42 protein-coding genes and 1 pseudogene (2 of these 43 running past the window's edge) are annotated in these 57,671 nt (G+C 45.6%); 26 read left to right on the forward strand and 17 right to left on the reverse strand.

Annotated features, from left to right (window positions below):
* Positions 1-1,833 carry the 5' portion of a signal peptide peptidase SppA gene (gene sppA, locus Q4Q50_RS11010; protein ID WP_311899303.1) on the reverse strand. The gene continues 15 nt to the left of window position 1, outside the view, so only the first 1,833 of its 1,848 coding nucleotides appear in the window; it begins with the start codon at positions 1,831-1,833; its stop codon lies beyond the left edge, outside the window.
* A 165-nt stretch (positions 1,834-1,998) separates the two neighbouring features.
* Between sppA and Q4Q50_RS11015 the strand changes: the two genes are divergently transcribed.
* Complete coding sequence (locus tag Q4Q50_RS11015) at positions 1,999-4,017, forward strand: NADPH-dependent 2,4-dienoyl-CoA reductase (protein ID WP_106650585.1); 2,019 nt, start codon at positions 1,999-2,001, stop codon at positions 4,015-4,017.
* Between the two features lie 307 nt (positions 4,018-4,324).
* Here Q4Q50_RS11015 and yfaE read toward each other — a convergent pair whose 3' ends face one another.
* The 5 genes from yfaE to ubiG all read right to left on the reverse strand — a co-directional run bounded on the left by yfaE (position 4,325) and on the right by ubiG (position 10,197).
* A complete protein-coding gene (gene yfaE, locus Q4Q50_RS11020; RefSeq protein ID WP_311899306.1) occupies positions 4,325-4,747 on the reverse strand; it encodes a class I ribonucleotide reductase maintenance protein YfaE in 423 nt (140 codons plus the stop codon).
* A gap of 37 nt (positions 4,748-4,784) precedes the next feature.
* Complete coding sequence (gene nrdB, locus Q4Q50_RS11025; RefSeq protein WP_006081731.1) at positions 4,785-5,915, reverse strand: class Ia ribonucleoside-diphosphate reductase subunit beta; 1,131 nt, start codon at positions 5,913-5,915, stop codon at positions 4,785-4,787.
* Between the two features lie 83 nt (positions 5,916-5,998).
* Complete coding sequence (nrdA, locus tag Q4Q50_RS11030) at positions 5,999-8,287, reverse strand: class 1a ribonucleoside-diphosphate reductase subunit alpha (RefSeq protein ID WP_107947649.1); 2,289 nt, start codon at positions 8,285-8,287, stop codon at positions 5,999-6,001.
* Between the two features lie 526 nt (positions 8,288-8,813).
* On the reverse strand, positions 8,814-9,485 hold the full coding sequence (locus Q4Q50_RS11035) for an HAD family hydrolase (RefSeq protein WP_311899308.1): 672 nt from the start codon (positions 9,483-9,485) through the stop codon (positions 8,814-8,816).
* 1 nt (position 9,486) lies between these two features.
* A complete protein-coding gene (gene ubiG / locus Q4Q50_RS11040; RefSeq protein ID WP_006086768.1) occupies positions 9,487-10,197 on the reverse strand; it encodes a bifunctional 2-polyprenyl-6-hydroxyphenol methylase/3-demethylubiquinol 3-O-methyltransferase UbiG in 711 nt (236 codons plus the stop codon).
* A gap of 385 nt (positions 10,198-10,582) precedes the next feature.
* On the opposite strand from ubiG, the gene gyrA reads away from it, so the two are divergent.
* The 3 genes from gyrA to Q4Q50_RS11055 all read left to right on the forward strand — a co-directional run bounded on the left by gyrA (position 10,583) and on the right by Q4Q50_RS11055 (position 15,923).
* Positions 10,583-13,333 carry a DNA gyrase subunit A gene (gene gyrA, locus Q4Q50_RS11045; protein WP_012197215.1) on the forward strand — a complete coding sequence of 917 codons (2,751 nt, stop codon included), beginning with the start codon at positions 10,583-10,585 and terminating at the stop codon, positions 13,331-13,333.
* 135 nt (positions 13,334-13,468) lie between these two features.
* The gene (gene serC / locus Q4Q50_RS11050; protein WP_006086766.1) at positions 13,469-14,560 is read left to right on the forward strand and encodes a 3-phosphoserine/phosphohydroxythreonine transaminase; all 1,092 of its coding nucleotides are present in this window, start codon (positions 13,469-13,471) and stop codon (positions 14,558-14,560) included.
* Positions 14,561-15,002: 442 nt separating this feature from the next.
* Complete coding sequence (locus Q4Q50_RS11055; protein ID WP_259482388.1) at positions 15,003-15,923, forward strand: LysR family transcriptional regulator; 921 nt, start codon at positions 15,003-15,005, stop codon at positions 15,921-15,923.
* On the opposite strand, the gene Q4Q50_RS11060 is transcribed toward Q4Q50_RS11055, so the two are convergent.
* The 3 genes from Q4Q50_RS11060 to Q4Q50_RS11070 form a co-directional block, all read right to left on the reverse strand.
* Positions 15,920-16,816, reverse strand: coding sequence for a YjjW family glycine radical enzyme activase (locus Q4Q50_RS11060; RefSeq protein ID WP_311899311.1), 897 nt, complete (start codon positions 16,814-16,816; stop codon positions 15,920-15,922). The two genes, Q4Q50_RS11055 and Q4Q50_RS11060, sit on opposite strands and share 4 nt — an antisense overlap.
* On the reverse strand, positions 16,788-18,338 hold the full coding sequence (locus Q4Q50_RS11065) for a YjjI family glycine radical enzyme (RefSeq protein WP_311899313.1): 1,551 nt from the start codon (positions 18,336-18,338) through the stop codon (positions 16,788-16,790). Before Q4Q50_RS11065 ends, Q4Q50_RS11060 begins: the two co-directional genes overlap by 29 nt.
* Before the next feature lie 375 nt (positions 18,339-18,713).
* Positions 18,714-19,904: an amino acid aminotransferase gene (locus Q4Q50_RS11070; protein WP_311899315.1), complete on the reverse strand. Its 1,191-nt coding sequence runs from the start codon at positions 19,902-19,904 to the stop codon at positions 18,714-18,716.
* A gap of 435 nt (positions 19,905-20,339) precedes the next feature.
* Between Q4Q50_RS11070 and aroA the strand changes: the two genes are divergently transcribed.
* The 10 genes and pseudogenes from aroA to Q4Q50_RS11120 all read left to right on the forward strand — a co-directional run bounded on the left by aroA (position 20,340) and on the right by Q4Q50_RS11120 (position 30,516).
* Complete coding sequence (gene aroA / locus Q4Q50_RS11075) at positions 20,340-21,620, forward strand: 3-phosphoshikimate 1-carboxyvinyltransferase (RefSeq protein ID WP_311899316.1); 1,281 nt, start codon at positions 20,340-20,342, stop codon at positions 21,618-21,620.
* 186 nt (positions 21,621-21,806) lie between these two features.
* Positions 21,807-22,499 carry a (d)CMP kinase gene (gene cmk, locus Q4Q50_RS11080; RefSeq protein WP_300478174.1) on the forward strand — a complete coding sequence of 231 codons (693 nt, stop codon included), beginning with the start codon at positions 21,807-21,809 and terminating at the stop codon, positions 22,497-22,499.
* 99 nt (positions 22,500-22,598) lie between these two features.
* A pseudogene (gene rpsA / locus Q4Q50_RS11085) lies at positions 22,599-24,269 on the forward strand (30S ribosomal protein S1); the annotation flags it as partial.
* Between the two features lie 73 nt (positions 24,270-24,342).
* Entirely contained in the window at positions 24,343-24,630 is a 288-nt protein-coding gene (gene ihfB / locus Q4Q50_RS11090; RefSeq protein WP_006081718.1) for an integration host factor subunit beta, read from the forward strand.
* Positions 24,631-24,752: 122 nt separating this feature from the next.
* Positions 24,753-25,028 (forward strand): LapA family protein, encoded by a 276-nt coding sequence (locus Q4Q50_RS11095; protein ID WP_006081717.1) that lies wholly within the window; start codon positions 24,753-24,755, stop codon positions 25,026-25,028.
* 1 nt (position 25,029) lies between these two features.
* Complete coding sequence (lapB, locus tag Q4Q50_RS11100; protein ID WP_311899318.1) at positions 25,030-26,190, forward strand: lipopolysaccharide assembly protein LapB; 1,161 nt, start codon at positions 25,030-25,032, stop codon at positions 26,188-26,190.
* A 43-nt stretch (positions 26,191-26,233) separates the two neighbouring features.
* Entirely contained in the window at positions 26,234-26,929 is a 696-nt protein-coding gene (pyrF, locus tag Q4Q50_RS11105) for an orotidine-5'-phosphate decarboxylase (protein ID WP_311899320.1), read from the forward strand.
* Positions 26,930-27,103: 174 nt separating this feature from the next.
* Positions 27,104-27,925: an SDR family oxidoreductase gene (locus tag Q4Q50_RS11110; RefSeq protein WP_311899322.1), complete on the forward strand. Its 822-nt coding sequence runs from the start codon at positions 27,104-27,106 to the stop codon at positions 27,923-27,925.
* A gap of 70 nt (positions 27,926-27,995) precedes the next feature.
* Positions 27,996-28,538, forward strand: coding sequence for a DUF2058 domain-containing protein (locus tag Q4Q50_RS11115; RefSeq protein ID WP_311899324.1), 543 nt, complete (start codon positions 27,996-27,998; stop codon positions 28,536-28,538).
* Positions 28,539-28,758: 220 nt separating this feature from the next.
* Positions 28,759-30,516: an acyl-CoA dehydrogenase family protein gene (locus Q4Q50_RS11120; protein ID WP_311899325.1), complete on the forward strand. Its 1,758-nt coding sequence runs from the start codon at positions 28,759-28,761 to the stop codon at positions 30,514-30,516.
* A gap of 107 nt (positions 30,517-30,623) precedes the next feature.
* On the opposite strand, the gene dacB is transcribed toward Q4Q50_RS11120, so the two are convergent.
* The gene (gene dacB, locus Q4Q50_RS11125) at positions 30,624-32,132 is read right to left on the reverse strand and encodes a D-alanyl-D-alanine carboxypeptidase/D-alanyl-D-alanine endopeptidase (protein WP_311891699.1); all 1,509 of its coding nucleotides are present in this window, start codon (positions 32,130-32,132) and stop codon (positions 30,624-30,626) included.
* A 67-nt stretch (positions 32,133-32,199) separates the two neighbouring features.
* Entirely contained in the window at positions 32,200-32,376 is a 177-nt protein-coding gene (locus Q4Q50_RS11130; protein WP_006086754.1) for a hypothetical protein, read from the reverse strand.
* Between the two features lie 475 nt (positions 32,377-32,851).
* Between Q4Q50_RS11130 and Q4Q50_RS11135 the strand changes: the two genes are divergently transcribed.
* Both Q4Q50_RS11135 and pssA read left to right on the forward strand, forming a co-directional pair.
* On the forward strand, positions 32,852-33,184 hold the full coding sequence (locus Q4Q50_RS11135; RefSeq protein WP_006081709.1) for a DUF1904 domain-containing protein: 333 nt from the start codon (positions 32,852-32,854) through the stop codon (positions 33,182-33,184).
* 11 nt (positions 33,185-33,195) lie between these two features.
* Complete coding sequence (gene pssA / locus Q4Q50_RS11140) at positions 33,196-34,509, forward strand: CDP-diacylglycerol--serine O-phosphatidyltransferase (RefSeq protein WP_011846782.1); 1,314 nt, start codon at positions 33,196-33,198, stop codon at positions 34,507-34,509.
* A 197-nt stretch (positions 34,510-34,706) separates the two neighbouring features.
* On the opposite strand, the gene emrD is transcribed toward pssA, so the two are convergent.
* Together emrD and ampC are read right to left on the reverse strand one after the other, a co-directional pair.
* Entirely contained in the window at positions 34,707-35,939 is a 1,233-nt protein-coding gene (gene emrD, locus Q4Q50_RS11145; protein ID WP_311899328.1) for a multidrug efflux MFS transporter EmrD, read from the reverse strand.
* Between the two features lie 409 nt (positions 35,940-36,348).
* Positions 36,349-37,533: a class C beta-lactamase gene (ampC, locus tag Q4Q50_RS11150; RefSeq protein WP_311899329.1), complete on the reverse strand. Its 1,185-nt coding sequence runs from the start codon at positions 37,531-37,533 to the stop codon at positions 36,349-36,351.
* A 396-nt stretch (positions 37,534-37,929) separates the two neighbouring features.
* Here ampC and Q4Q50_RS11155 point away from each other — a divergent pair, with 396 nt between their 5' ends.
* On the forward strand, positions 37,930-38,694 hold the full coding sequence (locus Q4Q50_RS11155) for a tRNA-uridine aminocarboxypropyltransferase (RefSeq protein ID WP_259541126.1): 765 nt from the start codon (positions 37,930-37,932) through the stop codon (positions 38,692-38,694).
* A gap of 163 nt (positions 38,695-38,857) precedes the next feature.
* Here Q4Q50_RS11155 and Q4Q50_RS11160 read toward each other — a convergent pair whose 3' ends face one another.
* Positions 38,858-40,915 carry a PhoX family protein gene (locus tag Q4Q50_RS11160; RefSeq protein ID WP_311899332.1) on the reverse strand — a complete coding sequence of 686 codons (2,058 nt, stop codon included), beginning with the start codon at positions 40,913-40,915 and terminating at the stop codon, positions 38,858-38,860.
* Positions 40,916-41,321: 406 nt separating this feature from the next.
* A complete protein-coding gene (locus Q4Q50_RS11165) occupies positions 41,322-42,437 on the reverse strand; it encodes a tyrosine-type recombinase/integrase (RefSeq protein ID WP_311899333.1) in 1,116 nt (371 codons plus the stop codon).
* A gap of 591 nt (positions 42,438-43,028) precedes the next feature.
* Between Q4Q50_RS11165 and Q4Q50_RS11170 the strand changes: the two genes are divergently transcribed.
* The 4 genes from Q4Q50_RS11170 (at position 43,029) to Q4Q50_RS11185 (ending at position 46,709) form a co-directional block, all read left to right on the forward strand.
* The gene (locus tag Q4Q50_RS11170) at positions 43,029-43,568 is read left to right on the forward strand and encodes a hypothetical protein (protein WP_311899335.1); all 540 of its coding nucleotides are present in this window, start codon (positions 43,029-43,031) and stop codon (positions 43,566-43,568) included.
* Between the two features lie 209 nt (positions 43,569-43,777).
* Positions 43,778-44,116, forward strand: a complete 339-nt coding sequence (locus Q4Q50_RS11175) for a hypothetical protein (RefSeq protein ID WP_006081701.1) — start codon at positions 43,778-43,780, stop codon at positions 44,114-44,116.
* A gap of 336 nt (positions 44,117-44,452) precedes the next feature.
* On the forward strand, positions 44,453-46,441 hold the full coding sequence (locus tag Q4Q50_RS11180; RefSeq protein ID WP_311899337.1) for a RecQ family ATP-dependent DNA helicase: 1,989 nt from the start codon (positions 44,453-44,455) through the stop codon (positions 46,439-46,441).
* The gene (locus tag Q4Q50_RS11185; RefSeq protein WP_006081699.1) at positions 46,434-46,709 is read left to right on the forward strand and encodes a hypothetical protein; all 276 of its coding nucleotides are present in this window, start codon (positions 46,434-46,436) and stop codon (positions 46,707-46,709) included. Before Q4Q50_RS11180 ends, Q4Q50_RS11185 begins: the two co-directional genes overlap by 8 nt.
* Positions 46,710-46,796: 87 nt before the next feature.
* On the opposite strand, the gene eco is transcribed toward Q4Q50_RS11185, so the two are convergent.
* Positions 46,797-47,348, reverse strand: a complete 552-nt coding sequence (gene eco, locus Q4Q50_RS11190; protein WP_311899338.1) for a serine protease inhibitor ecotin — start codon at positions 47,346-47,348, stop codon at positions 46,797-46,799.
* Positions 47,349-47,989: 641 nt separating this feature from the next.
* Between eco and Q4Q50_RS11195 the strand changes: the two genes are divergently transcribed.
* The 5 genes from Q4Q50_RS11195 (at position 47,990) to Q4Q50_RS11215 (ending at position 55,174) form a co-directional block, all read left to right on the forward strand.
* A complete protein-coding gene (locus Q4Q50_RS11195) occupies positions 47,990-49,162 on the forward strand; it encodes a cation diffusion facilitator family transporter (protein ID WP_311899340.1) in 1,173 nt (390 codons plus the stop codon).
* Complete coding sequence (locus Q4Q50_RS11200) at positions 49,162-49,656, forward strand: MarR family winged helix-turn-helix transcriptional regulator (RefSeq protein ID WP_311899341.1); 495 nt, start codon at positions 49,162-49,164, stop codon at positions 49,654-49,656. The genes Q4Q50_RS11195 and Q4Q50_RS11200 overlap by 1 nt, the downstream gene beginning before the upstream one ends.
* Positions 49,657-49,867: 211 nt before the next feature.
* Positions 49,868-51,961, forward strand: coding sequence for a prolyl oligopeptidase family serine peptidase (locus Q4Q50_RS11205; RefSeq protein ID WP_226058644.1), 2,094 nt, complete (start codon positions 49,868-49,870; stop codon positions 51,959-51,961).
* Between the two features lie 269 nt (positions 51,962-52,230).
* A complete protein-coding gene (locus Q4Q50_RS11210) occupies positions 52,231-53,856 on the forward strand; it encodes a phosphoethanolamine transferase (RefSeq protein WP_311899342.1) in 1,626 nt (541 codons plus the stop codon).
* A 289-nt stretch (positions 53,857-54,145) separates the two neighbouring features.
* Entirely contained in the window at positions 54,146-55,174 is a 1,029-nt protein-coding gene (locus Q4Q50_RS11215) for a GGDEF domain-containing protein (protein ID WP_063882908.1), read from the forward strand.
* A gap of 287 nt (positions 55,175-55,461) precedes the next feature.
* Here Q4Q50_RS11215 and Q4Q50_RS11220 read toward each other — a convergent pair whose 3' ends face one another.
* Positions 55,462-57,671 carry the 3' portion of a GNAT family N-acetyltransferase gene (locus Q4Q50_RS11220; RefSeq protein WP_311899345.1) on the reverse strand. It continues 496 nt past the right edge of the window, so only the last 2,210 of its 2,706 coding nucleotides appear in the window; the start codon falls outside the window, past its right edge; the stop codon is at positions 55,462-55,464.

The following is a 57,671-nucleotide window of genomic DNA, read 5'->3' on the forward strand; positions in this document are numbered from 1 at the left end:
GCAAGTATCGCAGTAGATGTAGACGTTATTTGGATCATCAAAAGAGGTTAACGTTTTCAAGCTGCTGGTCAATTGCGCTAGCATTTGCTCTAACATTGATGACTGGCTCAGTGAGGCGGGCAGGTAGCTCGATACTGAGGCAAACATCTGTTGCATAAAGCGTTGCTCGGGTGTCAGTTCTTGTTCGATAACGCGGGTATCAAATAGCGTCATATCCGCGAGTTTAGCGGCTTTAGCTATCGCCTCATCTAAATCACCCAGTTCATCGACTAAGCCAAGCTCAAGGGCTTTTTTACCACTCCAAACACGGCCTTGGGCAATCTTATCGACTTGTTCAATGGTCATTTTACGTTCTTTAGCGACCAGCGAGATAAAGTCTAAATAGCCACGTTCAATATGACGTTGGATAATCGCTTCAACTTGCGGTGACAGCGTGCGCGTCACAGACAATCCCGCCCATTCCGATGTTGATACGCCATCGGTATGCACGCCTATACTGGCCAGAGAATCTTCGAAGGTGGTGATCATGCCGAAGATCCCAATTGAGCCCGTGAGCGTGGTTGGCGTTGCGAAGATATAGTCGGCACTGGCTGAAATCCAATAACCACCCGATGCGGCTAAACTGCCCATACTGACGACAACAGGTTTGCCAGCCGCTTTAAGTGCCAGCAATTCTTGACGAATTTGCTCCGAGGCAAAGGCACTACCGCCAGGGCTATCGACGCGCAGCACTAAGGCTTTAACGTGTTTATCGAAACGTGCCTTACGTAGCAGCTCGGCAGTGCTTTCGCCGCCAATTTGGCCCGCAGGTTGAGTGCCGTTCAGAATCGTACCGCTTGCGACAATAATGCCGACACTGTCTTGCTCAACAAAGCTTGGCAATGGCGACACTAAGGTTAAATAATCATAAAAACTCACTTGCTTGAAACTGTCACCGCTGCTGGCCTTGCCCACGGTTTCTAGCATGGTTTGACGAAAATCTTCCGTGGTCGCTAAGCTATCAACCCATTTCATGTTGATGGCCATTGCCGCAGAGTCCCCATTGGCTTTATCGAGCTCGGCCAAATAAGTGGTTGCATCGGGCACTAGCGAGTTAGGCTCAATATTGCGATTGCCTGCGACAGTCTGGGTGTAGCTTTGCCATACATCGGCTAAAAGCGCGCTGCTGGCTTCGCGAGCGGCATCGGACATATTGTCACGCATGTAGGGTTCAACCGCAGATTTAAAAGTCCCTACGCGGAAAATATGCGCTTTAACTTTGAGTTTATCTAAGGCTGATTTGAAGTACTGGTTGTACATACTCAGGCCATCAAGCGACACGCCGCCTTGGGGATTGAGGTAAATGGTGTCGGCAAAACTGGCGAGGAAATATTGATTTTGTTCGTAGTAATTGCCGATGGCGACCACTTTTTTACCGCTTTCTTTAAAGCGGTTAAGTGCATCACCAATAGATTGCAGCTTGCTGATCCCGGCACGTTTCAAATCGGCTAGATCAAGTACTAGGGTACTAATCCTTTGATCTTGCGCGGCATTGTCAATCACATACAGCACATCGGCGAGCAGAATTTCCCCATCGGCGTTGGCATTTTGGCCTTGCTTGAATGCGGCTTCTAAGGGATCAACCTGTTGTTTCTGATCGACAATCGAGCCGGCCAGATTAAGCACCAGCGCCGAGTTGTCTTCTACTTGGATATCTTCGCTGCTGCCAATAGAAATAATGATGGTGGCTAAGATGCCAAAAAAGATCAGATTGAGGATCAGTTTACGCGTCCCGTTGAGGGTGTGCCAAATAAACAAACATATTCTCTTGAAAAACGATGGGTTAGCGGACATCTGCCACTCCTTTATAAGTCCAATCTGCCAATGCTAACTGAAAATGGCGCTACAGGCTAAACACAATTGTAAAGGATTTTGACTGATGGCCTCGATCCAACGGTTGAGCTTAGATTTGACTCAAGGTATGCTGATTTAAATCACTTGTTTTAAAAGGATGTTTGAATGTCGTTTCCCCATTTATTAGAACCCTTAGATCTGGGATTTACCCAGCTCAAAAACCGCGTGCTTATGGGCTCAATGCACACAGGTTTGGAAGAAGAAAAGGGCGGATTTGAGAAACTGGCAGCGTTCTACAAAGAGCGCGCTCTGGGCGGTGTGGGTTTGATTGTGACGGGCGGTATTTCCCCTAATCTTCGTGGCCGCCTTACGCCCCATGCCTGTCAGCTGAGTTTTCCTTGGCAAGTCGGTAAGCATCGCGTGGTCACGCAGGCTGTGCATGAGGCGGGCGGTAAGATCTGTATGCAAATTTTGCATGCGGGCCGCTACGGTTATCATCCTTTTTCCCAAGCACCGAGCAAAATTAAATCACCGATTACACCTTTTACGCCGTCTGCCATGTCCAGCCGTCAAGTGCGCTCGACCATTAAGGATTACGCCAGCTCAGCCGCTCTTGCCAAGAAAGCCGGTTACGATGGCGTTGAGGTGATGGGATCTGAAGGCTATTTGATCAATCAGTTTGTCAGTGCGCGCACCAACACCCGCACCGATGAATGGGGCGGTGCGTTTGAAAAGCGGGCGCAATTCCCGATTGAGATTGTTAACGCGATACGGGCAAAAGTCGGTAAAGACTTCATCATTATCTTCCGTTTATCTATGCTCGATCTGGTGGATAACGGCTCAACTTGGGATGAAGTGGTGCAGCTCGCCCAGTGGTTAGAGCAAGCTGGCGTGTCCATTTTGAATACCGGTATTGGCTGGCATGAAGCGCGCGTACCGACCATTGCGACGAGTGTGCCCCGCGGTGCCTTTGCGTGGGTAACTGAAAAGCTCAAACAATCTGTCTCTGTGCCCTTAATTGCGACGAACCGCATTAACACCCCTGAAATCGGCGAGCAGATTATTGCTTCTGGTCAAGCTGACATGGTGTCGATGGCAAGGCCTTTTCTCGCCGATCCTGAGTTTGTCAATAAAGCCGCGGCGAACACACCAGAGCTGATTAACACTTGTATTGGCTGTAACCAAGCATGTCTTGACCATACCTTTTCCCTCAAGCGCGCAACCTGTTTAGTGAATCCTCGCGCCTGTTATGAGACTGAAATCAACTTCTTACCCACAGCAAATAAAAAACGTATCGCTGTGATGGGCGCAGGTCCTGCGGGCATGGCATTTTCTGTTTATGCCGCCATGCGTGGCCATGATGTTGTCTTGTTTGAAGCGAAATCCGAGGTGGGTGGACAGTTTAATCTCGCCCGTAAAATCCCAGGAAAGGAAGAGTTTAACGAGACTATCCGTTACTTCATCAATCAAATTAAGCTGCATAAGGTGGAGCTGAGATTAAACACTCGCCTCGATGCCAGCGTATTGGCGACCGAAAAATTTGATGAAGTAGTGATAGCGTCAGGTGTTGTGCCGCGTGATTTAGTCTTACCCGGCTTTGATGACCCACGGGTGGTCGATTATCAAAAAGTGCTCTCGGGTGAAGTGACTGTCGGTAATACAGTAGCCTTGATTGGTGCTGGCGGTATCGGATTTGATATGGCGCATTACTTATGTGAGCGCCAATCTAGCACCTTGGACCCAGATAAATGGCTGCAACAGTGGGGCATAGATAAAACTTACCAGCATGCGGGCGGCCTAACAGAACCTCAATCCGACAATACCGATCATCGTAAGGTCTATTTACTGCAACGTAAAACGTCGAAGATGGGCAAGGGCTTAGGTAAAACCACCGGCTGGATCCACCGTCTTGTGCTTAAGCAACATGATGTGAAGATGAAAACAGGCGTGAGTTACGACAAGTTTGATGATGCGGGTTTACATATTCGCGTTGGCGAGCAAGCAGAAGTATTGCCAGTGGATAATGTTATCCTCTGCGCTGGCCAAGAATCGAATCGCACCTTAGTGGATGAGATGAAAGCGACAGGCATGCCAGTGCATTTAATTGGCGGTGTCGATGTCGCGGCAGAGCTTGATGCTAAGCGTGCAATCCGCCAAGGCGCTGAGCTGGCTATGCGCTTATAGAAACTCGATAAGTCTTCTGCAATAAGCTTTAGGCGTTATGCGTTAAGTTTTAGATCCTGAAAGCCTGAACCTGAGTTCAGGCTTTTTGGTTTTCCGCGGGAATGCATTGAAAATAGAGAGAAGGAAGAAGAGTGGGGTTTAATGCGTTTGGTCGCTAATTGGCGCGGATTAATTAAGGCAGTATTGAAAGGGACTTTGTGTTTAACAGCTAATGCTTGTTTTAACGCCGCTTACTGAAAAAGTGAAAGTTGCTTATTCAGAGTGGATCATTTAAAGCAGCTTATAGAGAAGTCTAATCTTGGCGCTGTTAGTCTTCAAACACTTCTTGTTTTAACGTGCGCGTGTTGCTTGCTTCATGCTGTGTTTGCTTTGTCTTAGCCAAACTGGGTTTGCTCTGACGAGGTTGACACGCATAGGTGACGACAGTTGCCCCTTCAGGTGATAGATCCAGCTCTAAATCTTCGATTGGTACACTGCAGCAGGGCAAACATTCATCATGTTTGAGTTCGGCTAAGGGTTCGTTTAAGTAGCTGACTTTTCCGCTGATGACCCGTGTTTTGCAGGCACCGCAGAAACCGTTGCGGCATTCTGAGAAGATTTTGACGTTTTTTGCCTCGAGCGCTTGCAACAAGGTGCCTTGTTGCTCGGTAAAGAGCAACACAGGTTGACCTTGAAGGCGCACGATTGGCGCCTTCGCAAACAGGTTTTGTGGCCGTTTTTTCGATGTCACTGTTGTAATGCCATTTTTAACGTCACTTGTGAGCGTCTTAGAGATCGAAGTCGAGGAATTCATCGCCATCAACCGCTGAGTCGATTTGACCGACAAGGTATGAAGACACTTCCACTTCCTGAGGCGCGACTTGCACTGCATCGCTTTCTAACCAGTTTTTCATCCAAGGTAATGGATTGGTTATTTCAGGATAAGGTTGCGGCAGGTTCACCGACTTCATCCGTTGGTTCGTAATAAACTCAACGTATTGGCAGAGGATCTGTTCATTCAAACCTATCATAGAGCCGTCTTTGAACAGGTATTTTGCCCATTCTTTCTCTTGCTCTGCGGCCTTGAAGAATAAATCGAAGGCTTCCTGTTGGCATTCTGCAGCAATTTCACCCATTTCTGGATCGTCTTTACCGCCTTGCATGATGCTTAAAATATGCTGAGTGCTGTTTAAGTGCAGTGCTTCATCACGGGCAATCAGGCGAATGATTTTCGCGTTACCTTCCATTAGCTTACGTTCAGCAAAGGCAAATGAGCAGGCAAAGCTAACATAGAAACGAATCGCTTCTAGGGCGTTGACTGACATCATGCACAGGTACAAGGCTTTTTTCAGGGTACGAGTGTTGACTATGACTTCTTTGCCATCGATAACATGGGTACCCGCGCCGAGTAAATGGAACACTTGAGTCAGTTGGATCAAGTGATCGTAGTAAGCGGCGATATCGGTCGCACGGCTTAATATTTCTTTGTTCACGACGATATCGTCGAAGATCACTGAAGGATCGTTAACGATATTGCGAATAATATGGGTGTATGAGCGCGAGTGAATCGTCTCAGAGAAAGACCAAGTCTCAATCCAAGTCTCTAGTTCAGGCAGCGACACCAGTGGTAAAAAGGCCACATTGGGTGAGCGACCTTGAATCGAGTCGAGTAAGGTTTGGTATTTCAGGTTAGAAATAAAGATGTGTTTTTCATGATCGGGCAATGCACCGTAGTCAATTTTATCGCGACTGACGTCTACTTCTTCCGGGCGCCAAAAGAAAGATAACTGCTTTTCTATCAGTTTTTCGAACACTTCATATTTTTGTTGATCGTAACGAGCCACGTTGACCGATTGACCTAAAAACATAGGTTCACGGGTGGCATCGTTGGGTGTTTGACAGAAGGTAGAGTAGGCCATGGTGCTATTTTCCAATGGATAGGGATCCACTCAATCGGGATCCCTATACTTTTTATTTGTAAGAGCCGCGTTAACGTTAAAGACTAGATTTTACACGCGCCGCCGGCGCAACCGTCATCTTCTTTCTCTAAATTGGTGATGTCATCGTGTGAATCCGATGCACCATCGCGAGTGTTATGGTAGTAAAGCGTTTTCACACCTAACTTGTAAGCATTGAGCAAATCTTTCAGCAGGGTTTGCATCGGTACTTTACGGCCTTCAAAACGTGAAGGATCGTAGTTAGTGTTGGCTGAAATCGCTTGGTCAACGAACTTCTGCATGATGCCCACTAGCTGTAAGTAACCATCATTACTTGGCATTTTCCATAGTAATTCATAGCTATCTTTCAGCGTATCGAAATCAGGTACCACTTGTTTTAGCTGACCGTCTTTGCTCGATTTCACGCTGATAAGGCCACGCGGTGGTTCGATACCATTGGTCGCATTGGAGATTTGCGACGAGGTTTCTGATGGCATTAATGCCGACAGCGTCGAGTTACGCAGGCCATATTGCTTGATATCGCTACGCAGTGATTCCCAGTCTAAGTGCAATGGTTCGGCACAAATTTTATCTAGGTCACGTTTATAAGTATCGATTGGCAAAATACCTTGAGCGTACGTGGTCTCGTGGAATAACGGACACGCACCTTGCTCTTTGGCTAAGTTCATCGAGGCTTTCAGTAAATAAAACTGAATGGCTTCAAAGGTTCTGTGGGTCAGATCGTTCGCGCTGCCATCGGAATACTTCATGCCATTTTTCGCTAAGTAGTTAGCGAAGTTAATTACGCCTATACCTAAGGTACGGCGATTCATCGAGGCAAGTTGTGCTGCCTTGATAGGATAATCTTGATAATCCAGCAGATTATCCAGTGCGCGTACCGCGAGGTCGGCTAATGGCTCAATATCAGATAATTCTTTGATTGAACCTAAGTTGAGTGCTGACAGCGTACAAAGCGCGATTTCACCATTAGGATCATCGATGTTGTTCAATGGTTTTGTCGGCAGGGCGATTTCAAGACACAGGTTAGATTGTCTGATCGGCGCGACTTTAGAATCGAACGGGCTATGGGTGTTGCAGTGATCCACGTTCTGAATGTAGATACGGCCGGTTGAAGCGCGTTCTTGCATCATCAGTGAAAACAGCTCAACTGCCTTTATGGTTTTCTTACGAATGCTGCTGTCTTGCTCATATTGCACATATAAACGTTCGAATTCGTTTTGATCTTCAAAGAAAGCATCATATAAGCCAGGTACGTCAGATGGGCTAAACAGGCTGATGTTTTCGCCTTTGATCAGACGTTGATACATGACTTTGTTCAGCTGCACACCGTAGTCTAAATGACGGATACGGTTGTCTTCGACGCCGCGGTTATTTTTCAATACCAGCAGAGATTCGACTTCTAAGTGCCAAATAGGGTAGAACAGGGTCGCAGCACCGCCACGCACGCCGCCTTGAGAACACGACTTCACTGCGGTTTGGAAATACTTATAGAAAGGTAAACAACCTGTGTGGAAGGCTTCACCACCACGGATTGGGCTACCTAAGGCGCGAATACGACCGGCGTTAATACCGATACCCGCACGTTGGCTGACGTATTTCACGATAGACGAAGCGGTCGCGTTGATGGAATCTAAGCTGTCACCACATTCGATCAGTACGCAAGAGCTAAACTGACGCGTTGGGGTGCGCACACCGGCCATAATTGGCGTTGGCAGCGACAGTTTAAAAGTTGATACCGCGTCATAGAAATCTTTAACGTATTTCAGGCGCGTCTCTTTTGGATAACGGGCAAACAAACATGCCGCGACCAAAATGTAGAGGAACTGCGCGCTCTCGTAGATTTCGTGTGTCACACGGTTTTGAACTAAATATTTGCCTTCAAGCTGCTTTACCGCTGCGTAAGAGAAGTCCATATCGCGCCAATGGTCGATATAGGTATCCATCACGTCGAGTTCTTCGCGGCTGTAATCCTGCAGAATGTGCATGTCATACTTGCCAAGCTCAACTAACTTAGTCACGTGAGTATACAGTGCTGGCGGCTCGAATTGACCGAAGGCCTTCTTACGCAAATGAAACACCGCTAAACGGGCGGCGAGGAACTGATAGTCCGGTGATTCTGGAGAAATTAAATCCGCAGCCGCTTTGATAATGGTTTCATGGATAGCTTCGGTTGGGATGCCATCGAAAAACTGTAGGTGCGAGCGCAGTTCAACTTCAGAAACAGAAACGTTTTTTAATCCCTTGGCTGCCCAAGTAATTACGCGGTGTATTTTTTCGAGATCGATATTTTCACGATCGCCACAGCGTTTTGTGACTGTCATAGTGCTATTCATTTGGAGATAGGCCTTGGTTCTTATATCTATTTAGGTGAGCAAGTTCACCGTACGTATCCTTGTAAAACAATCAATAACCGTCCCTTAAATACTGCTGACTGGTTGAAAACGAGTCAATTAAGCGGCGAGCTTTTAGTGTGTCTGATTGCTACCTATACACAAGATATGGTGTTTTAAATTATCTGGGATACAAGATAGTGAGGTTTGCCCCTATTTGCAAGTCTGAATTCAGGGGACATCTTGTGGATAAGTTGAGGATAAGCTTTCGCGTTAGTAACGACTAACCTTGAAGCTCAATTTCAGGTTAGTGTGTCGCACTCATGGGGGATTTTTAGGCGATCTTTTCTTTAGATCGCGATCGCGCACAAGTGCCGATCTTTTATCCGCCGACCTTTCACTGCCTGATTTTATTCTCAGGTAAAAATCAGGCAAACACACTTATGTGTGTCTGCAGATTGGCTTTAGCAAAAGGTTTATCTTTGAGTGTCATGGTGACGTCTGTTCGCCGTTTTATTAGCGAGTTTTTCTAGGCCAATGCTTCGATTAATGCCTGATGTAACTCAGTTGGGCTGGCAAAGTGCGCGTGGGCAGGCCACTGCGATGGCTTGTCGTTGACACCCAGATAACCCCATAGGGCAACGCCGCCTAACATGCCCGCCGCCTTCGCGGCTAACAAATCCCGCTCAGCATCCCCAAGATACAAAATGTGCTCTGGAGCGCAGCTCAGTTGCTGTGCGCCTAACAGCATAGGTGCTGTGTGGGGTTTTGGGTGTTTGGTCGAATCGCCACTAATGATAACGGGCATACGTAAGTGTAAATTCAGTTTTCGCAATAAGGGACGGGTAAAGCGCGCTGGCTTGTTAGTGATCACCCCAAACGGCAGCTGAGCTAATTCAAGCCAATCGAGTAATGCTGCAATGCCGGTGAATAGCGCACAGTGATCGCCATTAATGCGCTGATAGTGGGCGAGCAAACCTTGCTGAACTTGAGTGCGAAGATCATCCGCCGCATTGGGTATCGCCGCATCAACTAAGGCAAAACTGCCGTGGGATGCGGCGTAGCGCATGGCTGCTAACGGCTGCGCGGCGATGCCGACGTCTTGAAGACTTAAATTAAGGGCTTGCACCAGATCCGGCGCGGTATCGGCTAAAGTGCCGTCGAGATCGAACAGTACGCCTTGGATCTGTGTCAGACTCATATCAATCAACCTTACGCGTCGCTATCATGTAATTTACATCAACCTTAGGCGTGTATTTGAAAATGCCCGTCAACGGGTTGTAGCTGATGCCTAATGCATCGGTACAGATAAGATCGGTATTGTCCACAAGCTCAATCAATTCCGAAGGCTTAATGAATTTTTTATGCTCATGGGTACCAACTGGCAGCATCTTCAGTAAATATTCTGCGCCCAGAATCGTGTGCACATAGGATTTAATGTTGCGGTTGATGGTGGAGAAAAACACAAAGCCACCGGGTTTAACCATGTCGCAGCAAGCCTTGATCACAGATTGTGGATCGGGCACATGCTCCAGCATTTCCATACAGGTCACCACATCGTAATAGGCTTGATGATCTTGGCTGTGGGTCTCGGCGGTATTTTTTACATAATTAATGCTTACGCCCGTTTCGAGGGCATGCAGGCGCGCGACTTCTAAGGGCTCATCACCCATGTCGAGACCATCAACCTCGGCGCCGATGCGGGCCATGCTCTCAGATAAAATCCCGCCGCCGCAACCAACGTCGAGCACTTTCTTACCGAAAATGCCGCCAGCAGTTTGATCGATATAATTTAAGCGCAGCGGGTTTAATAGATGCAGCGGCTTAAATTCACCGTTGAGATCCCACCACGTTTCGGCCATACGTTCAAACTTTGCGATTTCCTGTGGGTCCACATTGGTATTCTGATGCATGCTATTACCTGAAGTAGCTGTATTGTGCGGCTATTATAACGACTATGTTTGATAAACAAAGTGTTCGACTGAGCTAAGCCCTTGTGGTTGAGTGAATTTTCAGCAGTTTTCTGGTTTTATGTTAATTGTTGTGCTCCGTATCGACCTTTTACTTCATCCCTTTGACGATTTTTTCTCATCCTAAGCCGCGAATTTCAACGCTGGTTTATCGCTCAAACGACCAAATTGACAGTGTTTTCATCTATTAAGCCACCAGACTCTCAATTCGATAAGGATAGGTCTGGCGACATTAAATAACTGTGTTAGAATGCCAAATCACGTTTTTGGGCTAGGCAATGATACGGATTATACGTTGTCGGCTATTTTTCAGGGGAACGAGCAGTTTATGACTGATCTGGCATCATCTATTTCGCCAATTAATATCGAAGACGAACTAAAGAATTCGTACCTTGATTACGCCATGAGCGTTATCGTGGGACGTGCATTACCAGACGTGCGCGACGGCTTAAAGCCAGTTCATCGCCGCGTTCTGTTTGCCATGAGTGAATTGAAGAACGATTGGAACAAGCCTTACAAAAAATCTGCCCGTGTGGTCGGTGACGTCATCGGTAAATATCACCCTCATGGTGACTCTGCTGTTTATGACACTATCGTCCGTATGGCCCAGCCATTCTCACTGCGTTACACCTTAGTAGATGGCCAAGGTAACTTCGGTTCGGTCGACGGTGACTCAGCGGCGGCAATGCGTTATACCGAAATCCGTATGGATAAGTTAGCGCATCAATTACTGGCCGATCTTGAAAAAGAGACAGTAGATTTCGTCCCTAACTACGACGGCACAGAACTCATTCCAGCTGTATTACCTACACGCGTACCTAACCTGTTAATTAACGGCTCATCGGGTATTGCGGTAGGTATGGCGACCAACATCCCACCACACAACCTAACGGAAGTCGTGAAAGGCTGTTTGGCACTGATTGAAGAACCTTCACTGTCTATTGAACAGCTGATGGAATACATTCCAGGTCCGGATTTCCCAACTGCGGCAATTATCAATGGCCGTAAAGGCATTATTGATGCCTATAAAACTGGCCGTGGCCGCGCGATCATGCGTGCACTGGCGGATGTGGAAACCGAAGATAATGGCCGTGAACGCATTATCGTGACTGAAATCCCTTATCAAGTGAACAAAGCCCGTTTAATCGAGAAGATTGCCGAGCTGGTTAAAGATAAAAAACTTGAAGGGATCAGCGGTCTACGCGACGAGTCTGATAAAGACGGTATGCGTATCGTTATCGAAATTAAGCGCGGTGAAGTGGGCGAGGTGGTCTTAAACAACCTGTATGCTCAAACGCAAATGCAGTGTTCTTTCGGGATTAATATGGTGGCCCTGACCAATGGTCAGCCTAAACTGTTTAATCTTAAAGAAATGCTCGAATGCTTTATTTTGCATCGCCGTGAAGTCGTGACGCGCCGCACTGTATTCGAACTGCGTAAAGCCCGTGAGCGCGCCCATATTTTGGAAGCCCTCGCGGTTGCTCTGGCTAACATCGACCCAATTATTGCGCTGATCAAAGCTTCACCAACACCTGCGGATGCCAAAGTTAAATTGGTTGAGCAAGGTTGGGAATTAGGCCACGTTCAAGGCATGCTGGAAAAAGCAGGGGACGACGCCGCGCGTCCTGAGTGGTTAGAGCCACAATACGGTATCCGTGACGGTCAATATTTCCTGACTGAGCAACAAGCTCAGGCGATTCTGGAACTGCGTTTACACCGTTTGACCGGTCTTGAACACGATAAGATCATCGCCGAATACGAAGAGCTGCTCGAATTTATCGCGGGTCTGCTGTTTATTCTGCGCAGTCCTGAGCGTTTGATGGAAGTCATCAAGGAAGAGTTAGTTCAAATCCTTGAAGAATACGGTGATGCTCGCCGTACAGTCATCAATGCTAACGAAGTCGATATGAGTCTTGAAGACTTGATCAACGAAGAAGACGTTGTGGTGACACTGTCGCATTTAGGTTATGCCAAATATCAACCCTTGACCGATTACCAAGCCCAGCGCCGTGGTGGTAAAGGTAAAGCGGCAACTAAAGTGAAAGACGAAGATTTCGTTGAAAAACTGTTAGTTGCCAATACCCATGACACTATTTTGTGCTTCTCTGACTTTGGTAAGATGTACTGGCTCAAAGTGTATCAATTGCCATTAGCGAGCCGTACGGCACGCGGTCGTCCAATTGTTAACTTGCTGCCGTTATCCGATGGCGAGCGCATTACTGCGATTCTACCAGTACGTGAATACGCGGCTGACAAGTACATCATCATGGCGACCTCACACGGTACTGTGAAGAAAACCGCACTAACAGCTTATAGCAACCCACGTGCAAACGGCATTATCGCCGTTAACCTCAAAGACGGTGACCAACTGATCGGTGTCGATATCACTAACGGTGATGACGAAATCATGTTGTTCTCGAACGAAGGTAAAGTGGTTCGCTTTGGTGAGAAAGTCCGTGATTCTGAAACCGGCGAAGTAAAAACCGATCCTGAAACCGGCGAAGAAGTCTTGTCCTTACGTCCTATGGGCCGTACTGCAACGGGCGTTCGTGGTATCCGTTTAGAAGAAGGTCAAAAAGTCGTGTCGCTTATCGTACCCAAAGGCGATGGCGCGATTCTGACTGTAACTGAAAACGGTTACGGTAAACGGACGCAATTGTCTGAATACCCAGCGAAGAGCCGTGCGACTAAAGGTGTGGTTTCTATCAAGGTGAGTGAGCGTAACGGCGCAGTTGTTGGCGCAGTGCAAGTGGGTCTTAACGACGAACTGATGCTCATCAGTGATAAAGGCACATTAGTGCGTACACCAGCGGGCGGCGTGTCTATCATTGGCCGTAACACCCAAGGTGTGACGATTATCCGCACCGCGGGCGACGAGAAAGTGGTTGGCCTGCAACGTATCGACGAAATCCAAAGTGATGAAGATGAAGTCGAGCTGGATGAAAACGGTTTACCGATTGTTCCTGTCATTATCGAAGGCGAATTAGCCGACGAGGCTCTTGATGAAGAGCTGGATGACGAAGAAGAGTTGGACGAAGATGAAGACGAGCTTGCTGATGATGAGCAAGACGAAGAGTAATTAAGTGTCATATTAACGAGCGTCCAATTGGACGCTCGTTTTTTTAATGGCATTGCTTGTTGGTAGCATTGTTCGTTTTAGAATGGTTTCGTTTTATCAATACATACATCATGGTTGGGATTAAGGAGAGTGTCAGTGAGCGCGATTTATAATTTCTGTGCTGGACCTGCAATGTTACCCGCAGCGGTAATGAAAAAAGCACAACAGGAATTACTTGATTGGAATGGCCAAGGCGTTTCCGTGATGGAAATCAGCCACCGAAGTAAAGAGTTCATCGCGCTGACCGAGCAAGCCGAGTCCGATTTACGTGAACTGATGCAGATCCCTGCAAATTACCATGTGCTATTTATGCACGGCGGTGGTCGCGGACAGTTCTCTGCTGTCGTGAATAATTTTCTCGGCGAGCAGGGTAAAGCCCTGTATTTAGTCAGTGGTCAATGGTCATCAGCCGCGTTAGCAGAAGCGCAGAAACTTGCGGGTGAAGCACAAATTGATAGTCTGAATATTGTTGAAAAACACAATGGACTCAATGCCGTTGTCTTACCTGACTTACATAAAATTGATGCCGATTATCGCTATGTTCACTACTGTCCAAATGAGACAGTAGATGGTATCGAAATTTTTGACGAATTAGACTCACCTTGGCCAATTGTTGCCGATTTATCATCAACAATCATGTCCCGTGAAATCGACGTCAGCCGCTACGGCTTGATTTACGCCGGTGCGCAAAAGAACATAGGTCCATCGGGTCTGTCGATAGTGATAGTACGCGATGACATGTTAAAACTGCCGAGTTTACCGCAGTCGTCCATCATGGACTATCGTCTAGCCGTCGAGCATGATTCTATGTTCAACACGCCACCAACCTTTGCTTGGTACCTTGCCGCTGAAGTCTTTGCTTGGCTTAAATCGACTGGCGGTATTTCGAGTATTGCGAAAATTAATCAACAAAAAGCGCAGATGTTGTATCAATGCATTGATGGTAATGCTTTTTACCGTAATGGTGTTGTTGCAGCGAATCGCTCACAAATGAATGTGACCTTCCAGTTAGTCAACGAAGCGCTCGATGGTGAGTTCTTAAAGCAAGCGCAAATTGCCGGACTCGTGGCCCTCAAAGGTCATCGCATTGTCGGCGGCATGCGTGCTAGCCTTTACAATGCGATGCCGCTCGATGGCATAGTTGCCTTGGTCAAGTTTATGAACGAGTTTGCGGCGAAACATAGCTAGGCTTAGCTATATAGTCACTCACTAGCTTGCGGCGCTTAGCGCCTAGGTTTTGCTGCCTGCACATAAACGTTATGCTTATTGAATGTTTATCATCAGCTAGCCATTCCAAGTTAGCTATCCAAAGTTAGATATCCCAAAAGCGAATGCTCAAATGCATTCGCTTTTTTGTTGGCTGTAATTTATCGATTATTGGCGTTAAGCAAGATGACCTTGGGAAGAACCTTATATTAAAGATAACTTGGATTAAAAACGGTTTGGATTAAAGTTAACTTGGATTAGAGATGGCTGGGATTAGAGAGGGCGGTGTGCAAGCCTGTGAGCTGACGCGCATTACTGGGGAATATTCTCAGCAATGTGTTGGGTTGGTTGCATGCTATTGTTTATCATGCTTAAAAGTACGCGTTTGAGTGTGCATAGAAGATAAATCAATAGGATGTCACAGATGGATTTGGCCAAGCTTTCGCGCATTAGTATGAAGCACTTGATCACTTTGCATGTGATGCTCGATACTCTGAGCGTAACCGCCAGCGCCGAACGATTATGTCTTAGCCCCTCATCCGTCAGTAAAACCTTAAGCCAGCTCAGGGACAGTTTGAACGATGAACTGTTCTACCGTAACGGCAACTCACTGGTTGCCACACCTTTGGCAAGACGATTGGGCCCAAGCGTGCAGCAAATGATCAATGATATGAATCAGATCATGAGTCAAGATGCGTTTAATCCAGCACATTTTGAGGGGCGTTTTTCGCTTGCGATGCGCGAAAGCACGTTCGAACTGCTGGCCGCCAAATTAAGTGCCCATATTCTGAGCTTGGCTCCTAATATCCATCTCGATATTTATAGCAAAGACAATATCGGTTTCGATGGTCTTATTAAAGGCTCGTTAGATTTTGTGCTGTTACCCCATGATCTGAGTCAACCTAATCCTCTTCAAGACGATCTGGTGTGGGAAACCTTGTTCAGCGATGAAATGGTCTGCCTGATGAATTCATCCCATCCCTTGGCTAAACAGTCGCAGATCAGCTTCGATGATTACCTAAGTTACCGCCATATTGGCATTACCGATACGGATCTGAGTACGCCATTTTTTGATATTTTGCTCGCCCAGCAATCTAAAAAACGTGCTGTACCCATTTCAGTCCCTGACTTTGGCAGCGCAGCGTTAATGTGTCACCACAGTGAACTGCTTTTCACCTGCTCGCGCCGCTGGGCATCTATTGCCAGCCAAGCTAAAGGCTTAACCGTTAAATCCTTACCCATAGAATATGGCAAAGTGGCTTACAGTCTCGTTTGGCATAGACAAAGTATGAAAGATCCCGCGCTACGCTGGCTGTACGAGCAAATTTTGCTTTGCAGTCGCTAAATATAGCAAGAGGGTAAGATAAGATTGGTGACGCCTCGCTTTGCAAGCTTTGCGGCTAAGCGTTCAATATCGGCTTGTGTGCAGCTTGGCCACGTTAACGCGTCGTCGACAACGCCATGGTGGTGAAAGGCATTTAACTTGACCCGTGTATCCGCACCTAGCTGAAGCAAATAGGTCGCCAGCGCTTCTATCTCCTGTTCATAATCCGTGATGCTCGGAATGTGCAGCAATCTCACTTCATACAGTTTTTGCTGCTGCGCCAATAGCTGAATGGATGTGAACACGGCATGGTTGTCCCGACCAGTAATGTATCTATGGGTATCTTGCTGCCACGCTTTGAGATCCACCATGGCGCCATCCAAAAAGGGCAGCAGTTTATGCCAACCAGTTAGACTCAAACTGCCATTGGTATCGAGCATACAACTCAAGTGTGATAACGATTCAGAGGCCTTAATCCCTTGAAACAACGCAATAATAAACGGTAGTTGCAGGCTCGCTTCGCCGCCGCTCACGGTAATACCATTAATAAAGTGACGCTGACTGTGCAGAATCCCTAGTATTTCTTCAACTGTGTAATGCGTGACCTTAGGGCTCGCTTGTTTCGGGCATACGGCAAGACAGGTATCGCATTGGCTACAACGCTCACTATCCCAGCGAATACGAGGCTTGTTATTGAGGTTTATCAATGTCAGCGCATTGTCAGGGCAGGTGGCGACACAATCGCCACAGGCATCGCACAATCCTATGGTATGTGGGTTATGGCAGTTTTTGCATTGATAGTTGCAGCCCTGCAGGAATAACACGAGCCTGCTGCCAGGCCCGTCAACGCAGGAAAAGGGCAATAGCTGACTGACCATTACTTGCCTATTCAAAGACACAAGGGGAGTGCTCATGGGCTATGACTCGTGCTTGGCGCTGCAATATTCCCGTATTAACCGCCGCTTCCGCGGCTAAGCCTGTGGTATTGAGGCGTGAGCCACATTGCTTAAATGCTTCAATGTCCGAGCGTTTTACCATATAGCCAGTCACGCGCATTAAATCGTTAGAGGCGACATTGGCGGTAAATTCCCTAAAACCTAACTCAAGCGCGGCTTTACACAGCTGGAACATGGCTTGTGGATTGGATTTTACAGTTTCATCGATAGTCAAAATATCGCTAATCCCCGCCGTATAATACTGATGATGTTGCGCTAAAGCTTGAATGTGAGCGATGGGATTGGGCTCAGTGCCATAGGGAATGCGAACGCCTGGGGTCACGTCTTTGTCGATACTGATGCCGCCCTGTGAATGCAGCAGTGCTCGCCCATGGTAACCATGCGCGACGGGTGTGGATTTCACTATGGCATCGAGCGTGGCAGAAATACGATAGCCCAGCTGATTTGCATCCGTATCATGGCCATAGCTAGCGTGTTTTGCTGGCATCACTTCTCCACTGGCTGTTAATGATTGCAGAATATTCACCGCTTCCGCCATGCCATAAATGCCAAACATTGGCGCAAAACGCGACTCATCAATCAATTGTTCTTTAACTAAAAAGCTGTCAAAGAAGTGTGATTCTTGATGCAAAAATGCCGAGCGCGCTTCAATGAGCTCAAAGGTGAGTGAGCAGTAATTTGGCAATACAGTATCAAAAAAATCGTTTATAGAATTGGCCTTTAACGCAACTTCTTTAAGATTAAGTCGAACTAAGGTATTGGCGCCGCCCGCTAACGGCAAGGCATTGTAGCAACTGACAATACCAAAACCGCGCTCATCAAACGCACTGGCATGCAGTGGGTAATTCGCGATATGCGGCTTACTGCACTGACAAATATTGGTGGTCGCAAGCAACAACAATTCATCCGGTGTGACGGCGGGGTCGTACATAAAAGTCAAATTGGGTGCAACTTGTTTTAACTCGGCATCAATGCGCAGTAGGGTGCGGCAAATGATGTTATCTGTAGGGCCAATATTCACATGCATAAAGGCATCGGGCAGGGTTCTATCGAGCATGATCCAGAACAGTTTTAATTTACGATAAAGGACTTCCGCATCCATTCCTTCAACGAAAGGCATCAAAATGTCATCCAGCTGACCTAAATACACGGGGATATTGGTCACCGATGGCACGTGATGATACAGAATCGTTAAGGCATTGATGGCTTCGTCCAAGTTTTTTGCCGCAGATAACTCTAAGTATTCAGAGCCTTGTTGAAGGTAGCGGGCATAATCTGGCAACACATAGCGTGGTTTAAACGGCGCATGGCCTTCAAACATGTCGCAAATAATACCGTCATTCATCGCGGCTTTTACCTCAGTCGATATCGGCATGTAGGGCAAACTCGCCTCTGCCTCTAACGCTAAATAGTTGGATTTTTGCTTGGGTGAAAGCTGCGGGTTGGTGACGATTTGCACTAATTTATCTTGTAATAACATGGCTGAACATCCACAAGTTCTATGATGACCACTAATCTACTCAGTGGCGTTGGCTTTAAAAAGTGAAAATAGCCGCAGTCCTGATTAATGAAATGGAAATCCGCCGACTGAGGTCACAATTTGTGGCTTATTGCGATAAAGCCGCGATGTCAAAATCGCTAGAATGTGGTTTTACGATTAAAAATAAATGCTTGAACAGTGAGACGTGGCCTTGCTTGTCATATTGGGGATATGAAATAGAGGATAATAAACTGCCAAAACTTATCGGGTGGGATGATTAAAAAATTTAACACTTGAGGCGGTAAGTGAACTCTGCTGTATTCCTTTATTGAGTGAATACAACAGAGTGAGCTGTGCAGATAAACTCAGCTGTGCTTAGAGCACTTTAGCGATCGATTGGGCTAAGTAATCGACGTTATCTTCACTGATCCCAGCAATACTGATGCGGCTTGAACCCACCATATAAATGCTGAATTCTTTTTGCAGGCGCGCCACTTGCTCTGGATTCACCCCGAGGAAGGAGAACATGCCTTTTTGGCGGGCGATAAAGCTAAAGTCACGGTCTACGCCATTGGCTTTAAGTTTATCCACTAAAATGGCGCGGTTGCCGTTAATGCGATCGCGCATTACTTTCAGCTCATCTAGCCATTCTTGGGTCAATTCTGCCGATCCCAAAATCGTCTCAACAATCGCGGCACCGTGGGCAGGTGGCATAGAGTAGAGGCAGCGAACCACATAAAGCAGCACAGATTGCGCGACATTGGCGGTATTGGCATCTTTGGCAATCACAGAACACGAACCGATACGCTCACGGTATAAACCGAAGTTTTTCGAGCATGAGCTGCAAAGGATCATATTATCGACCGCTGCCGCCATTTGACGCACGCCGTAGGCATCAATATCAACACCATCACCAAAGCCTTGGTATGCCATGTCAATCAGTGGGGTAAAGCCTTGCTCTTTTGTCAGGGCAACCACTTTATCCCATTGTTCTGTAGTTAAATCCATTCCGCTCGGGTTATGGCAACAGGCGTGGAATAACACCACATCATCTGGGCTGACTTGCGATAGTGCAGCAAGCATCTCATCAAATTTCAATGATTTGCTATCGTAGTCATAATACGGATAGGTTTTAACGGTAATGCCAGCCGCTTCGAATAAACCGATATGGTTTGCCCAAGTTGGGTCGCTTACCCATAACACCGCATTCGGGTTGCAGCGTTTGATAAAATCTCCTGCCACGCGCAGTGCACCAGTACCACCGGGTGTAGAAACGGTACGGATACGATTGGCGAGAATAGCACTGTGATTTGCACCAAAGGCTAATTCTGTCATTAAGGTGTTGAATTGTGGCGAGCCGGTTGGACCGATATACACTTTGGTGGTTTCGGTATCGAGACGGAATTTCTCGGCTTTTTTCACGCAGCTAAGGATTGGGGTCACGCCGGTAGGATCTTTATAAACGCCCACACCTAAATCCACTTTTTGTGGGTGAGTGTCTTCGCGGTACTGAGTCAACAAGCCAAGGATGGGATCCGCAGGCATTGCGATAAGTGAGTTAAACATAGCTCCATCTACCTTTCTGGTTATAGTGCAAACGTGATTGTTTGTATCAGATATGCGTTATTTATCGTTTGGAGCTTAGAATAGCGCGCAAAGGTAAAGTATTTAAAGTGAAAACTGTGATTACACGCCAGTTATCTTGGCAAAAAAGCCTGCCAAAAATACGGTTAAATCCTAAATTAACCGCATAAATTTTGCGTTTTTGTTATTTTTACACTGAACTCAGTAAATAATCTGACCAAAATGCCATTTTTCTCGAAAAAACGGTTGAATCCTTAGCGACAATCGGTAATTTTATAACGACGAAGCACCAACAAGGCCCCAATCTCCTTTTATTTGTAATCTTAACTTGACGCTGTGTAGCGTGAAGTTGCCATTTTGCGTATTCAGTCCGCGTGATCGTGATGATGACGCCCTATAGAGAAAGAAGATTTATTCATGAAGCAATTACGTCTTGAACCTGTTGTGCAAGTCCGCGGTGAGATCAATATTCCGGGCTCAAAAAGTATTTCAAATCGTGCCTTACTATTGGCCACCTTAGCCCAAGGCACGACCACGCTCACCAATCTGCTCGACTCAGATGATATTCGCCACATGCTGGCCTCCCTCAAGCAGTTAGGGGTGAACTACCGTTTATCGCAAAACAATACTGTGTGTGAACTCGATGGCTTAGGCGGTGTGATTTCCTCAGAATCTGCGCAGGAATTATTTTTAGGTAATGCAGGCACGGCAATGCGCCCCTTGTGCGCCGCCTTAACTCTTGGCCAAGGCGAATTTACCCTCACGGGCGAACCGCGTATGGAAGAGCGCCCGATTGGCGACTTAGTCGATGCCTTAAGGCAACTCGGTGCTAATGTCGTTTATCTTAAAAATGACGGTTTCCCCCCGCTGACGATTAATGCAACGGGTCTTAATGGCGGTGATGTTGAGATTGCGGGTGATTTATCGAGCCAATTTTTAACCGCCCTATTGATGGTGGCGCCGCTTGCAAAGGGCTGCGTGAATATCCATGTCAAAGGCGAGTTAGTTTCTAAGCCGTATATTGATATTACACTGGCCCTGATGGCGCAATTTGGCGTAACTGTCATCAACCATGACTATGCCCGATTTGAGATTGTTGCAGGCCAGCGTTATGTATCACCGGGTAAAGTGCTGGTCGAAGGTGATGCGTCATCGGCATCGTATTTCCTCGCCGCAGGGGCGATTAAGGGCGGTGAAGTCAAAGTCACCGGTGTGGGCCGTTTAAGTATTCAAGGCGATGTGAAATTTGCCGATGTGCTTGAAAAAATGGGCGCAGATATCGAGTGGGGTGATGACTATATTATTGCCCGTGGCTCTCAATTAACGGCCGTTGATTTAGACATGAACCACATTCCCGATGCGGCCATGACCATTGCAACGGCCGCGTTATTTGCTAAAGGCACGACGGTTATTCGCAATATCTATAACTGGCGTATTAAAGAAACCGACCGTTTAGCGGCTATGGCGACGGAATTACGTAAAGTAGGCGCCGAGGTGGAAGAGGGGAACGATTACATTAAAATCACCCCACCTGCCGTGATTAACACCGCCGAAATTGATACCTACAATGATCACCGCATGGCTATGTGCTTTTCGATGCTGGCCTTTGCAGATTGCGGTATTACCATTAATGACCCTGATTGCACTTCTAAAACATTCCCAGACTACTTTAAGCAGTTTGCGAGTCTGCAAGGCTAAATCATTCTGTTTTGTTTTTGTAACAACAAGCGATGTCAAGAATAGTCAGCCGTATTTGCGCGGCTGCTAATCTTCATAAAAAATCCACGGATTTTGTTTGTCTTTTGTTGTACAATGCGGCGCGCTCATTTTCGGGGGCTCACTTGATGAACTCACGGATGATGGTAATTTTTTGCGGAGGAATGTATGTCTGAACGGGCTCCTGTAGTCACAATCGACGGCCCAAGTGGTGCTGGCAAAGGTACAATTAGTCAATTATTGGCTCAGCATCTAGGTTGGCAACTACTTGATAGTGGTGCTATTTACCGAGTTCTTGCGCTCGCAGCAATTCATCATAACGTTGAACTGGAAAATGAAGAATCTATCACGCTGTTAGCGGCACATCTCGATGTGAAGTTTCTAACAGGCAATGATAAAGATCCGGTTCAAGTGATATTGGAAGGTGAAGACGTCACCACCGATATTCGCACTCAAGAGTGCTCGAATGCCGCTTCGAAAGTCGCCGCGTTTCCACGGGTGAGAGAAGCCTTATTACGTCGTCAACGGGCCTTTAAAACGGCGCCAGGATTAATTGCCGATGGTCGCGACATGGGAACCGTGGTTTTCCCAAGTGCGCCGGCAAAATTATATTTAACCGCCTCAGCTGAAGAGCGTGCCCAAAGACGCTATAATCAGTTGCAGGACAAGGGCTTCGATGTTAATATCGAGCGCCTTTTAAGTGAAATTATCGAACGTGATGACCGCGATATGAATCGTCCGGTGGCTCCTTTAGTCCCCGCCGAGGACGCGCTCATTATCGATACAAGCGGAAAGGGTATTGATGAAGTGTTAGCGCTTGCGCTTAACTTTATCAACCAAAAATTATCCGACACTAACTAAGTTAGCCCACCGGATAGGTATTCGTATTATGGATGATACGGATAATTTGACTGACTCCACGTCTAGGACGGACAGTGGTTTAATAAAGAAAGTAACCTAAACATGACTGAATCTTTTGCTGATCTATTTGAACAATCCCTTCAAACTCTGGAATTCCGTCCAGGTTCTATCGTTCGTGGTACTGTTGTATCAATCAAAAACGGTATGGTACTGGTTGACGCGGGTCTGAAGTCTGAAAGCCCAATCCCAGCTGAACAATTCAAAAACGCTCAAGGTGTTTTAGAAATCGCTGTTGGTGATGAAGTTGACGTAGCTCTTGACTCTGTTGAAGACGGCTTCGGTGAGACTCAACTGTCTCGCGAAAAAGCGAAACGTCATGAAGCTTGGATCGTTCTGGAAAAAGCTTATGAAGATGCTGAAACTGTAATCGGTATCATCAATGGTAAAGTTAAAGGCGGTTTCACTGTTGAATTAAACGGTATCCGTGCCTTCTTACCAGGTTCTCTAGTTGACGTGCGCCCAGTTCGCGACACCGCTCACTTAGAGTACAAAGAATTAGAATTCAAAGTTATCAAGCTAGACCAGAAGCGTAACAACGTTGTTGTTTCTCGTCGTGCAGTTATCGAATCAGAAAGCAGCGCTGAGCGTGATGCACTGTTAGAAAACCTGCAAGAAGGTCAAGCTGTTAAGGGTATCGTTAAGAACCTGACTGACTACGGTGCATTCGTAGATTTAGGTGGTGTTGACGGTCTGCTACATATCACAGATATGGCGTGGAAACGTGTTAAACATCCATCAGAAATCGTCAATGTTGGCGATGAAATCAACGTTAAAGTACTGAAGTACGATCGTGAGCGCACTCGTGTGTCTCTAGGTCTGAAACAACTTGGCGAAGATCCATGGTTAGAAATCAGCAAACGCTACCCAGAAAACACACGTTTAACTGGTCGCGTTACTAACCTAACTGACTACGGTTGCTTCGTAGAAATCGAAGAAGGCGTTGAAGGTCTGGTTCACGTTTCTGAAATGGATTGGACTAACAAGAACATTCACCCATCTAAAGTTGTTAACTTAGGTGATGAAGTTGAAGTTCTGGTTCTGGACATCGATGAAGAGCGTCGTCGTATTTCTCTTGGTCTGAAACAATGTAAGACCAACCCATGGGATGACTTCGCAACTCGTTACAACAAAGGCGACAAGGTTTCTGGTAAGATCAAGTCAATCACTGACTTCGGTATCTTTATCGGTCTTGACGGCGGTATCGATGGTCTAGTTCACCTGTCTGACATTTCTTGGAACGGTACTGGCGAAGACGCAGTTTCTGAATACAAGAAAGGCGATGAAATCCATGCAGTGGTTCTGTCTGTAGATCCAGAGCGTGAGCGCATCAGCTTAGGTGTTAAGCAAACTGAAGATGATCCATTCAACGCATACTTGGCTGACAAGAAGAAAGGTACTATCGTAAACGGTACTGTTTCTGCTGTTGATGCTAAAGGTGTGACTGTTGAACTGGCTGACACTGTTGAAGGTTACATCCGTGTAGCTGACATTTCACGTGAGCGTATCGAAGATGCATCTACTGTCTATAATGTAGGTGATGCAATCGAAGCTAAGTTCATGGGTGTTGACCGTAAGAACCGCTCTATCAGCCTGTCAATCAAAGCGAAAGACGAAGCTGAAGAGAAAGAAGTAATGGCGACTCTGAACAAACAAGATGACGCTGTTATTAGCAATGCAATGGCTGAAGCGTTTAAAGCAGCTCGTAAATAATCGCCTGTTGTTTGGGGAGACTTCTCTCCCCATTAGGCGACTGTGTTTGGCTTGATAATAGGGGATAGCTAGGATGACGAAATCTGAACTTATCGAAAAACTCGCCACCAGGCAGTCGCAGCTGTCGGCGAAAGAGGTTGAAGGCGCAATCAAAGAAATGTTGGAGCAAATGGCAACAACATTAGAAAGCGGTGATCGTATTGAGATCCGTGGCTTTGGTAGTTTCTCGCTTCACTATCGTGCACCGCGGACTGGCCGTAATCCAAAGACTGGTTCATCAGTCGATTTGGAAGGTAAATACGTCCCGCACTTTAAGCCAGGCAAAGAACTGCGCGAGCGTGTTGACGCCGTTAATGTGTGATTGACCGCATAGTAAAAAGCCTCCGTTAGGAGGCTTTTTTGTATCTATTGCAAGGCAATGCTGGTCAGCTCAGTGAATTTCTTGGATAATCATTAAATTGAAACGCGTTTAGGGAGTGCAGCGTGAAATCATTTGTAGCAACTGTGCTTGTGGCACTGTTATTTATTCTGGCGTTGATTTTTGGCGCGCGTAACGAACAAGTGGTGACCATTAGCTATTTTGTCGCACAGGGTGAATATCGTTTACCTGTTGTGCTAGCGATCGTCTTTTTTGCTGGTTTCATCTTGAGCTGGTTAGTTGCAAGCTACTATATCGTGCGCTTGAAATTGAGCTTAGCGACAACGAGAAAGAAACTAAACCAAGTGATGGCTAAAGCCCCTCAGGATGTAGACGCCTAATATGCTTGAGATACTCTTTCTGTTGCTTCCCATTGCTGCCGCCTACGGTTGGTATATGGGGCGACGGAGCATAAGGCAGAATCAAAGCAATCAACGTAAACAATTGAGCCGGGACTACTTTACTGGCCTCAATTTCTTACTGTCGAACGAATCGGATAAAGCCGTCGATTTGTTTATCAGTATGCTAGATGTTGACGATGAAACCATAGATACCCATCTGTCACTTGGTTCGCTGTTCCGCAAGCGAGGCGAGGTCGACCGCTCCATTCGTATCCATCAGAATTTAATTGCCCGTCCAAACTTAGCCAATGAGCAGCGCGACATCGCTATGATGGAGCTGGGTAAAGATTATCTGGCCGCGGGTTTTTACGACAGGGCCGAAGAAATCTTTATCAACTTGGTTAGCCAAGATGATCACAGCGAAGAATCTGAAACTCAGCTGATTGCTATCTATCAAGTGATTAAAGAGTGGCAAAAAGCCATTGATATCACTAAGCGTCTAAGTCGTAAACGTCAGCAAGTCTTAAAGCCGTTAACGGCGCATTTCTATTGCCAGTTAGCCGATGAAGCCAGCGACGATACACAGAAGATTAAACTGCTGCAACAGGCGCTGAAGCAAGATCCGCAATGCGGCCGAGCATTATTGACCTTAGCGAAAAAATACCTCGATATTCAAGATTATGCCCAGTGCAAGCAAATGCTGCTGCAACTGAAAAAAGCCGATATCGAGCTTTTTGCCGATGCAATCCCCACGGCCAAACAAGTTTATCGCGACACACAAGACAAAGAAGGCTTCCAAGAGTTACTGGCGGGCGCCATGGCCGATGGCGCGGGTGCTTCTGTGGTTGTTGCCTTAGCGCAGCACATGATAAGTCTGGATGAGATTAAAGCGGCAGAGACCATGGTGCTCGATGCCCTATATCGCCATCCGACCATGAAAGGTTTTCAGCACTTGATGCAGATGCATTTACGTCAAGCAGAGGAAGGGCAAGCCAAGCAAAGTTTAACTATGCTAGAGCAGCTCGTTGAGCAACAAATTAAATTCCGTCCAAGCTACCGTTGTAAAGAGTGTGGTTTCCCTTCCCATGCACTTTACTGGCATTGTCCTTCCTGTAAAAACTGGGGCAGTATCAAGCGGATCAGAGGCTTAGACGGCGAGTAAATAAGATAATATCTATAGTTAGTGTAACTCTGTTGGAGAGATGATGACGACTAAACCTATCCTCGTAGCGCTTGATTACGATAACAAAAACCACGCTTTACAACTGATAGAAAAACTCGATCCCAACATGTGCCGCCTTAAAGTCGGCAAAGAAATGTTTACCCTGTTTGGCCCGCAATTGGTGAAAGATATCCATGATCGTGGTTTTGATTTGTTCCTCGATTTGAAATTTCACGATATTCCCAATACTGTCGCCAAAGCCGTGGCCGCTGCCGCAGAGTTGGGTGTATGGATGACGAACGTGCATGCCAGCGGTGGTTTAGCCATGATGGAAGCGGCTAAAAAGGCCTTACTGCCATACGGCGACAATGCGCCTATGCTGATCGCTGTGACGGTATTAACCTCCATGAGTGATGATGATCTTAAATTACTCGGCATCAATGTGCCTGCATTTGAGCATGTGCAGCGTTTAGCTAAACTGACGCAGCAAGCAGGACTCGACGGCGTGGTGTGTTCAGCCCAAGAAGCAACAGCGTTAAAATCACTGTTAGGTAAGGACTTCAAACTCGTGACGCCGGGGATCCGCCCAGTTGGTAGTGATGCTGGCGATCAACACCGGGTGATGACGCCACCTCAAGCGATAGCAGCGGGCTCAGATTACCTAGTGATAGGCCGTCCGATCACCAAAGCCGCCGATCCATTAGCGGCATTGCAAGCGATTCACCAATCATTGGCATAGACGTTTCAATAGTAGTCTCAATCGCGGTTTGACCGTCGTTTGTATAAAAAAGCTTGGAATCGCTGGTTGGTATCCTTGATATGATTAATAAAAATTGAAATAGTATCTTGAATGGCAACATAAAATAATTAATCACACCCTGAGTGCATATCTCACAGTTCACGGAGAACGCCCATGTTTAATGCTACGATGTTTAACTATCAAGGTAAGAATGTTGTCGTTGTTGGTGGTACCAGTGGGATAAATCTCGCCATTGCAGTGGCGTTCGCACAGGCTGGCGCCAATGTCGCAGTCGCGAGTCGCAGCCAAGATAAAGTTGATGCTGCGGTATTGCAGCTGCAGCAGGCCAATCCTGATGGTATTCATTTAGGTGTGAGTTTTGATGTGCGCGATCTTAGCGCCCTTGAAGTCGGTTTTGATAAAATCGCTTCTGAGTTTGGTTTTATCGATGTGCTGATTAGCGGCGCGGCGGGGAATTTCCCTGCCAGCGCCGCAAAGCTTTCGGCTAATGGTTTTAAGTCGGTGATGGACATTGATTTGCTGGGCAGTTTTCAAGTGCTAAAGCAGGCTTATCCTTTGCTGCGTCGCCCCAATGGCAATATTATCCAGATTTCGGCGCCGCAGGCTTCGATCGCTATGCCCATGCAAGTGCATGTGTGTGCGGCAAAAGCTGGCGTGGATATGCTGACGCGAACCTTAGCGTTAGAGTGGGGGTGTGAAGGGCTGAGAATTAATTCGATTATGCCAGGCCCTATAGCAAACACTGAAGGTTTTAATCGCCTTGCACCCAGCGCCGCATTACAGCAGAAGGTTGCTCAATCCGTTCCATTAAAACGTAACGGCGCAGGCCAGGATATTGCTAATGCTGCGTTATTCTTAGGCTCCGAATTGGCGTCCTATATTACGGGAGTTGTGCTGCCGGTCGATGGTGGTTGGTCACTTGGCGGCGCCAGTATTGCGATGACAGAGCTTGGCGAATTGGCCGCAAAAATGTAGTTTGGTTTTAGATGTTTGATATTCAAAATCGAGAACTTTGATTTTATAGAAATTAAGTAGGTAATGATCCATGGCTAATGCATTACAAGAGCAGCTACTCAAAGCAGGGCTTGCCAGTAAACAAAAGGTTCGCGACGTTAAGACCCAAAAACGCCGTGATAAAAAATCACGAATAGATGATGGCTCCAGTGCTTTTAAGCAAGAAGTGGCCGATCAAAAACGTCTGCAGGCGCTAAAAGATAAAGCGCTGAACGAGCAACGTTTTGCAGAGGCATCAGAGCGTGGACAGGTGCGCGGTTTAATCACAGAGTTCACTAAGTCTGCGATTAAGATCCCAGCTTATGCTGAAGTGAAATTTAACTATACCCTTGATAATAAAATCTATTCTTTATACATAGATGAAAAACTGCAGGCAGAATTGCTCAAAGGGCAGTTAGGCATAATACGTTATGAAGATAAGAGTTACTTAGTACCACATAAGTTAGCCGAGCGAGTGAAACTGCTGGTGCCCCAGTGGTGTGGTTATCTGTGGCAACAGGATGAATCTAAAGCTGTGGTGGTTGAAGATGATCCCTATGCCGATTATGCGATCCCCGATGATTTAATGTGGTAATAAGCACAAGCCTGTGAGCTAACGCTGCGACAATCCTGTGGTAAAGCTTATAAAATAGAGACCCTTAAGTTCAAGCTTAAGGGTTTTTTATGGGTTGAATTTATACTTTGCTCACGTACCTCCATATTATTCGCGGCTGTATTTGTAATGAGATTGTTTTCTACAGTGAACTGGTATAAATTAAAACAACTGTTTTAATCCTACGTTTAAGAGTCTACCAATGAACCCTTATCAAGCCCCGTTAACGGATATGCGTTTCCTACTGGAACAGGTATTTGATGCCCCAAACACTTGGGCACAATTGCCTGAGATTGCTGAAATGGTCGATATTGACACGGCCAATGCCATTCTTGAAGAAGCAGCCAAGATCAGCAGTCAGTTGATCCATCCGCTGAACCGGACGGGCGATGAGCAGGGCGTGGTACATCAAGATAATCAAGTGATTACTCCTGATGGCTACAAAGCCGTTTATGAACAGTATTCGCAGGGCGGTTGGATTGGTTTGTGTGGCGATCCTGAATTTGGTGGCATGGGCATGCCAAAGATGCTGGGGATCTTAGTCGACGAAATGGCTTACAGTGCCTGTAATGCATTTACGCTTTATGGCTCGTTAACTGCGGGTGCGGCTTTATGTATCAATGCCCACGGCAGCGAAGCATTAAAACAAGCTTATTTGCCTAAGTTATATTCCGGCGAATGGGCGGGTGCTATGGATATGACAGAGCCGCAAGCGGGTTCTGATCTGCGTAATATTCGCACTCGAGCTTTACCGCAGGATGATGGTAGTTATGCCATTACGGGCAGCAAGATTTTCATTACGGGTGGCGATCACGATTTAACTGAAAACGTCATCCACTTAGTGCTTGCCAAGCTACCGGATAGCAAAGGGATTTCACTCTTCCTAGTGCCTAAAATATCGGTAAATACCGATGGCAGCTTAGCGAATGCGAATGGTGTATCAGTCGGTTCTATCGAGCACAAGATGGGCCTTAAAGGTTCAGCAACGTGTGTGATGAACTTTGATAATGCACAAGGTTTCTTGATTGGTGAACCCAATCGCGGTCTCGTATGCATGTTCACTATGATGAACTACGAGCGTTTAGCGATTGGTATACAAGGTCTGGGCAGTGCTCAGGCGGCGTATCAGATGGCAGCTGATTATGCTAAAGAGCGTAATCAAGGCGTTGCCGCTGGCGGCTCGCCGACGGGCAGTGAATCTGATCCTATTATCGTCCACGGCGATGTGCGCCGTATGTTGTTGACCATTCGAGCGATGACAGAAGCGGGCCGTGCTTTGTCTGTGTTTACTGGGCAACAGCTAGATTTGGCCAAATATGCTCAAGATGAAGTTAAAGCCAAAGCAGCGCGTTATGTGGGTTTATTAACGCCAGTCGCTAAAGCCTTTTTAACCGATCGCGGTCTTGATGCGACGATCATGGCGCAGCAAGTCTTTGGTGGACATGGTTATATTCGTGAAACGGGTATTGAGCAATTAGTCCGTGATACCCGTATCGCACAGATTTATGAAGGCACCAATGGCATTCAAGCCATCGATTTCCTCGGCCGTAAAGTCACGGGCGATAATCTTGCCGCATTAAATGAATTTGTCGCTGACTTGAAAGCACAAATGCGCGCATTTACTCACGTTGATGCGGTGAAAGTGGCGGCAGTATGCGCACGTTTAGATGCATTAGTTATAGTCGCTGAGTCGATCAATGAGCACAAAGTCGCTCAACCTGCGCTTATTAATGCTTGCGCGGTCGACTTTTTAGATGCCTTTGGTTATACCCTTTATGGTTTCTACTGGTTGGCTATGGTCGATAAAGTCGCTGATCATGAAGATAAAGCTTTCGCCGAGCAGAAAGCCTATTTAGCTAAGTTCTATTTTGATAAGTTACTGCCTAAAGCGGATTACCATATCGCTCAAGTCAGAGCCGGTGATGCGACCACTATGGCTATGCCTGCAGAGTTGTTTTAACAAGGCTTTGATAGATTCGTTTAAATAAAAACGAAATAAAAACGAGAAAAGCACTGATGACTCAGTGCTTTTTTGTTTTATATCATGCTGTTTCTACTCGGCAGTATTTAATCTTGGACCGAGTGAGCAGCGGTACTAAGCGCTGCTGTGGTGGGGGATGGCACTTGCAGCACTGAAATCAATTGCTTGAGAAACTCGGCATTAAACGATGGTTTATGCTGATGTTTAAGCTCGGGACTCATGCCATTCTCAAGCACCACAAACAGGGTGTCACTGTGCTCAGGCAAACGGATAAACCCCGCTAAGTTAGACACGCCTTGCATCGAGCCTGTTTTAGCAAAAATTTGCTGTTTCAGCGGCGGCTTGTTGTAACCCATGCGATACCTTAAGGTGCCGCTTATTCCTGCTTGCGGCAGACTGGTCATTAACGAGCTAAAGCGACTGTCCTTATGGATGAGTGCCAATACCGTCGCTAACTGCTGTGCATTGAGCAAGTTATAGCGTGACAGGCCTGAACCATCGACAATGTTAGCGTTACTCAGATCGACGCCTAACTCCGTTAAAATCCGTTGCATGGCTACCGCGCCATTGGTAAAGCTACCTTGGGCATTGAAATAACTTTTGCCAAGCTGTTTAAACAGGCTATCAGCAATCAAATTATCCGACTTGAGCAGCATAGTATCGAGCAATTCAGGCAGAGGCGCCGAGCTATGGCTGGCAATCAATTTCGCCTTTTTGGGCAAGCTTGTGCCGAGCTTAACTTTACCCGCGAGTGACATCTCGCCTTTGAGCAGCGAGGTGAGGTTATCTTGGGCAAATTTGAACGGATCGCTGACCGCAATCGCCAGCCCAATCGCTTCACCGCCCGGATAACAACCACGTAGATGATAGTTGTTTTGGCCTAGTCGCACCAAATCGAGCTGGCAAAATTCACGACTCGCCTTGGGATCAAATACCGCATCGCTGCTGACTTTTACCCCATAACTCCCCGTGCGCAGGCTCACCTGCGATGGTTTATTGGCCGTGCTGGGGTTGAACTGACCATAGACGCAGTTTTGATTGATAATGTAACTCGACACTGGCGCGGCAAAACAAATGCCTAAGTCATCCCAAACCCAACCAGGGGCCTGCATTTGCTCTTGTTTATCGCCGAGCAAATACAGATGTCCATCAATGCGATTAATGCCTTGTTTCACGAGACTGGCAAAAATGGCCTTGAGATCGGCTTGAGTGAACGTCGGATCGCCACTAAAACGCAGATAAGCGCTGCCGGCGATATGGCCCTTGCGTATTGGTGCGTCCGTCCATAATTCAGTGACATAACGAAAATCAGGCCCAAGCTGGGCCATGGCACTCACAGCTGTGAGCAACTTTTGCGTGCTGGCGGGAATAAACAGCGTCTCGGCCTGTTGGCTAAAGATCACTTGATTGCTCGACATGTCCATTGCCAGCAGTGCAATTTGCGAGTGACGAGGGCTGATTTTGCTGACCGCTTGGCTAAGCGAAGTGGTTCGGGTCTCTATCGCTCCTGCGTCGATTTGCTCAGCGCGGGCGATATTGTGGCTCGCCGCTAGGAGTAGGCTGGCATACAGAGTGGTTTTCAGTAACGTTTCCATGTTAGCTATTGACCATTTTGATTAAGAACATCATGGGCCTGCAGGTTAAGTTCGATGCAATGTGGGGCTAATCCTCACTGCTGCCGTCATCCTTTTCCATCAAGCGATATAAACGTAGGGTAACAAACAATACCAGTCCGATAAACAGTGGCAGGATCAGTAATCCCAACTGAGCTTTAAAATGGAAAATACCCCAAGCAAACAGCAGTGTCAGCGCTAACGTCAGCAGAATTTTTTTGTTCATGGTCTTCGTCTTTTATCGTGTTGGTTTAATCGCAAATAGGCGTTTTAGTTTACGCTAAATCACTGGGTTCGGGGTAAACGAAATAGGTTTGAAGATTATTTTGTGATTTGGCCGACATTTTAGCGGATCTTCAGTAAAACCTGCGATGGTTGGTATGGGCTTGTCACGTTAAACATCACTTAATCCAGGAACTGTCCGATTAATATCGAACTGTTAATATTCACATTTTTACATTGCCCTTAACATGATATGTGTGCCGAAAAAACAGCCCTTAAATGTGGTTGTAATCCTAGCCTAAAAGATGTGATTTTTAGCTAAATAGTGGCGCTACGGCGGGATTACATCGCGTGAGGTCAAATTACCAGCAAAACCGCGAGGTTTAAGGAGGCTTTTGGGAGAAAAGTCTTGCCGAGACGAGGTGAAGTCGGTAATTTCTACCCCTTACGATTTTAGGTTCTTAGGTAACAACTAAACCATGCCACATATTAGTATGCGCGGCTTACCACAAGCGGTCGTTGCAGCGTTCAGCCAAACATTACTGCAGTCATTGGCGGATATATGTAAAGGTAATGCAGAGAGTTTCACGTTAGATTGGATCCCAAGCATCAGTTTTCGAAATGGAAAAATTGATCAACGCTTCGTCCAAGTTGAGTTACTCTGGTTCCCTAAGGACCCTGATATCCATCTTAAAGTAGAACAAACGATCAGGCAGGCAGTGACAGAGGCCTATCCAGAGTTAACACATATTGCTGTGATGTTTCTATCACTGAACCCCAGTGCTTCCTATCGGGGTGGTCAGCATGATTAAAGGAGGATGCCTTGCTAGATAAGCTTGGTGGAATAGCCGTTCAACCCGAGGCTTTAACGTGGTTGCTCACGCCATGCCGTTTCAAGGCAGAATTACTCGCTCGTATCGCGAGCGCCAAGCACAGTATTTATATTGCGGCGCTGTATTTAGAAGATGACGAAGCTGGCCGTGAAGTATTACAAGCGTTGATGGATGCCAAAGCGGCAAATCCAGCGCTTGATGTCAAAGTATTAGTGGACTTTCACCGCGCAAGACGCGGCTTGATTGGCCATAAAGGCGATAGCGGTAACTATTTGATGTACCGCAGAGTGATGGCTGAAGCCGAACATCCCATCGATATCTTAGGTGTCCCCGTTAAGTCCCGTGAATTTATGGGCGTACTGCATCTTAAGGGTTTTATTATCGATGATGCGGTGATCTATAGCGGTGCCAGTCTAAATAATATCTATTTACAACAAAATGATAAGTACCGTTTCGACCGTTATCACTTGATTGAGTCGGCCGAATTAGCCCGCAGTATGCGCGCGATGATCCAGAAAAACATCATTGCTGATCCTGCAGTGTGTTCGTTAACCCAAGACGCTGAACAAGAAGTGCTGCCGCCTAAGACGGACATGCGCAGCTTTAAGCTGAGATTGTCTGACGCTGAATATCAGTTTAAGGAAACCCGTGATGGCAATCGCATCACGCCGTTACTTGGGCTAGGCCGCAAGAAAAACTTGCTCAATAAAGTGGTTGTCGCCTTGGTGGAAGAGTCAAAAGACTCGCTGTTTATCTGCACGCCCTATTTTAATCCGCCGTATATTTTAGTGCGCGCCTTGGCTAAGCATTTGCGCAATGGCAAACGCATCGACATCGTTGTGGGCGACAAGACGGCTAACGATTTTTATATTCCACCTGAGCAGGATTTCTCAACCATAGGTGCCTTGCCCTATATGTATGAGCAATCATTGCGTAAGTTTGCTAAACGCCAACAGTGGGCGATTGATAATGGTCAGCTGAATATCCATCTGTGGAAACACGGCATCAACAGTTATCACCTTAAGGGCATCAGTGCCGACGGTAATAAGCATTTGATCACCGGCTCTAACCTGAATCCAAGAGCTTGGGCGCTGGATCTTGAGAATGGTTTGTTGATCCAAGATGAAATTGGCTGCTGGAAAGCTCAGTTTGAAGCCGAGCAGACGCATATTCTTGAGCATACGCAGCGGTTATATCACTACAGCCAAGTGGATACCTTGCAGAGTTATCCTGCACCTGTGAAGAAGATCATGACCCGAATTCGTCGCCTTAAAGCCGACTTTTTACTGCGCCGCATTCTGTAACGCTGGGTTCTATAGCACAACGTATTTGCCAATATTTCTGTTTAAGTACAGTTTGTTACCGATTAAAAAAGCCCACATCAATGTGGGCTTTTTTGTTAAATTACGATAATAGATTTTGCTTAAGATAAGAACGCTATGACTTCAATTTTTCGGCATTAAATCTATGGTTTTAAATTTATGGTTTTAAATCTAGGACATTAAATCTGTGGCATCAAATTGTGGTGAGTGTCATTTTGATCTCTGGCGTAATACAAAGACAAAATCACTAACACCACCATGACAGCGCTTAATAAACCTATGCTCAACTGGCCGCCCATAGGCACTAAAGACATAGTCAATGCGGCAAGTCCGGCACCAAAATTTTGTAATCCTCCCAGTAATGCCCCCGCAATTCCTGCTTGACGTGGAAATGGCTCTAAAGCCGCCGAGGTCAGGGTAGGGAACAGCATACCGGCGCCACTGAAGAATAAAATCGATCCAACCAGTAAACTCCAACCGACGACTAAATTGAAAAGCCCCGGGATCAACATGAATAAGGCGCCAGCACCGAGCAGCGCAACACCTTGATAAATAACTCTTCGTGGCTTATTTTGTCGACCTGCAATCAGCGCGCCCAATAAATAGCCTGGAATAGGCGCCACAAAATAACAACTGACCATGAAGGGCGTCAGTCCAAGATATTGGCCATAGAGAACGCCGGCAATGGCTTCAAACGCCGCAATACCCGCAAAGGTCGCGATCAAAGAAAACAAGTAAGCTCGAAATGCTCTATGGCGCAGGACATGCCGATAGGATGCGATAACGGCTTGATGTTCCCGCTGCGCCTTAGGTAATGACTCTTTAAAGGCGAATATCAATAACAGCCAGACCACGGCACCAAATCCCGCTAACACCCAGTACACGGCTTGCCAGCCGAAGTAGGCCGCACTGGCGCTACCGATAAATGGTGCCAGTAAAGGTAAAAACACTACGGCCATAGAAACATAACTATTAAATTTAACCAGTCGGTCGCCAAAGTAATGATCGCGGGGAATGCTCCGGCATAAAGCGCCCGCGCTGGCTGTGCCTAATCCTTGGATAAGGCTCGCCATAATCAGTTGGTTAAAGCTTGTGGCCTGAGCCGCAAACACTGCTCCTATGATGAAAATAGCGATACCCACGACGAGTGGCATTTTACGACCAACGCGATCTGACACAGGGCCATACACAAATTGAAACATCCCATAGGAGAGTAAGTAACAGGCCATCACTGCTTGTAGCTGACTGGCGTCCACATTGAGCCCGAGTGCAATTTGCGGAAGGGCAGGCACAAAAATCGTCTGCGCCATTTGGCCACAGGCGACCATAAAGACAATCATTAACAGTAAACTAGACTGACTCGCCGCTGGAGCGACATCGTGATGAATAGGAGAGTGTGGCGTGCCTGACATGATAGTTCCGAAAAAGGTCACTTAAGGTATTTGCGCGCATCTTACTCCCTAAAAGCGTAACTTCAAGTGTCAATCATATTGATTTGATGAAATAATTTTTAATGCGACGCATAAGTTTTTCTCTTCATTTTTAGCTGTAAAGCTAAACTTACGTAGGGTTATTTGTCTGTTAACTAGGTCGAATAATTGCAAATGAATTAATACTCAGATTAACCCTGCACTGTCTATTTTATTACATGGGAGTTTGCTTAAAAATATTGGCTATTAAGAGATTGGAGGTAAGCAAGTGTATAAGATGCCTAATACAAGCCACCCTAAAAAAATCACGCTTAGAATATAGATAAGGAACAAATAAAAAAGGAGATAGCAAATCGGCCTATCTCCCTTAATAGTCTCTACTAGAAAGATACTATTTTTGTAGTTTTTCTATGCCCGTTAAAATCTGATACCCCACAGTCACCCGTGGCGGAACGGGATAATTTTTATTGCTTAACAATACTATGCCAAGCTTTTGCGCGGGAATAAATGCTGCATAAGCGGCAAAACCGCCGGTTGAGCCGGTTTTATTAATCCACACATTTTGCTGCGGCGCGAGGGGCGGCACTATGGGCTTAACTGGCGTACTGCCAAACACCACTTCTTGAGTATGGCCCATAAGTATTTTATCAAGATCAATAGGATAGGAGTAATGCTCCCAAATCATATCTTGGGTCATCATGCCCACATCAAAGTATCCCGTGTGGGTCTCATCGAGTGCCGTTTGCAGTGGCTTAGCTAGCGGGTGCATTTGCATATTGGCCTCCACAAAATGCAGCAGATCCGTGGCTGTGGTTTTAACGCCATAGGCTTCATCGGCTAATACGCCGGGATTGACCCGCACTGGTATGTCTTGCTTATTGTAGCCTTGGGCATAATCGGCCATTTTGCTGCTCGGAACCTGGATATAGCTGCTGGTCATACCTAATTGTGGAAATAGCGTTTGCTCAAGTGCTTGTTCAAACGTTTTATTTAAACTCTGTGCGGCAATCATGCCGAGCAGGCCAATGCTAGGATTGGCGTAATTCCTGTGAGTCCCTGGGGCAAATGACGGTTGCCAATGCTTAAGATAGTCCATTAATTCTGCGTTATTCGTGACCTTGTCGGGCACTTGCATCGGCAGATCTCCCGCAGTATGAGTCGCTAAATTGATGAGACTAATCTCGTCAAAATGGCTGCCTTTTAATGCAGGAACATAATCACTGGCCATATCCGTGAGTGATAACTTGCCTTCGATTTGTGCATAGTTAGCCAGTGTCGCGGTAAAGGTTTTACTGATAGAACCAATCTCGAACAGGGTATGTTCTGTCACACTTTGCCCTGTGGTTTTAGAACTGACCCCATATTGGTAAAAATACTGTTTACCCTCAATGGTGATGCCAATCACCGCACCGGGAATACCGTACTCGGCCATCAGTGGTTTGACTGCGGAATCAACAAGTGACTGGATGTCTTTGGAATTAAGCGTTTGGGCCGTAGTGACATTAGAAAAAAGCGTTGCAGTGAGCAGTACACCGCTTAATAACGGCATGGTAGCGAGCAGGGTATGTCGTTGCATAATTGACCTTTTATCGAAATGCATTTATAGAGTAGAGATTGCACACGATATTACGGTAATTCCCCATTAAGTTAAGTCCTTACTGATATTTAGCGTCAATATCCCCTCTGTAAGTAATTGAAAGGTTAACCTCGCTAATCAAGTGTTAAATGCTGCGTGATGGCATGGAGTTTTGCATTACAGCTGTTGCGCTATTCGACGAGATCTCCTTAATCATAATGCAAAGTTTAGTCAGCAGCTTATACCATCAAACACCGACACTAATGCCTTTTATCGCGATAATGCATTGCGCGGATTGCGCCATTTACCGCCAAGGGATAAACTGCGCCACCGCGAGAGGAAAGTGCTGAATAACTTAGCTGCAATCCCTAATAAGTTTAAAGAGAATTGGTTTTTATGGCTTTAGCCCCACATGCAGTGCACCATTTATATCAGTACCGTAAGTCTATTTCGACTAAACCCTTTGGTGCCCGTGGTAAAAAACTGATCCGCTGTCCATTATGCCTATTAGGTGAGCAGTTCTGTACCTGTGCGCTGCGCCGTCAGTTACAAACTCAAGCCAGTTTCCTGCTGATCATGTACAACGATGAAGTGTTAAAACCAACTAACAGCGGGCGCTTGATTGCGGATCTTATCCCAGATACGCACGCCTATATTTGGTCACGCACAGAACCTGAAGCGGCATTGCTTGCTTTGCTCGATTCGCCGCAATATCAACCATATTTAGTGTTTCCAGCCCAATATGCGGAGCAAGGACAAACAATATTGAACCAAGTGCCGATGTCGACATTAGCCGAAGGTAAACGGCCGCTGCTGATCATGCTCGATGGCAGTTGGCGTGAAGCGATTAAAATGTTCCGCAAGAGTCCTTACTTGCATTCCTTGCCACTGCTTTCCTTCGATCCCGACACGCTGGCAACCTATGCATTACGTAAAGGCAGCCATGACTTTCAACTTGGCACCGCCGAGGTGGCATCCTTAGCATTAGGGGCGATAGGCGAAGCGGCTAATGGCAAAGTCTTAAGTACGTGGTTTGATTTATTTGTTGAATCATCATTATTGGGCCGTAATCGACGTTGCCGTGAAGATCTTCTGCCAATCACAGATTTTACCGATGCCTTTGAACTAGCTTTTGAACAGGCCAATAACGGCAAGCGTTAATTAATCTTTGAAATGAATAGGTAATATAAAAATTTAAGTCAGCGACTAACTTAAATAAAAACTCCCCTCACTTGAGGGGAGTTTTATATAGGCTAAAGTTTGCTCTGGCAAGAAAGCATTATTTGCGCTTTAACTAAAGCAAATATATTCCTTAAATAACGTCTTAAACTGCAACTTCTTTACCATCTGATTTGCGAATAACCACAGTGGCGGCGCGAGGCCGTAATGTGATTCCGGCTGGTGTTTGTTCAGCGGCATTAGACGAATAAGGCCAGTTACCTGGGTGCTGAATGTTAGCAAATACCGAAGTGTAATCTGGGCTAATGGCAAAACCTGTCACTTCACAGTCGTTGGGGCCGACGAAGAAACGCTTTAATTCCATTTGATTATCGGCCGTTACGCCTACTTGTTTCTCTTGGCCATCCACCAGTGTTGAAGGCACGATCGCGAGCATCTGATCGTTGGTTTCTTCGGCAACTTCCTTTGCGCCATTGTCGGTTTGAACCCACAAGATACCGCGTTTATCAAAGGCTAACCCATCAGGGCTGGCAAATTGATTGAGATCGGTTAAGCCTGACAAGTTGGTCTCAGCATTGCCATCGCTGGGTGAGCCAAACACAAAAATATCCCATGTAAATTCAGTCGCTTTGTCGCCTTCATCCCAACGAATAATATGGCCGAAGTAGTTTTTCAATCTTGGGTTGGCAGGATTCGCTTCGGTACGTTTCGAGTTGTTGGTCAGGGTAAAATAAGCAGAACCTGTGAATGGATCGACCGCGCACCATTCAGGTCGGTCCATAGGTGTCGCGCTGACTAGATCCGCTGCGCCCGCGGTATTTAAAATAATGTCGGCCAAAGTTGCGAAGCTATCGCTTAAGGTTTTGCCGTCTGTGGTTTGGCTATCTAACGTCAAAGGTAACCAAATACCGCCACCATTTTCATTGAATTTAGCCGCGTATAAAGTGCCTTCATCCATGTACTTATCGCCTGTTTGCAGGCGGTTGCTGCTGTCAGCATCCTTTGCATCCCAGGCCGCATTTGAAACAAATTTATAGAGGTATTCGAATTGAGAATCGTGGCCAGAATAGAACACCACGGGCTTGCCTTCGGTCAATTTGCCAAAGGTACAACCTTCATGGCGGAAACGACCAAGTGCTGTACGTTTTACCGCGCGAGAGGTGGCGTTGTACGGGTCGATTTCCACAATATAACCGTGGCCGTTTGCTTCGTTACGGTAGTCATCCTGAGCACTTGCGCCCTTTGGCGTGACATCGAAACGCGCAAATTCATCGAGACGTTCTTCATCATGACCCGCAAGATCGTCCCAGCCATAACGTGTACTGGTTTTACTGATCCCGATGCGACTCTGATCGGCGGTTAAGCTGCCACGATTGGCAAAATAGCCTGGCCAATTTTCTTCACATGTCAGGTAAGTGCCCCAAGGCGTGTAGCCATTACCACAGTTATTTAAGGTGCCGCGTGCTTGGCTGCCATCGGGAGAATAGCGGGTTTCGAGTAGCGAAGAGTAGGCCAGAGGACCGCTGATATCCATCACAGTCGCGCCAGTGAATCGACGGTTATGACCATCATTACTGACGACTTCCCATTGATTATTCATCAGTTTTATACGCACAACCGATACGCCATGGGCGTTAATTTCTTTGCGCACTTCATCGATCACAGTGCGAAGACCAGAAGTGGGGTCAAACGTCTGGCCCGTAGGATGCAAAGCATCTTCGTCAATGTATTCGTGGTTAATGCAGAGTAGACCGTCATCACCCGCATCGTTTAATGGGAAGAAATGCATACCATCGTGGTGCATGCCCACTGAGTTGGCTTGGTCATCGGCCGTGTTACTACCATCATTTTTCCATGGCGCCGCTTTTGTGTTTAATGGCGTGCCCCAAGGTGCTAACACCTGCGCTGTGTAACCTTCTGGCACGACAACCGCATCTAAGCGAGAACCCGCAACCGATGTAAAGTTAAGTTTAGCGCTACTTTTAGTCGGTGGCACTGGCGTGACTGGATCGACAGGTTTAGGAACAGTTTCATTGTCTGAACCACAAGCGGTTAAGCCAACACTGGCAAAAGCAGTCATAGCGCTGAGGCCTAAGCCACTTTTTACGAAATTACGGCGAGATAAATGCTTATCCAACACTTGATTAAAGGGTTCATTATTACTTTTATTATAAAGTGTAGGATCAAAGGTGGCCTTACTCATATTTTACTCCGGCTAGTACGATGAATTAAATTTCGTGCCTAAGGCTAAAGTACCAATATGACAATAAAGCTGATTTTATATTACAGGAATAATTTACATACTAACCAAGCTTATATGTTTTAAGAATGTTAAATTGGATGTGAGAAGTATTTTAGGTTGGAAATATATCAATCTTAAAATAACATTAATTAGATTTATTGCCCTAATTTGATGTTTTTAATATAACTTAAATTGTTTATTTATATAATTATCTAATGTGTTTCCATTAATACTTATTAGTTCTGTACATTAATGTCCTTTGAATGAAATCCTTTTCCTGCTTAGAAGAATCAAGTGAAGTCTATTTCTCAGGTTAAACTTCAGGTTAAAACGAAGGAGTTAACGCTTGACCTGTGATCGTTAAGTTTCAGTCTTTTGGTTTTAAATAGTGACGAAGTGAGCGCGGATCGGTATGTCCGGTTCTGGCCATGATGTACAAGTGATCTTTATTATTTTCATGCAGTTGTGTTACGCAGCCACTGCGCAAACTGTGAGCGCCATAAAATTTGGCGGGCAGTCCTGCTTTAGTACAATATTTTTTAATGATGCGATAAATATCATCGCCGGTAAGGAAACCACTATTTTTATTCAGTAATGAACTAGATCCGGAATGTCGGTCTTTCATTTGATACGGACGTAAATTTTTTCCATCACGGGAAAGCGATCTAAATAAATGTCCGTCTTCGATATTGGCTAACGATAACCAATTTTTCACGGCGTCGAGTGCTGCAAAGGGTTCATGGTCTGGAAGGTCTTTCCATTCCCGTTGGCCTTGCTGATTACTCTTCGAATAGGGCAGGCGCACTTTTAATTTGTTACGCAGAAAACTGACATACTGAACTTTTATATCTGCCAGTTCAGAGCGGCGAAACCCACCTTGTAATCCTAATTGAATAATCGCTTTGTCCCGCGCTCGGGTTAATGGCTGTACTTGCTCATCGATTGCCTGGATCAACATTTCCACTTCATCATACATAATGGGTTGTTGATCATAGTCACTCACATGGCGAGATTGATTTCTGCTCAAGCCACGCATCACTCTGATCACCAGTGGATGTTCGGTGGGCGAGTGAAATCCCGCTTGAATATGATGGTAGCGAATTGCTGCCAACCTTGTGGTTAATGTTTGCTTTGAAAGTTGAACGCCAGTGCTTTCTTGGATCAATTCTTTTTGATGACCAATAAATGAAATTACGCTTCGTGGATCTGCGGGCAGGGCTTGAAGTTGGTGCTCGGCACAATAACGGCTAAATACACTAAAGCTTGTATTATAAACACGGCGAGTGTTGACTGAAATTTCGTATTCAGTTTCTTCGGCGGCGCTTAAATAATCACTTCGAACAGATTGTGGTAGGAAAGACTCTTCAAAAAAACGTGGCTGTTCAGCACGGTTATTATGGTGATGACCTGATCCAGTCGCTATTTCATTCGATATATTGGTGTTATTTTGAGCATTACTATTTGTCCGGATCATTTTAGACATGCTGTAGAAGTCACCTGATATCGAATTAAGAAGGCGTAATTATACGCAAATCATAGCTATATCTACCAGTGATAATCGTCATTATCACTGGTAGAATGCTTATTTGTTTAAATAATCATCTTTTATCAGAGGAGGGGGCATTAAATAACATTTAGCTGGATTGTTTAGTTTAAAAAACAGCCAAGATAAACCTATTCTAACAATGGCGATTAATTAAGCGGATGTAAAAATAAAGGCAATAATAGTATGAAATTCGTACTTTCTATATGCGATAGTTTCTAGCTTGGTTAGCCACAGATGCACAATTTTAAAGAATGGTTTAACCATTTTATTGGTTTGCATGAATGGTATGCCCTAAACTAGACTTGTGTGTTGGGCGAAATTTAAGCTAATAACGACAACCGCTTATCAGGTTCTTAGCCTGTTATGAGTTGAGCTATTTCTGCCTAAGGCAAAATGAAGCATAAGGAATCGATTCCCAGCCAATAAAATGGTTGAACCATATATTAATACTTGTCGATTTGTACTAGCATGTGAGGTCCCATTTATTTCATCCGCATTAAACGCATACTTAACTAAAGAAACGTATTTATGGAACCGCAAGCTTGGATATATCAACAAGACAAACCGACAGCAGGAAGAAAATTATTATTGCTTGAGGAAGCAGAATTAATTTTTGCCTTACCCTTAATTTATCGCCTTATCAATCCTGAAGCTGTGGCATCTAAGCCAGATTGGTTTTGTGACGCTGAGTTACAAAGGGTTTCCTATACTGAGTTGGTGACACAATTAAATGAATTGGTCCGATTACGTAAAAAGACACAGCGACTCGACAACGAGCTTAAGAATGTAAACAAAATGCTCAATCAGTATTTTACTGATTTGGGTTGGCGCATGGTTCGTAAAGAGCTATCTCAAATAAAAAAGCGTCAGAAAAAATCCCATATCGAGGTAAGTAGGGATATTATTCAGAGATTAAAGCGTTATATGGAGACACAAAAGTTAGACAGTTTTGATCAGGCAATTGATAACTTATTGTCAGAGCATGATGCCGAAATCTCACAAAGCCATTTGCAGCATCCAGATGACCTAGATGACAATATGAGTGTCGACGATATGCTTGATGAATAATCTCTGGCTTGTCTCGTCCTGAAATAAAATGGGCAGAGTTAAGTTCTGTTGATCTTTATTATGACGTCGCAATATCGCCTAAAATGGATTTGTTAATAATCGCTTAAATGAGCAAGTAAGCCGTGACTTATCTGTGCAGACACGTAAAATTGCTGTTAAGTTTAAAGGGATTTTTTAAGTTTAAGACTTGGTAACATGGGGCATCAGAAATGAGTGTAAGCATTGAAAATGATAGGAAAATTGCTGTCCTGTGCCGAATTGAGCCTGGCTGTCTCGGACCAGATGGTGTGGATCATATTGAGGCTTTTTGTGCTTTGGCCCAGAAAGCGATGCAACATTTCGACGTCGATGTTGGCACTTGGTTGCTGATCCCAAGATACGATAAAACCTTGGAAGAGATGCAATACAGTGTTGCCAATAAATTACTTTCCCGCGAACAAGCGACTAAATATCTTGTCTCTATCGGACGTGATATTGATAGTTTTGAAGAAAGATTTCAGGATAAACTCACCTCGCTGATTAATTTATACCTTGCGAGAAAACCTTAAACTGAAGACTGCATATTGCCGAGATGAACCTAAGCTCTAGCCTCGGCGCTTACATTGTCCATCGCTCATTTTTTAAAGCCGTTTTTATTTTTGCATTTAATTTTTTATAAGAATAGCCAATTACTTCTTATAAAATCAATAGATTAACCATCACACTTTATCTGCGGCACGATGGTTTTCAACCGATAAATTCAGCTCCAAAACTCAGTTGTCGGTAATTAACTCCGTAAAGTACCTCAAAATTTGCTAGACTAGTCGACTCACTTAATGCTGAATCTTTTTCTTGCGGTATACCCGAATTTTTTGGGTGGTAAGGATGAGTGTAAAGGACGGTTGATGTTCAATCCCATTCCAGAAACCAATCCATACATTAGTTTGTTGCAGCAGGATTTCGGGTTTTCTGAATTTCGCCCTGGCCAAGCGCAAACGATAACACAACTGTTGGCGGGGAAGTCGAGTTTAGCGATTTTTCCGACGGGTTCTGGTAAATCCCTTTGTTATCAATTTACAGCATTGCAGTTACCCCATTTGAGTTTAGTGATTTCGCCTTTACTCGCCTTGATGAAAGATCAGCTGGAGTTTTTACAATCTAAGGGAATTCATGCGGCCAGCATAGATTCAACTTTAAGCGCCGAGCAGAGTCAGCAAGTGATGGCAGATGCGCGCTCTGGCAAGCTGAAAATCTTGATGGTGTCGGTGGAGCGTTTCAAAAATGAACGTTTTCGGCAATTTATTCAATCGGTTCCGCTGTCCATGCTGGTCGTCGATGAGGCGCATTGTATTTCAGAGTGGGGCCATAATTTTCGGCCCGATTATCTTAAATTGCCCGACTATCGGCGTGAGCTTGAGATCCCATTGGTACTGTTATTGACGGCCACAGCAACACGTAAAGTGAAACTGGATATGGCCAAGCGCTTTGATATTGCGCCTGAACACATAGTGCAAACGGGATTTTATCGACCCAATTTAGATTTGACTGTTCTGCCTGTATCAACGCAAGAGAAGAATGCCTTACTGGTTCAGCAGATAGCTTCATTCACAGGTGCCGGCATTGTGTATGTAACTTTGCAGCAAACCGCCGAAACGGTCGCACGACTCTTGATCCAACAAGGTATAGTCGCCAGTGCCTATCATGCTGGATTTGAAGATGAAAAACGTCAACAAATTCAAAATGATTTTATGCAGGATAAGCTGCAAGTGGTAGTGGCAACCATCGCTTTTGGCATGGGAATCGATAAGAGCAATATTCGTTTTGTGATCCACTACGATTTGCCTAAATCCATTGAAAACTACAGCCAAGAAATCGGCAGAGCAGGGCGTGATGGTGCGTTATCCCATTGTGTCACTTTGGCCAATCTTGACGGGCTCAATACCGTTGAAAATTTTGTGTATGGCGATACGCCGGAGCGAGAAGGTATAACACAAGTCATTGAGGCTATTCGACTTGAACAAGATTCCGGTCAGTGGGAATGTCAGCTCAATGGCGTGTCGACGGCAAGTAATATTCGCCAGTTACCGTTAAAAACGTTACTTGTGCAGCTAGAAATTTTAGGTGTGGTTAAGCCGTTATTCACTTACTACGCTGACGTTAATTACAAGTTTTTGGTCGACAAACACGCCATTCTGAGCCGATTTAATCCCGAGCGTCAGGCTTTTTTGACGCAGATTTTTAATCATACGCAGATGAAGAAAATATGGGGTGCGTTAGATTTTGATGCCTTGTACAGTGCGACGGGTCATGAGCGCAGCCGCGTGTTAGCCGCGCTGGAATATTTAGCTGAACATCAGTTCATTGAATTAGAAACTAAACGAATTACTGATGTGTATCGGGTGGATGTTGCCGCATTAGCGCGTCCCGAACTCATCGATGAGCTGTACCATTATTTTATCGATAAAGAGCAGAAAGAAATTGCGCGAATCGCGCAGTTAGTCCGCTTTTTTGAACTTGAGACGTGCTTAAGCCACAATTTATCCCGTTATTTTGATGATAATGAGACGCCAGCGGTCTGCGGTCATTGCAGTGTTTGCCGCGGCAATATTGCTAAGTTGCGCTATTCGACGGAACCAACTTGGCCGACAGATCAGCAGATATTGGCTGATTTGCGTGAGTTGAAACATCATTTAACGGCTAAAGGCATTGATGCTTTGTCACTCGATACCTATTGTCGTTGCCTCGCAGGCATGTCGGTGCCTTTGGTGAGTCGTTTTCAAGTGCGTAAGTTAAGTGGCTTCGGCCGCTGTGAAAAATTGAGATATGCTGAAATTAAACAGAAAGTTGAGTCACTGTTGTCGCAACTAGATGATAAAAGAGTTGAACATGAATAAGGCCGTAAAAAAGATGTTAGCCACCCATGAACATTTAGTTCACTCTGAAGGTGTGACTGTGGTTTCCCATATGCAAAGGGAAAAGGCAGAGTGGGTACAACATACTGTTATGATTGAAGATTGTGATGTTCCGTTTAAATTCAGACGGGTGAAAAAATATCGTAATCTGCAAGGGCAAAAGATCAATGTCATCTATTACCCAGAGACAGAAACTGTGGCGGGTTTTGAGATAGAAATCATGCAAGTCGTTAGAATTAAACGATTCTAGTTAATGTTCTTCGAGTCTTTGCTTTTATCAATCAGCAAAGACTCGAAGCGCATTCGATTGATGACTCGAGCATAAAAATCGTGCTACTTACTTGGAATATTGATAAGTTGAATCCACGTTCCACGTTCTGAAACGCAGTTCAGCGCCTTCTGGTAGATAAAATACCTTAGGTAAACGACTGTCGTAGCGCATTTTTAGTTCACCTGGAATACGTACAAAAGCCTCTTTCTTCGCCAGTTCGAAACAGGCCATCATAGTGCTCGGCCCTTCAGCGATTTCATCCACTCGATAGTAGTTATAACCCCAACCTTGTACTGTCAGTTCCTTCAATTCCCCGTTTAATCCATGCTTATTGCAATCGACCATTTGAGTCTGGCCAATTTGGATTTCGATCATGTAATCATCTTCGTTTTCTAACTTAGGCAAACTCAAAATGTGCTGCACCATACCAGCCGCCGGAGCAGGGAACATTTTAGTCGCTTCTTGTGCGCTGTAATCTTTTGGGTCAAAACGTTGAATGCTGATCATAGGCGCATCTAATCCTGTTGGGTGTGGCGGGCTAACTGCCGCAGCATTGAATGACAATAATGCAAATGCAAGGGGAACAGTGCTAACGCTAAATAAGGTCTTCAATTTCATCTTGTTTCTCCTAATCGAACTGAATGGATGTCGACAAGTTTGTCGATGTTCTGCTCCCTATAAACGCAGCAGAGGTAAAAAAGGGTTAAATTATTTAATAAAAAATCGTTTTTTACCCAAATAATTTTTATCCATCTGAATAATAAGGGTTAATTGTGATTTTTAATGACTTATTTTGTTAAGTTCGGTGCTATTTCAATTCTTTGCTGTGGCGGTTTATTGACTCATATCATGCGAAAAATAGGCGAAACAGCCTAGATACAAAACCTTAAAACTTGGATTTCAACTTGCTCAGAAAAGCCGCTTCTGAGTCTTTCTACAACTGCGAAAGGCTGCAATAAAGCCAATCTTACTCTGCTGAATCAGCTGTTTTCACACATAAATCAAACGCTAATCCATTAAACCTTGCCTGATATCCTCTGCCTAGTCTAGCTGCCTATCTTTATTCACATATCAGCGTCTCGACTGATGGAAGGAGTACAGATGCATTATGGGGATCCAGATGCACGTTTAAAAGTTTGAAAACGGTATATCTTGATAAATAGTTAATTTGAACTTCATATATTTTGATTTTCAAACTATAATTCAGGCAAAACGTTTTTTATCATTGATAGCGATGGACATGGAGTAGGAATTACACAATGAAATCAACTACAGCCGAGCAAGCGACAGGGCATCAAGCTTCAGCCCACCGCCAAGGGCACTCACTCGCCCATTGGCAACACTCACATGAGTTTTCGAATCAGAACCGCGATGGCGAAAAAAACACACGCTATGTACTGTATTTAACTGTGATCACTATGGTGGCAGAAATTGCTGCCGGAACCATTTACGGTTCTATGGCATTGCTCGCCGACGGTTGGCACATGGGCACCCATGCCGCGGCCTTTATGATCACACTGTTTGCCTATTCCTATGCCCGTAAACACGCTAACGATCCTGCTTTTGCCTTTGGCACAGGTAAGGTGAGTGTGCTTGGCGGTTACACCAGTGCAATAGCCTTAGGTTTAGTGGCATTGGTGATGTTGATTGAATCGGGAATGCGGCTGATCAGTCCTGAGCAAATTCATTTCAACGAAGCTATTTTTGTGGCCGTTATTGGTTTAAGCGTCAATATACTGAGTGTGTTTTTACTTAAAGATCATCATACCCACGATCACGGGCATCACCACGGTCATGGACATGATCATAGTCACGACCATGATCATGAAGACGAACATGCTCACGATGAAAGTCATCATGATCATAGCCATTGCCAACATAAACAGGATCACCAACATGCTGCTGAGCATGAGCATGAGCATGAGCATGAGCATGAGCATGAGCATGAGCATGAGCACAAGAGCCAGAAGGCCCACGGTGGCCATGATCACAACCTACGCGCGGCCTATTTTCACGTACTAGCCGATGCATTAACGTCAGTGCTCGCCATCGCTGCCTTGTTGTTTGGTAAATACATGGGACTAACTTGGCTCGACCCGATTATGGGGATTGTCGGCGCTGTGATTATCAGCCGTTGGTCTTGGGGACTCATTCAGCAAACCAGTCCTATTTTGCTGGACGGCGGCGTTAAAGCATCATTACAACGTAAAGTCATACAAACCATTGAAGCTGTGACGGATCATCAAGTGGCCGATTTACATCTTTGGCGAGTGAGCGCCGATCACCATGCTATTATGGTGTCCATCGTGTCCCATTCACCGAAAGATGTCAGTTATTTTAATCAGTTACTGTCACAATTTCCTGAATTGGCCCATATCACCATTGAACTCCATACTTGCCGTCAGCGCGAGTGTATGGCTAAGGAAGCCTAATGACTGTTGAACATCATCATTCATCAAACCTGCATTCAAGTGAGCCACATTCGACTGCTGCTCAATCAACAGCTGCACATTCAACCGATCATGCATTAAATCATGTGATTATTGAATTTTATGAAAAGCTGTCGTCATGGGAACACGCCATTGTACGCGACAAAGGTTTTAGTCTATCGCAGGTGCACACCATTGAGTTACTCGGCGTGCACGGCGCCATGCGGATGAAGGAATTGGCGGATAAAATTGGCGTCACAACCGGCACATTAACAGTTCAAATCGATAAAATGGTAGAGGCACAGTGGGTTGTGCGTCGTCCCCATGAAACCGATCGCCGTTCGATTCTGGTGGAGTTAACTGAGAAGGGCCAAGCCTTGTTCCTTGAACATGATGCTTTGCATCTACAACTCACCACAGATCTCACCGCAAAAATGAGCAGTGAGGAACGAATCGTGCTGCTTAATTTGCTGTCACGCATGAATAACGAGTTTTAGTTTACCCTACGTCATCGACTAAAAAGCGTCCCTCGTGGACGCTTTTTTATAGCACGACATCTTTAAAAACGCGATTCATTCTAGATTAATCATCCGCTATTACAGTACCTTACCTTTTGTTACATTCTTGTTGGATTAATAGTTGAACTGGATATTAATTAAGGTAATGTAAGGGCAGATCTCAAGATGGACTTTGTATAAAAGGAATAGAATGAATAATAAATTACTGCCTTGGTGCATTGCAGGAGTGCTCGGAATGAGCGGTCAACTTCACGCAGAAGAAGATAAATATATTTGGTTGGAAGATGTTGAAGGCGCTAAGCCTATGGAATGGGTGAAAACCCAAAATGCCGCATCTGCCGCCGAAATTAAAGCGTTCAAAGGTTTTGATACTTTAGTGGCGAATAGCCTCGCCATCCTGAACGATAAAGAACGCATTCCCTACGCCACCCATATTGGCGACAAGTTATATAACTTTTGGAAGGATGACACCCATGTGCGCGGCATTTACCGTCGCACCACAATGGAAGAATATGCCAAGGCCGATCCTAAATGGGAAACCGTGCTCGATATCGATGCCTTAGGTAAAGCCGAAGCCGTCAATTGGGTATTTAAGGATATTAGCTGTCAGTATCCCGAAAATGAGCGCTGTTTTGTCTCATTGTCTCGCGGCGGTGCCGATGCGGTGGAAGTGCGTGAATTTAATCTCAACACTAAATCCTTTGTTGCTGCCAAAGATAAGCCATTCTTTTTAAAAGAAGCCAAATCGAGCCTGAGCTGGATAGATAAAGACCACGCCTTTGTCGGTACGGATTTTGGTGATGGTCAAAGCATGACGGACTCTGGATATCCCCGGGGCGTTAAATTGTGGCAACGTGGCACGCCACTTGACCAAGCTAAGCCTGTTTTCACCGGCGACAAGGCTTCAGTTGCAGTTTCTGGCTGGGTGTTATTCGATGATAAAACGCCGCTGAGTTTAGTCACCGAAGCGCATACTTTTTATACCGCCAGCCAATATGTGTACCAAGACGGTAAACTCATTGGATTGCCTTTACCGCAAGATGCTGAGATTAAAGGTTATTTTAAAGGTAAGTTATTCATTGAGTTAAAGAGCGATTTAACCAATCAAGACGGCAACTTTAAGCAAGGCGCGGTCGTGTATGCCGATGTGGCGGATCTTATCGCCCAAAAAGCCAAGTTCAGTTTATTTGTGAGCCCGACTCAAACCGCATCGATTGCGCAGCTCAGTTTTAGCAAGAGTGCAATTTTTGTTAATTGGCTCGATAACGTGAAAAGTAAATTAGTGCGTTATGAGCAAGACGAAAAGGGCGCTTGGCAGAGCACTCACGTACCGTTTGAAGCGAATGGCGCCTTGACTGTAATGGACGTTGAGCAAGACAGTGATGATTTCTTCGTGAATTACACTAGTTTTCTTGAGCCTTCAAGTCTCTACACTGTGAATGCCAAAACCTTAAATCCAAAGAAAATTAAAGGTATGCCGCAACAGTTTGCTGCGGACAAGTTTAAAACTGAGCAATACTTTGCGACGTCTAAAGATGGCACTAAAGTACCGTACTTTGTGGTGATGGCTAAGGATCTTAAGTTAGATGGCACTCATCCCACGCTACTTTACGGTTACGGCGGGTTTGAAGTGTCGCTGCGTCCTTCTTATTCGGCCACCATTGGTAAGAATTGGTTAGAGCAGGGCGGCGTTTATGTGTTATCCAACATTCGTGGCGGTGGCGAATACGGTCCTGCTTGGCATCAAGCGGCGTTAAAGCAAAATCGACATAAAGCCTATGAGGATTTTGAGGCAATCGCTGAGGATTTGATTGCCCGTAAAATCACCTCAAGCAAACATTTAGGCATCCAAGGCGGCAGCAATGGCGGCCTGTTAATGGGCGCGGCATTTACCCGCAGACCAGATCTTTATAATGCTGTCGTGTGCCAAGTACCTTTACTTGATATGTTTAGATTCAATAAGTTGCTTGCGGGTGCCAGCTGGATGGGCGAATACGGTAACCCTGATATTCCAGAAGAATGGGCGTACATTAAAACCTACTCGCCTTATCATAACCTGCATAAAGACGTGCATTATCCAAAGGTCTTTTTCACCACATCTACCCGTGACGACAGGGTTCACCCAGGTCACGCCCGTAAGATGGTCGCTAAGATGAAAGACATGGGGATTGATGTGTTGTACTACGAAAATATCGAAGGTGGCCACGCCGGCGCCGCAGATAATAATCAAGCTGCGGAACTTAATTCAATGGCGTTTGCCTACTTACTACAGCAATTACGATAATCACCGCCGGGTTAACATAAGTTGTTAACAAGTTGGTGATAAAGCCGAGCAAGGCCCTAATAGGTTGGGGAGCAAAAAACGGTCGAACTGATTGAGGTTCGGCCGTTTTTTTAACTTTGTTTTTTAATTGTTAACATTAACCACAGATAATTTGAGCCATTGCCGAGAGCTTGCTACTATGGCGAAAAAATTTGACTGTTACAGCCTAAGATTACCTTAAGAATTGTAAGTTAGTCTCGGCATACAACTAATTTGAGTGAGAGCTATCAGTGCTAGCAAGATTTAAGACTCTATCGGTGAATCGATTCACTTTTATCACAGCGTTATTTTACGTTTGTATTTTCAATATCCCACTATTTGGCATCATTAAAAAAGGCATCGAAAAACAACCGGATGTCGATCCAATCTTCATCGCTACTATGCCGTTGTTTTTAGCCTTTGCCCTCAGTTTTGTGTTTTCCTTATTTACGGTGAAGTACCTCGTTAAGCCGTTTTTCATCATACTCACCTTGTTGTCATCGAGTGTGTTCTTCGCCGCCTATCAATACAATGTCGTGTTTGATTACGGCATGATAGAAAACACCTTTCAAACCAATCATGCCGAAGCGCTGATGTATGTGAATTTTGCTTCGATAATGAATATGGTACTGACAGGGATTTTACCTGCGTATCTTATCTATAAGGCCGATATTCAGTACCAGCCTTTCTTCAAAGAGTTACTGCATAAAGTGCTGTTTATGCTGGCGATGTTGGCGGGACTCGGCATTATTGCTTTCTTTTATTTCCAAGATTATGCCGCCTTTGGCCGCAACAACGACGAGCTAAAACGTTATATCGTGCCGACGTACTTTATTGGCGCTGCGTCTAAGTACATTAATGTGCATTATTTGCAAACGCCGATTGAATATCAGCCACTGGGTCTCGATGCCAAAAATGTCAGTGCCAACCCTAATGGTAAACCTAACTTATTAGTGCTTGTGGTCGGTGAAACCGCGCGGTCTATGAATTATCAGTATTATGGCTATGACAAGCCGACCAACGCCCATACCCAAGACCAAGGATTAATAGTCTTTAAAGATACCCATTCATGTGGCACGGCAACCGCTGTCTCCCTGCCTTGTATGTTTTCACGCATGGGACGGGAAGATTATGATTCTCGCCGCGCCTATGCCCAAGATACTGCGGTTGATGTGTTGAACCATGGCGGGATTAAAGTGCAGTGGTTTGACAATGACTCTGGTTGTAAAGGCGTGTGCGATCAAGTTGAAAACATTACGATTGATTTGAACAGCGATCCTGAGTTGTGTACTGGCCAATATTGTTTCGACCAAGTGTTACTCAACAAATTAGATGAAACCTTGGCCACTGCAGAACGTAAAGATACCGTGATTGTGTTGCATGTGATTGGTAGCCATGGACCAACGTATTTCTTACGTTATCCACCTGAGCACCGTAAGTTCACACCGGATTGTCAGCGTAGCGATATTCAAAACTGTAGCCCAGACGAGCTGATTAACACCTACGACAACACCATTTTATATACTGACTACATCATCAGCGAAGTAGTGAAAAAGTTACAAAATCAGCAAGATAAATTTGATCCAGCCATGTTGTATCTCAGTGATCACGGCGAATCGTTAGGTGAGAAGGGCATGTATTTACATGGCGCTCCTTATAGCATTGCGCCAATCGAACAGACGAGTATTCCTATGCTTGCTTGGGTATCTGAAGATTTCAGTAAAGATAACCACTTAGACATGGCCTGTTTAGCAGATCACGCGGCGAAGGGCGGTTTCTCCCATGACAATTTATTCGACAGTCTTTTAGGCCTAATGAATGTCAAGACCGAGGTATATCAGCCTAAGTTAGATATCTTTGCCAGTTGCCGAGGTTAATCAACCCATTAACTCATCAATATTGAGTCGCGAGCATTATCGTGCGACTCAATGTTATCTTGTGACTCAATGCTATCTTGCGACTTAGTCTGATCGACTGACCCCAAGTTATTGAGTGATACCTCGTTAGTTTGGTGTCGTCAATTCAAGTTCTAACTTAAAAGGGGATGGCAACATCCTCTTTTCTTTTGTCGCCTATCATAATAATTGATTTCCCCCATATCCAAATCGAAGCACTTGAGTTAACTTAATGCATACAAAAACATAACAAGTCTATGGTTCGCGATTTATGCCTTCTACTGCAGAAAATAAAGAGCTTGATTCTGCCGCGCAAATTTTGCGTTTGGCCGTACCGCAAATGTCTGCCCTCGATATCCCAGTCACACCTGAAAACTACACTGTTTGGTATGAATATTTTGCAGGGACAAATCTCGATTTAAACCGTGCGATTGATGGCTTTCTGGCAAATTCAGTTTCTTTTACCAAGGAGGTTAACACCAGTCTGTATAAGAACTTTATTCAAGAGCAGTCACCTGAAGTGATTGAAAATGTGCAGATTGAGACACAAATTCTGATCAATAGTTTGTTAAGTAAAATTAGCCAACTGAGTCAAGGTACCGCAGCGTTTTCAGGTTCATTAGCTGAGTTTGGTTTGCGCCTACAGACAAATCCCGACATTAATACTTTAAATGAGCTGGTTGATGGTGTGGTCGATGAAATGCAGATGCTGCTCATCAACAACCGTGAGATGGAGCAAAGCCTGTGCACCATGGGCCAAGAAGTGCAAAATCTTAAATCGGAAATGGAAAACCTGAGCCTGGCGGCGATGACGGACCAATTAACCTCGCTGCACAATCGCCGTGCCTATGAACTGAGTATTCAAGATCAAATCTACCTTTCCCAAGATCATCAAACCCGTTGCAGCCTTTTACTGATCGATATCGATAACTTTAAAGCCTTTAACGACACTTATGGCCATTTAACCGGCGATAAAGTGTTGGCCTATGTCGCATTAGCCTTAAAACAATGTGTGCGAGGGGATGACTTTGTGGCGCGTTATGGCGGCGAAGAATTTGTGGTGGTGTTGCCTAACACTCATTTTCACGATGCATTACAAGTGGCTGAAAATCTTCGGGAACGTATCTCTGAGCGCCGCTTAACCATAGGAAAAGACAAAAAACTTTCCCTTGGCGCCATTACTGTTTCGATTGGTCTGGCTTCATTGCAGCAAGGCGACGATGCAGAAACCCTATTTAGTCGCGCCGATAAGGCCCTGTATCAAGCCAAGTCCGAAGGCCGTAACTGCGTCAGGGGATAAAATAGATAGGGTATAAATAGATAGGGTATAAATAGATAGGTGATTTTCGGCTGAGTTTTGCTGGTTCAGTTACCATAAACAGCTTTATTTTGCTGCGTTTAATCAGCCAGCGGTGCACGGCCTTGGCTCATTACCAATACTCTTCTTAAGCATCTGACATTTTAAGTGATTAATTGATAAGAGTCAGTTGCATAAAAATTGAACTTTGTGGTTGTACTGTGGATTCCAGCAGATATGATAACAAAACGCCGCAAATCATTGCGGCGTTTTTGTTCGTCAGGATAAGGCTATTTATCAGTGGGTGACTTTAAATCCATATGCATTTTGATCAAATGCTCCTCCATATCGAAGGTCACCTTAAAACCAAGACTCTTAGCAAGGCTAGCCATATTGCGATTCTCGAACATGGTAAAGCCGGTGAGCACAGGCGTATCATTGGCTTGATAATACTTAATCAGTTTTTCGAGCAACAATTTACCTAAACCTATACCTTGATGATCGCCGCGCACAGCCATGGCAAATTCGGCCTCAGTATTGTCGGGGTCGATGGACGCACGCACGGCACCTAAGGTGATGTCATCGCCATCAGGACCTTTGGCGGTGGCGATAAAAGCCATCTCACGGGCGTAATCGATTTGGGTTAATACCGCCATTTCTTCATGGGTCATTTTAGAGCGCACCCCGAAATAGCGTTTGTATCTGTCTTCATCGGAGAGCGAATTATCAAAAGCCAAATGCTTGGGTTCATCTTCGGGCAGAATCGGCCTTAGCATTACCTTAAGGCCATTTTTAAGCTCGGCGAATTCTTCTAATTCCTTCGGATACGGCATGATGGCCATCCGTGATGAACTGTCGGCATTGGCGTCGTGCAAACGGATATTCACATCGAGCAGCGTAATGTTTTCACCCGCGGCTAATACTGGGTTTAAATCCAAAGAGGCGATTTCGGGGCAATCGATAATGATGTGGGATATTTGCGTTAGCATCACGCACAGGGCATTCATGTCTAAACCTAGCGGTAAATGCCTGTCCTTCAACTTATGGGTCTTTAACGCTTGGATCACCATATACCGCGCCAGTGCCATATTCAGTGGTGGCAGGGCAACGGCGGCGTCATTAGTTGGATCCCATTCTGAGCCACCTTCACCCAAACAAATCGCTGGACCAAAGACGGGATCGCTTATCACGGCCACGCGGATTTCCTGAGCGCCAGCGGTCAATGCCATTTTTTGCACTATCATACCTTCGATAATGGCTTCAGGATTGGCCTGATGCACCCTTTGGGTAATGGCACTCGCGGCGTGGCGGATATCTTCGGCAGAGGTTAGATTGAGCATCACTCCGTGCACATCGGACTTATGCAAGATATTCGGAGACTGCACTTTTAACGCTAAGGGATAGCCCGCTTCATTAGCGATGGCGACCGCTTCATCGGCATCTTTCACAAACCAAGTGTCTATAGTGTTCAGCCCATAGGCACGCAAAATAGGACTTGCCTCATGGGTTTCGAGTACTGATTTTCCTTTCGCTTGAGCCGCTTGCAATAATTTACGCGCAGTGTGGCTATCTGTCGGAATATTGTCGGGGATCGATTGCGGTACTTCTTGCAGCAGTTTTTGGTTACGGCGGTATTCAACCATATGCATAAACGCACCCACGGCGCCTTCGGGCGTACGATAGGTGGATATGCCGCCCTTAGTGAAGCGTTTTCGCGCCTGATAGGCAGAGTCTTCGCCGCTCCAGTTGGTCAAAATATTAAGGCGATTCTTTTTCGGATGCGCATGGATCACGCTAATCAAGGCATCGGCGATTTCAACGCTTTCACCCAGCGCCGAAGGGGAGTGCAATACCAAAATGGCATCCAGCTCATTGGAATCCATCAAGATAGTCAAGGCTTTAGCATATCGCGACGCGTTTGCATCACCAATGATATCGATAGGGTTTTGCCTTGACCAAGTATTAGGTAACACGGCTTCTAATTTGGCTATGGTGTCATCTGATAACTCAGCCAATTTACCGCCGCGCATAATGAGTTCATCTACCGCTAACACTGCGGGGCCGCCACCATTACTAATTATGCCTAAGCGTTCACCTTGCAGGGGATTGGAATGCGCAAGGCTTTCAACCGCGGCAAACAGTTCAATTAAGTCGTTAACCCGCAGCATACCGGCGCGGCGAAATGCGGCTTCATATACAGCATCATTACCGCCAACACCGCCCGTATGTAATTTTGCGGCGCGGGCCCCTTCGGCGCTGCGGCCAGATTTAATCACCAAAATCGGTTTATTGCGTGAAGCGGCTCGGGCAGCGGAGAGAAAATGGCGTTTCTCATTCACAGAATCGATATAAAGCATGATGGCACTGGTGCGACTGTCGCGGCCAAGGTAATCGAGCAGTTCGTCAAAGTTAATGTCGGTGGCATCACCTAGCGAGATAAAGGATGAAAAACCAATGCCTTTGTTATTGGCCCAATCGAGTACCGTAGTACAAATAGCGG

This window comes from Shewanella scandinavica (assembly GCF_031932065.1).
GTDB classification, from domain to species: Bacteria; Pseudomonadota; Gammaproteobacteria; order Enterobacterales; family Shewanellaceae; genus Shewanella; species Shewanella baltica.

What these genes read in the sequence shown, in the direction of transcription:
- Q4Q50_RS11135 (WP_006081709.1), top strand. Translation starts at nt 32,852, where the DNA reads ATGCCACATATTAGTATGCGCGGCTTACCACAAGCGGTCGTTGCAGCG.
- Q4Q50_RS11110 (WP_311899322.1), top strand. Translation starts at nt 27,104, where the DNA reads ATGTTTAATGCTACGATGTTTAACTATCAAGGTAAGAATGTTGTCGTT.
- Q4Q50_RS11015 (WP_106650585.1), top strand. Translation starts at nt 1,999, where the DNA reads ATGTCGTTTCCCCATTTATTAGAACCCTTAGATCTGGGATTTACCCAG.
- Q4Q50_RS11195 (WP_311899340.1), top strand. Translation starts at nt 47,990, where the DNA reads ATGAAATCAACTACAGCCGAGCAAGCGACAGGGCATCAAGCTTCAGCC.
- ubiG (WP_006086768.1), bottom strand. Translation starts at nt 10,197, where the DNA reads ATGCATCAGAATACCAATGTGGACCCACAGGAAATCGCAAAGTTTGAA.
- Q4Q50_RS11160 (WP_311899332.1), bottom strand. Translation starts at nt 40,915, where the DNA reads ATGAGTAAGGCCACCTTTGATCCTACACTTTATAATAAAAGTAATAAT.
- aroA (WP_311899316.1), top strand. Translation starts at nt 20,340, where the DNA reads ATGAAGCAATTACGTCTTGAACCTGTTGTGCAAGTCCGCGGTGAGATC.
- Q4Q50_RS11185 (WP_006081699.1), top strand. Translation starts at nt 46,434, where the DNA reads ATGAATAAGGCCGTAAAAAAGATGTTAGCCACCCATGAACATTTAGTT.
- gyrA (WP_012197215.1), top strand. Translation starts at nt 10,583, where the DNA reads ATGACTGATCTGGCATCATCTATTTCGCCAATTAATATCGAAGACGAA.
- eco (WP_311899338.1), bottom strand. Translation starts at nt 47,348, where the DNA reads ATGAAATTGAAGACCTTATTTAGCGTTAGCACTGTTCCCCTTGCATTT.
- nrdB (WP_006081731.1), bottom strand. Translation starts at nt 5,915, where the DNA reads ATGGCCTACTCTACCTTCTGTCAAACACCCAACGATGCCACCCGTGAA.
- Q4Q50_RS11130 (WP_006086754.1), bottom strand. Translation starts at nt 32,376, where the DNA reads ATGAACAAAAAAATTCTGCTGACGTTAGCGCTGACACTGCTGTTTGCT.
- Q4Q50_RS11200 (WP_311899341.1), top strand. Translation starts at nt 49,162, where the DNA reads ATGACTGTTGAACATCATCATTCATCAAACCTGCATTCAAGTGAGCCA.
- ampC (WP_311899329.1), bottom strand. Translation starts at nt 37,533, where the DNA reads ATGCAACGACATACCCTGCTCGCTACCATGCCGTTATTAAGCGGTGTA.
- Q4Q50_RS11115 (WP_311899324.1), top strand. Translation starts at nt 27,996, where the DNA reads ATGGCTAATGCATTACAAGAGCAGCTACTCAAAGCAGGGCTTGCCAGT.
- Q4Q50_RS11035 (WP_311899308.1), bottom strand. Translation starts at nt 9,485, where the DNA reads ATGAGTCTGACACAGATCCAAGGCGTACTGTTCGATCTCGACGGCACT.
- emrD (WP_311899328.1), bottom strand. Translation starts at nt 35,939, where the DNA reads ATGTCAGGCACGCCACACTCTCCTATTCATCACGATGTCGCTCCAGCG.
- pyrF (WP_311899320.1), top strand. Translation starts at nt 26,234, where the DNA reads ATGACGACTAAACCTATCCTCGTAGCGCTTGATTACGATAACAAAAAC.
- Q4Q50_RS11205 (WP_226058644.1), top strand. Translation starts at nt 49,868, where the DNA reads ATGAATAATAAATTACTGCCTTGGTGCATTGCAGGAGTGCTCGGAATG.
- Q4Q50_RS11120 (WP_311899325.1), top strand. Translation starts at nt 28,759, where the DNA reads ATGAACCCTTATCAAGCCCCGTTAACGGATATGCGTTTCCTACTGGAA.
- dacB (WP_311891699.1), bottom strand. Translation starts at nt 32,132, where the DNA reads ATGGAAACGTTACTGAAAACCACTCTGTATGCCAGCCTACTCCTAGCG.
- Q4Q50_RS11070 (WP_311899315.1), bottom strand. Translation starts at nt 19,904, where the DNA reads ATGTTTAACTCACTTATCGCAATGCCTGCGGATCCCATCCTTGGCTTG.
- Q4Q50_RS11055 (WP_259482388.1), top strand. Translation starts at nt 15,003, where the DNA reads ATGGATTTGGCCAAGCTTTCGCGCATTAGTATGAAGCACTTGATCACT.
- Q4Q50_RS11170 (WP_311899335.1), top strand. Translation starts at nt 43,029, where the DNA reads ATGGAACCGCAAGCTTGGATATATCAACAAGACAAACCGACAGCAGGA.
- ihfB (WP_006081718.1), top strand. Translation starts at nt 24,343, where the DNA reads ATGACGAAATCTGAACTTATCGAAAAACTCGCCACCAGGCAGTCGCAG.
- Q4Q50_RS11065 (WP_311899313.1), bottom strand. Translation starts at nt 18,338, where the DNA reads ATGTTATTACAAGATAAATTAGTGCAAATCGTCACCAACCCGCAGCTT.
- Q4Q50_RS11060 (WP_311899311.1), bottom strand. Translation starts at nt 16,816, where the DNA reads ATGAGCACTCCCCTTGTGTCTTTGAATAGGCAAGTAATGGTCAGTCAG.
- Q4Q50_RS11215 (WP_063882908.1), top strand. Translation starts at nt 54,146, where the DNA reads ATGCCTTCTACTGCAGAAAATAAAGAGCTTGATTCTGCCGCGCAAATT.
- nrdA (WP_107947649.1), bottom strand. Translation starts at nt 8,287, where the DNA reads ATGAATAGCACTATGACAGTCACAAAACGCTGTGGCGATCGTGAAAAT.
- cmk (WP_300478174.1), top strand. Translation starts at nt 21,807, where the DNA reads ATGTCTGAACGGGCTCCTGTAGTCACAATCGACGGCCCAAGTGGTGCT.
- Q4Q50_RS11155 (WP_259541126.1), top strand. Translation starts at nt 37,930, where the DNA reads ATGGCTTTAGCCCCACATGCAGTGCACCATTTATATCAGTACCGTAAG.
- lapB (WP_311899318.1), top strand. Translation starts at nt 25,030, where the DNA reads ATGCTTGAGATACTCTTTCTGTTGCTTCCCATTGCTGCCGCCTACGGT.
- Q4Q50_RS11180 (WP_311899337.1), top strand. Translation starts at nt 44,453, where the DNA reads ATGTTCAATCCCATTCCAGAAACCAATCCATACATTAGTTTGTTGCAG.
- Q4Q50_RS11165 (WP_311899333.1), bottom strand. Translation starts at nt 42,437, where the DNA reads ATGTCTAAAATGATCCGGACAAATAGTAATGCTCAAAATAACACCAAT.
- Q4Q50_RS11175 (WP_006081701.1), top strand. Translation starts at nt 43,778, where the DNA reads ATGAGTGTAAGCATTGAAAATGATAGGAAAATTGCTGTCCTGTGCCGA.